Annotated in this window: 54 protein-coding genes (2 of these 54 running past the window's edge); 35 read left to right on the top strand and 19 right to left on the bottom strand. The window is 40.5% G+C overall.

Going from position 1 to position 57,671, the window contains the following annotated elements:
• From hemE to GR929_RS03035, 5 genes are all read left to right on the top strand, one after another.
• On the top strand, positions 1-783 hold the 3' portion of the coding sequence (gene hemE, locus GR929_RS03015; protein ID WP_159517429.1) for a uroporphyrinogen decarboxylase. Its footprint begins 240 nt before the window's first position; the window shows 783 of its 1,023 coding nt (coding positions 241-1,023); its start codon lies off the left edge, out of view; the stop codon is at positions 781-783.
• Between the two features lie 522 nt (positions 784-1,305).
• Positions 1,306-1,560, top strand: a complete 255-nt coding sequence (locus GR929_RS03020; protein ID WP_159517430.1) for a hypothetical protein — start codon at positions 1,306-1,308, stop codon at positions 1,558-1,560.
• A gap of 215 nt (positions 1,561-1,775) precedes the next feature.
• Positions 1,776-2,411, top strand: a complete 636-nt coding sequence (locus GR929_RS03025; protein WP_159517431.1) for a hypothetical protein — start codon at positions 1,776-1,778, stop codon at positions 2,409-2,411.
• Positions 2,412-2,553: 142 nt separating this feature from the next.
• The gene (locus tag GR929_RS03030; RefSeq protein WP_159517432.1) at positions 2,554-3,642 is read left to right on the top strand and encodes a sensor histidine kinase; all 1,089 of its coding nucleotides are present in this window, start codon (positions 2,554-2,556) and stop codon (positions 3,640-3,642) included.
• Positions 3,623-4,378: a LytR/AlgR family response regulator transcription factor gene (locus GR929_RS03035; protein ID WP_159517433.1), complete on the top strand. Its 756-nt coding sequence runs from the start codon at positions 3,623-3,625 to the stop codon at positions 4,376-4,378. Before GR929_RS03030 ends, GR929_RS03035 begins: the two co-directional genes overlap by 20 nt.
• A gap of 3 nt (positions 4,379-4,381) precedes the next feature.
• On the opposite strand, the gene GR929_RS03040 is transcribed toward GR929_RS03035, so the two are convergent.
• On the bottom strand, positions 4,382-5,614 hold the full coding sequence (locus GR929_RS03040; protein ID WP_159517434.1) for an aminotransferase class I/II-fold pyridoxal phosphate-dependent enzyme: 1,233 nt from the start codon (positions 5,612-5,614) through the stop codon (positions 4,382-4,384).
• A 361-nt stretch (positions 5,615-5,975) separates the two neighbouring features.
• Between GR929_RS03040 and GR929_RS03045 the strand changes: the two genes are divergently transcribed.
• The 6 genes from GR929_RS03045 (at position 5,976) to msrA (ending at position 9,228) form a co-directional block, all read left to right on the top strand.
• The gene (locus tag GR929_RS03045) at positions 5,976-6,632 is read left to right on the top strand and encodes a DUF4159 domain-containing protein (protein ID WP_159517435.1); all 657 of its coding nucleotides are present in this window, start codon (positions 5,976-5,978) and stop codon (positions 6,630-6,632) included.
• A gap of 28 nt (positions 6,633-6,660) precedes the next feature.
• The gene (locus GR929_RS03050) at positions 6,661-7,239 is read left to right on the top strand and encodes a flavodoxin family protein (protein WP_159517436.1); all 579 of its coding nucleotides are present in this window, start codon (positions 6,661-6,663) and stop codon (positions 7,237-7,239) included.
• Positions 7,240-7,313: 74 nt separating this feature from the next.
• Positions 7,314-7,544, top strand: coding sequence for a 4a-hydroxytetrahydrobiopterin dehydratase (locus tag GR929_RS03055; RefSeq protein WP_159517437.1), 231 nt, complete (start codon positions 7,314-7,316; stop codon positions 7,542-7,544).
• Positions 7,545-7,657: 113 nt separating this feature from the next.
• Positions 7,658-8,236 (top strand): SNARE-associated domain-containing protein, encoded by a 579-nt coding sequence (locus GR929_RS03060; RefSeq protein WP_159517438.1) that lies wholly within the window; start codon positions 7,658-7,660, stop codon positions 8,234-8,236.
• 93 nt (positions 8,237-8,329) lie between these two features.
• Positions 8,330-8,626, top strand: a complete 297-nt coding sequence (locus GR929_RS03065) for a DUF6787 family protein (protein ID WP_159517439.1) — start codon at positions 8,330-8,332, stop codon at positions 8,624-8,626.
• Positions 8,627-8,700: 74 nt separating this feature from the next.
• Positions 8,701-9,228, top strand: coding sequence for a peptide-methionine (S)-S-oxide reductase MsrA (gene msrA / locus GR929_RS03070; protein ID WP_159517440.1), 528 nt, complete (start codon positions 8,701-8,703; stop codon positions 9,226-9,228).
• Between the two features lie 37 nt (positions 9,229-9,265).
• Here the strand turns inward: msrA and GR929_RS03075 are convergent, their stop codons facing one another.
• The 4 genes from GR929_RS03075 to GR929_RS03090 all read right to left on the bottom strand — a co-directional run bounded on the left by GR929_RS03075 (position 9,266) and on the right by GR929_RS03090 (position 15,030).
• Entirely contained in the window at positions 9,266-10,258 is a 993-nt protein-coding gene (locus GR929_RS03075) for a GntR family transcriptional regulator (RefSeq protein WP_159517441.1), read from the bottom strand.
• Between the two features lie 73 nt (positions 10,259-10,331).
• On the bottom strand, positions 10,332-11,621 hold the full coding sequence (gene fucP, locus GR929_RS03080) for an L-fucose:H+ symporter permease (protein WP_159517442.1): 1,290 nt from the start codon (positions 11,619-11,621) through the stop codon (positions 10,332-10,334).
• 46 nt (positions 11,622-11,667) lie between these two features.
• Positions 11,668-12,900, bottom strand: coding sequence for a DUF6786 family protein (locus GR929_RS03085; RefSeq protein WP_159517443.1), 1,233 nt, complete (start codon positions 12,898-12,900; stop codon positions 11,668-11,670).
• Positions 12,901-13,248: 348 nt separating this feature from the next.
• Complete coding sequence (locus tag GR929_RS03090; protein ID WP_201300879.1) at positions 13,249-15,030, bottom strand: L-fucose isomerase; 1,782 nt, start codon at positions 15,028-15,030, stop codon at positions 13,249-13,251.
• 136 nt (positions 15,031-15,166) lie between these two features.
• On the opposite strand from GR929_RS03090, the gene GR929_RS03095 reads away from it, so the two are divergent.
• Positions 15,167-16,585, top strand: a complete 1,419-nt coding sequence (locus GR929_RS03095) for a dicarboxylate/amino acid:cation symporter (protein WP_159517444.1) — start codon at positions 15,167-15,169, stop codon at positions 16,583-16,585.
• Here the strand turns inward: GR929_RS03095 and GR929_RS03100 are convergent.
• The 4 genes from GR929_RS03100 to GR929_RS03115 all read right to left on the bottom strand — a co-directional run bounded on the left by GR929_RS03100 (position 16,582) and on the right by GR929_RS03115 (position 21,655).
• Positions 16,582-16,995: a DUF134 domain-containing protein gene (locus tag GR929_RS03100; protein ID WP_159517445.1), complete on the bottom strand. Its 414-nt coding sequence runs from the start codon at positions 16,993-16,995 to the stop codon at positions 16,582-16,584. The genes GR929_RS03095 and GR929_RS03100 overlap by 4 nt on opposite strands.
• Positions 16,996-18,069: a chorismate synthase gene (gene aroC / locus GR929_RS03105; protein WP_159517446.1), complete on the bottom strand. Its 1,074-nt coding sequence runs from the start codon at positions 18,067-18,069 to the stop codon at positions 16,996-16,998.
• 65 nt (positions 18,070-18,134) lie between these two features.
• Positions 18,135-18,737, bottom strand: coding sequence for an FKBP-type peptidyl-prolyl cis-trans isomerase (locus GR929_RS03110; RefSeq protein ID WP_159517447.1), 603 nt, complete (start codon positions 18,735-18,737; stop codon positions 18,135-18,137).
• 311 nt (positions 18,738-19,048) lie between these two features.
• Positions 19,049-21,655, bottom strand: coding sequence for a putative LPS assembly protein LptD (locus GR929_RS03115; RefSeq protein ID WP_159517448.1), 2,607 nt, complete (start codon positions 21,653-21,655; stop codon positions 19,049-19,051).
• A gap of 127 nt (positions 21,656-21,782) precedes the next feature.
• On the opposite strand from GR929_RS03115, the gene GR929_RS03120 reads away from it, so the two are divergent.
• The 7 genes from GR929_RS03120 (at position 21,783) to GR929_RS03150 (ending at position 28,776) form a co-directional block, all read left to right on the top strand.
• Positions 21,783-22,925 carry an N-acetylmuramoyl-L-alanine amidase family protein gene (locus tag GR929_RS03120; protein WP_235934028.1) on the top strand — a complete coding sequence of 381 codons (1,143 nt, stop codon included), beginning with the start codon at positions 21,783-21,785 and terminating at the stop codon, positions 22,923-22,925.
• A 69-nt stretch (positions 22,926-22,994) separates the two neighbouring features.
• Positions 22,995-24,260 (top strand): MlaD family protein, encoded by a 1,266-nt coding sequence (locus GR929_RS03125; RefSeq protein ID WP_159517450.1) that lies wholly within the window; start codon positions 22,995-22,997, stop codon positions 24,258-24,260.
• A 275-nt stretch (positions 24,261-24,535) separates the two neighbouring features.
• Positions 24,536-25,966 (top strand): chromosomal replication initiator protein DnaA, encoded by a 1,431-nt coding sequence (gene dnaA / locus GR929_RS03130; protein WP_159517451.1) that lies wholly within the window; start codon positions 24,536-24,538, stop codon positions 25,964-25,966.
• A gap of 44 nt (positions 25,967-26,010) precedes the next feature.
• Positions 26,011-26,613, top strand: coding sequence for an IMPACT family protein (locus GR929_RS03135; protein WP_159517452.1), 603 nt, complete (start codon positions 26,011-26,013; stop codon positions 26,611-26,613).
• A gap of 299 nt (positions 26,614-26,912) precedes the next feature.
• Positions 26,913-27,824, top strand: a complete 912-nt coding sequence (gene pyrB, locus GR929_RS03140; protein WP_159517453.1) for an aspartate carbamoyltransferase — start codon at positions 26,913-26,915, stop codon at positions 27,822-27,824.
• A gap of 6 nt (positions 27,825-27,830) precedes the next feature.
• The gene (gene pyrI / locus GR929_RS03145; protein WP_159517454.1) at positions 27,831-28,298 is read left to right on the top strand and encodes an aspartate carbamoyltransferase regulatory subunit; all 468 of its coding nucleotides are present in this window, start codon (positions 27,831-27,833) and stop codon (positions 28,296-28,298) included.
• Positions 28,299-28,326: 28 nt separating this feature from the next.
• A complete protein-coding gene (locus GR929_RS03150) occupies positions 28,327-28,776 on the top strand; it encodes a GAF domain-containing protein (RefSeq protein ID WP_159517455.1) in 450 nt (149 codons plus the stop codon).
• 67 nt (positions 28,777-28,843) lie between these two features.
• Here the strand turns inward: GR929_RS03150 and GR929_RS03155 are convergent, their stop codons facing one another.
• The 5 genes from GR929_RS03155 to GR929_RS03175 all read right to left on the bottom strand — a co-directional run bounded on the left by GR929_RS03155 (position 28,844) and on the right by GR929_RS03175 (position 33,787).
• A complete protein-coding gene (locus GR929_RS03155) occupies positions 28,844-29,119 on the bottom strand; it encodes an RNA recognition motif domain-containing protein (protein ID WP_159517456.1) in 276 nt (91 codons plus the stop codon).
• Between the two features lie 304 nt (positions 29,120-29,423).
• Positions 29,424-30,608: a class I SAM-dependent rRNA methyltransferase gene (locus tag GR929_RS03160; protein WP_159517457.1), complete on the bottom strand. Its 1,185-nt coding sequence runs from the start codon at positions 30,606-30,608 to the stop codon at positions 29,424-29,426.
• Positions 30,605-31,183: a 3'-5' exonuclease gene (locus GR929_RS03165; RefSeq protein WP_159517458.1), complete on the bottom strand. Its 579-nt coding sequence runs from the start codon at positions 31,181-31,183 to the stop codon at positions 30,605-30,607. The genes GR929_RS03160 and GR929_RS03165 overlap by 4 nt, the downstream gene beginning before the upstream one ends.
• 2 nt (positions 31,184-31,185) lie before the next feature.
• Positions 31,186-31,815 (bottom strand): DUF5063 domain-containing protein, encoded by a 630-nt coding sequence (locus GR929_RS03170; RefSeq protein ID WP_159517459.1) that lies wholly within the window; start codon positions 31,813-31,815, stop codon positions 31,186-31,188.
• 73 nt (positions 31,816-31,888) lie between these two features.
• On the bottom strand, positions 31,889-33,787 hold the full coding sequence (locus GR929_RS03175) for a RecQ family ATP-dependent DNA helicase (protein ID WP_159517460.1): 1,899 nt from the start codon (positions 33,785-33,787) through the stop codon (positions 31,889-31,891).
• 154 nt (positions 33,788-33,941) lie between these two features.
• On the opposite strand from GR929_RS03175, the gene guaB reads away from it, so the two are divergent.
• Genes guaB through GR929_RS03205 form a run of 6 tightly spaced genes read left to right on the top strand, consistent with a single transcriptional unit; the run spans position 33,942 to position 42,138 of the window.
• Complete coding sequence (guaB, locus tag GR929_RS03180; protein ID WP_159517461.1) at positions 33,942-35,414, top strand: IMP dehydrogenase; 1,473 nt, start codon at positions 33,942-33,944, stop codon at positions 35,412-35,414.
• A 49-nt stretch (positions 35,415-35,463) separates the two neighbouring features.
• The gene (locus GR929_RS03185; RefSeq protein ID WP_159517462.1) at positions 35,464-37,419 is read left to right on the top strand and encodes a peptidylprolyl isomerase; all 1,956 of its coding nucleotides are present in this window, start codon (positions 35,464-35,466) and stop codon (positions 37,417-37,419) included.
• On the top strand, positions 37,416-38,267 hold the full coding sequence (locus GR929_RS03190) for a hypothetical protein (RefSeq protein WP_159517463.1): 852 nt from the start codon (positions 37,416-37,418) through the stop codon (positions 38,265-38,267). Before GR929_RS03185 ends, GR929_RS03190 begins: the two co-directional genes overlap by 4 nt.
• 6 nt (positions 38,268-38,273) lie before the next feature.
• Positions 38,274-39,617 (top strand): peptidylprolyl isomerase, encoded by a 1,344-nt coding sequence (locus GR929_RS03195; protein ID WP_159517464.1) that lies wholly within the window; start codon positions 38,274-38,276, stop codon positions 39,615-39,617.
• Between the two features lie 16 nt (positions 39,618-39,633).
• The gene (locus GR929_RS03200; protein WP_159517465.1) at positions 39,634-40,596 is read left to right on the top strand and encodes an AAA family ATPase; all 963 of its coding nucleotides are present in this window, start codon (positions 39,634-39,636) and stop codon (positions 40,594-40,596) included.
• Between the two features lie 12 nt (positions 40,597-40,608).
• Complete coding sequence (locus tag GR929_RS03205; protein ID WP_159517466.1) at positions 40,609-42,138, top strand: OstA-like protein; 1,530 nt, start codon at positions 40,609-40,611, stop codon at positions 42,136-42,138.
• A gap of 48 nt (positions 42,139-42,186) precedes the next feature.
• Here GR929_RS03205 and GR929_RS03210 read toward each other — a convergent pair whose 3' ends face one another.
• The 3 genes from GR929_RS03210 to GR929_RS03220 all read right to left on the bottom strand — a co-directional run bounded on the left by GR929_RS03210 (position 42,187) and on the right by GR929_RS03220 (position 43,769).
• Positions 42,187-42,408 carry a DUF2795 domain-containing protein gene (locus GR929_RS03210; protein WP_027585323.1) on the bottom strand — a complete coding sequence of 74 codons (222 nt, stop codon included), beginning with the start codon at positions 42,406-42,408 and terminating at the stop codon, positions 42,187-42,189.
• Positions 42,409-42,495: 87 nt separating this feature from the next.
• On the bottom strand, positions 42,496-43,059 hold the full coding sequence (locus tag GR929_RS03215) for a cob(I)yrinic acid a,c-diamide adenosyltransferase (RefSeq protein WP_159517467.1): 564 nt from the start codon (positions 43,057-43,059) through the stop codon (positions 42,496-42,498).
• Positions 43,059-43,769, bottom strand: a complete 711-nt coding sequence (locus GR929_RS03220) for an ABC transporter ATP-binding protein (protein ID WP_159517468.1) — start codon at positions 43,767-43,769, stop codon at positions 43,059-43,061. The genes GR929_RS03215 and GR929_RS03220 overlap by 1 nt, the downstream gene beginning before the upstream one ends.
• 229 nt (positions 43,770-43,998) lie before the next feature.
• Here GR929_RS03220 and recG point away from each other — a divergent pair, with 229 nt between their 5' ends.
• From recG to rsxA, 9 genes are all read left to right on the top strand, one after another.
• The gene (recG, locus tag GR929_RS03225) at positions 43,999-46,098 is read left to right on the top strand and encodes an ATP-dependent DNA helicase RecG (RefSeq protein ID WP_159517469.1); all 2,100 of its coding nucleotides are present in this window, start codon (positions 43,999-44,001) and stop codon (positions 46,096-46,098) included.
• 19 nt (positions 46,099-46,117) lie between these two features.
• The gene (locus GR929_RS03230) at positions 46,118-47,023 is read left to right on the top strand and encodes a sialate O-acetylesterase (protein WP_159517470.1); all 906 of its coding nucleotides are present in this window, start codon (positions 46,118-46,120) and stop codon (positions 47,021-47,023) included.
• Between the two features lie 465 nt (positions 47,024-47,488).
• Entirely contained in the window at positions 47,489-47,905 is a 417-nt protein-coding gene (locus GR929_RS03235) for a SoxR reducing system RseC family protein (protein ID WP_159517471.1), read from the top strand.
• 2 nt (positions 47,906-47,907) lie between these two features.
• Positions 47,908-48,840 (top strand): Fe-S cluster domain-containing protein, encoded by a 933-nt coding sequence (locus GR929_RS03240; protein WP_159517472.1) that lies wholly within the window; start codon positions 47,908-47,910, stop codon positions 48,838-48,840.
• A gap of 9 nt (positions 48,841-48,849) precedes the next feature.
• Positions 48,850-50,181: an electron transport complex subunit RsxC gene (gene rsxC, locus GR929_RS03245; protein WP_159517473.1), complete on the top strand. Its 1,332-nt coding sequence runs from the start codon at positions 48,850-48,852 to the stop codon at positions 50,179-50,181.
• A gap of 38 nt (positions 50,182-50,219) precedes the next feature.
• On the top strand, positions 50,220-51,203 hold the full coding sequence (locus GR929_RS03250) for an RnfABCDGE type electron transport complex subunit D (protein WP_159517474.1): 984 nt from the start codon (positions 50,220-50,222) through the stop codon (positions 51,201-51,203).
• Positions 51,203-51,835: an RnfABCDGE type electron transport complex subunit G gene (locus tag GR929_RS03255; RefSeq protein ID WP_159517475.1), complete on the top strand. Its 633-nt coding sequence runs from the start codon at positions 51,203-51,205 to the stop codon at positions 51,833-51,835. The genes GR929_RS03250 and GR929_RS03255 overlap by 1 nt, the downstream gene beginning before the upstream one ends.
• Positions 51,832-52,416, top strand: a complete 585-nt coding sequence (gene rsxE, locus GR929_RS03260) for an electron transport complex subunit RsxE (RefSeq protein ID WP_159517476.1) — start codon at positions 51,832-51,834, stop codon at positions 52,414-52,416. The genes GR929_RS03255 and rsxE overlap by 4 nt, the downstream gene beginning before the upstream one ends.
• Before the next feature lie 13 nt (positions 52,417-52,429).
• Positions 52,430-53,002 (top strand): electron transport complex subunit RsxA, encoded by a 573-nt coding sequence (gene rsxA / locus GR929_RS03265; RefSeq protein ID WP_159517477.1) that lies wholly within the window; start codon positions 52,430-52,432, stop codon positions 53,000-53,002.
• Positions 53,003-53,239: 237 nt separating this feature from the next.
• Here the strand turns inward: rsxA and GR929_RS03270 are convergent, their stop codons facing one another.
• The gene (locus tag GR929_RS03270) at positions 53,240-54,574 is read right to left on the bottom strand and encodes an MATE family efflux transporter (RefSeq protein ID WP_159517478.1); all 1,335 of its coding nucleotides are present in this window, start codon (positions 54,572-54,574) and stop codon (positions 53,240-53,242) included.
• Between the two features lie 105 nt (positions 54,575-54,679).
• Positions 54,680-57,310, bottom strand: a complete 2,631-nt coding sequence (locus tag GR929_RS03275; RefSeq protein ID WP_159517479.1) for a DUF5916 domain-containing protein — start codon at positions 57,308-57,310, stop codon at positions 54,680-54,682.
• A gap of 208 nt (positions 57,311-57,518) precedes the next feature.
• On the opposite strand from GR929_RS03275, the gene accC reads away from it, so the two are divergent.
• Positions 57,519-57,671 carry the 5' end (the start) of an acetyl-CoA carboxylase biotin carboxylase subunit gene (gene accC, locus GR929_RS03280; RefSeq protein ID WP_159517480.1) on the top strand. It continues 1,362 nt past the right edge of the window, so only the first 153 of its 1,515 coding nucleotides appear in the window; the start codon lies at positions 57,519-57,521; the stop codon falls past the right edge of the window.

A 57,671-nucleotide genomic window follows, 5' to 3' on the forward strand; every position in this document is an offset into this window, starting at 1 on the left:
GGTATGGAACTGGAATTCACCGACCATGGACCGGTATTCAACAAGCCATTAAAAGGGCTGAGCAAACCGGCCGATCACCTGAATCCTGATCCTGCCAAATTGGAATATATCTACGGAGCGATTGATGAGATTATTCGTCAACGACCTGCGAATATCCCGTTAATTGGCTTTTGTGGGGCACCGCTAACCACCATGTGTTACATGTTGCAGGGCTTCAGCTCCAATCCCAACTTCCCCGATGCCATCAAATTTCTGTTTCAACATAAAAAGGAAGCCAAGCGGCTAATTGACGCAATTGCTGATTTTTCGGTCATCTATGCGAAAAAGCAAGTGGAGCATGGCATCAGTGCATTCCAGTTGTTCGAAACGCATGCCAACCTCATTCCGGTGGAGCTGTACAACGAACTGTTTATGCCGGCGGTCGTAAAAATTAGTCGTGCTGTACGCGAAACCGGCACGCCATTTATCTTTTTCCCAAAAGGCTTTGGTACCGGTTTGAAATACATGACCCCGGATATTGCTGATTTTGTAAGCATCGACTGGCAAATGCCGATTGAAGATGCCCGCGAGATTGTACACGCCGAAGTTGGTTTGCAGGGAAATCTTGATCCACGACACCTGTACGCCAGCCAGGAAGAGATTGCGCTGGAATTGGAGAAATACAAACCATTTTTCCAGAAGAACAGCAAATGGATTTTCAACCTGGGACACGGATTTTTACCGGACATTCCGTACGAAAATGCCAAGTTTGTGGTCGATTGGATAAAAAGTACCAAGTGGTAAAACCCGACTAGTTGTAACAAACTGTTCTTATTGCGGGCATTCCATTAAGGTGAACGGATAGGAACCGGATGATGTCTGAAACCTTGGTATTTGCGTCTTCTGCTATCCATTTTTATCCCGTATTCAAGCGAAGGCCGGAATCTGTCGGCGTATTAGTCCAAACTTTGTTTTGATTTCAGCTTAGCCCGGCTACTAATCCTGCCCGGTAAAAAGCAACCACCTCCCGGACTAAAGCCCGGACTCCTCCATCAAACAGGAGGAGAATTGGGGAGCGGGATTTATCAGTTTGCGATATGAGCTTGTCATTTTTACGCGAAACGGCTCAAAACGGCAATGCGCAAGGGAGAACAGCCACAAAATACTTAACTAACTGAAAAACAAGCCTCCCCCATGGCGTGGGTGAAGGTTTCAAACGCGTTTTATTGCGCCACCATTCGCATGGAGATGGTTTCAAACGCGTTTTCTTGCGCCACCATTCGCATGGAGAAGGGATCAAACGTGTTTTCTTGCGTCACCGTTCGCATGGAGAAGGGATCAAACATGTTTGGAGGCACCACCATTCGCATGGAGAAGGTTTCGAACGTGTTTGGAGGCACCACCACGGCCATGGGCATCGAAAAAAACGTGTTTTCTTGCAATCTCATGCGCATGGAGAAGCTATCAAACGCATTTCAACGTAAAGCCACGCAAGCCCGCAACCTCGAAAATCCGGTTGATCCAACAAGTCGTTCAATGGACACCAGTACAAACGCTGTATGTAATGGTTCCACCCAGTAGTTGGAAGTAGCTTGGCGAATCTCCTTCCTGACTTTCAGAAGGGCGACAAGCAACAATTAAGCTGGCATTATACCGTTTAACTCATCCGATTCATCCGACTAAAAACAGGTTCGCCCCTCCATTCTGCAGGCTCGTCATCTTATAGTTTTCGGTTTCGTGTTGCCACGCTAGTTTTGAAGTGAAATTTAAAACAAACACGTTAAACAATTGAAACGATGAAAACAAAAGCGATTTTTTTAAGCCTGTTATTTTTAGTGCTGTGCATAATCTCAACGGCACAGGAAACAAACAACAATTACCTTTTCAGCTATAAAGGGAAGAAAAAAGAACACACCGTGGGCATGTACGGAAGCCTTGGGGGAACCTACTCAACGGTGATGGACGAATCGGCCAGCTGGCTCACTGCCCGTGTTGGCGTAGTGATTGACGAACACTGGGGAATTGGGCTGGCTCATAGTGCGCTGAATTACGACCACGAGTTAAGCCAGCTGGTAACGGATGGAACTTACCGTTTGCAAGGAGCCTATTCGGGCATGTTTTTAGAATACCTCGTTCCTTTAAAAAACTGGGGGAAACTAAGCTTTTCATGGACCACTGGCATGGGTTTACTGTTCTATCAGTACGATAAAGAATACCGCAAAGAGTTGACCTGGACAGATGAATACATTGATGCCGAACGTTTTGCAGCCAATGAGTTTGGAGCCGAATTTATGGTTCATGTGGCCGGCAACTGGTGGGTTGGCCTCGAAGGATCGTATCGGAATACGTCGCCCATAAAAATGCTGGGTGTTGAAGAAGATGTATTGCAGAAATTCAATACCGGTATCACTGTTCGATATGGTATATTTTAAACGAAATAACAAATCCGGTTTGTGACCGACTAGGCATGAACCGGATTTTTAATCAATCTATTTTGATAATCGGGAGCGGGTTTTTCATTTTTGTGTAATTTTAAAGCAAAACCAATTCTCCCATAAGGTGAACCAATACGCTATGCCTCTTCAGCCAATCAACCAGCTTTTTCCATTCAAAAGGCTATTCCGCTTACTGCTCGGACTGGCCGTTGGTGTGCAACTGATTATTATCACTTACAACCACTTCACGGGCTATTACCCGGTGAATGATCTTGGCCATTTTGGTATTCGATTGATTTACAATTCATTTTTAAGTCTCCTTTCGGCGTTCATGGTGGCTTACCCCAACTTATTTGTTATCCGCCACCTCAATTACCGACTTCCCTGGAGTACGGCAAACACAATCAAACGGCTGATCATTCAATTGTCGTTAACCGTAATTATAGCAGTCGTTATTTCAACCATTATAACCCTTACAGCATACTGGATTAGTGCCTACACCAACGAGCTCAATGCGGTGCTCATCAAAAATGCCCTGATTTATGCGGTCGTCAACCTGCTGTTGATGATTGTTCTGGAGGCTCGTATCTATTTTTTCGAGTACAACCAAACACGAGTGAAAGCAAGCATGCTCGAACAGGAACTTTCGCAAATAAAATATGAAATGCTTAAGCAGCAAATCAATCCACATTTCATGTTTAATAGTTTGAATGTGTTATCGGGATTAATTGAAAGCGATTCGAAGAAGGCCCAGCAATTTGTTGATGAGTTTGCCCTGATTTATCGGTATGTGCTGGAAACCATTGAGCAACCCATTGTAAGTTTGAAAGAAGAACTGGCTTTTATACAATCATACTTTAACTTACAGCAGATGCGTTATGGCGAGTCTCTTTCGCTGGAAATAGATGTTTCATCTGAATTTTTGAGCTGGTTGCTTCCGCCACTTTCGTTGCAGGTGGTGCTGGAGAATGCCATCAAACACAACATCATCAACGAGAATAAGCCCTTAACCATTTCGGTGGCTACAGCCGAAGGCACACTTGTCATTAAAAACAAGCTTCAGCCCAGGTTTTCGCAAAGCAAATCAACCGGAATTGGACAAAGCAATGTCACAAAACGCTATGCCTTGATCGGCCAGCGAGTACCTCGTTTTATTGTGAAAAATAACTGCTATCAAGTTGAACTGCCACTTTTAAAACCAGACGATTATGCGCGTATTGATCATTGAAGATGAAAAAGTAGCTGCCGACCGGCTCGAAAAACTCTTACAGGAAATAAACCCGCAATACCAAATCGCCGCCAAGCTGGGTTCCATTAAAGAATCGGTTAGCTGGTTAATGAATCAAACGGCCGACCTAATTTTTCTCGACATTCAGCTATCCGACGGATTAAGCTTCAGCATTTTTAAGCAGGTCCCGGTGAATATTCCCATCATCTTTACCACCGCCTACGACCAATACTCCATTAAAGCGTTTCAACTCAATAGCATTTCCTATTTGTTGAAACCTATCAGGAAAGACGATTTAGTAGAAAGTCTGGAGAAGTATAAAAAAATGAAAGCGGCTTTCAGCATCAACTTCGAAAGTTTACACCCCATGCTCACCGGACAACAACAACCCTATAAAAAGCGGTTCCTGGTTTCGTACGGCGAAAAGATACACAAGGTTGAAACGTCGGAAATTGCCTATTTCTATGCCATGGACAAATCGGTCTTTCTTACAACATTTACCAATAAATCTTACCCGGTAGAATACTCGCTCGACAAGCTGGAAGAGCTGTTAAACCCGGAACACTATTTTCGAATTAACCGCAAATACATCATTAACATGGCAGCCATCGATAAAATGTATGCCTGGTCGCGCGGACGTGTGAAGTTGGTATTAACTCCCACGACTGAAGATGATAAAGATAGCCTGGTAAGCATTGAGCGCTCAACCCGGTTTAAGGAGTGGCTGAATTCCTGACTGCTATCCGTTCAGTGCCTGTTCAATATCGGCAATTAAATCGTCAGCCGATTCAATGCCAACCGAAAGGCGCATAGCCGTTGGTTTTATTTTCATGGCCAGGCGATCTGCTTCCGAAAACTCAACATAAATGGTAGACCAGGGGTGAATAATCAACGATTTATTGTCGTTCAGGTTGGTCGCACGGCGGATGAGTTGCAAGCGGTTCATAAACGCAAAGCAGGCTTGTTCCGATTCCAGATCAAAAGTGATGATCGTTCCTGGCTTTCCATCAAACTGCACCTTGGCCAAATCGTAGTTCACGGCATTTTTCATACCGGGATAAGTCACGCCCTTTACTTGGGGATGATTGCCTAAAAACTTGCCAAGCTTCATACAGTTGTCATACGAACGCTCGAAGCGCAGCTCCAACAGATCCAACCCCAGAATTTGGTAGTGAGCGGTATGAGCGGTCATCGCGCCTCCGGTATTGCGGTAGTAGTTTTTGCGCAAACGGCCTACAAACGTGTCTTTCCCGAATTTCTCAACCAAAGGCTTCAGGTTCGGATTGAGTTGCCAATCGTAAGTTCCATGGTCTACAATCACACCTCCAAACGAAGTTGCTCCACCCGAAATGTGCTTGGTCGTCGACATCACTTCAATATCAACCCCAAAGTCTTTGGCATTAAAAACAACCGGTGGCGTAATGGTGCTATCCGAAATCAACAGCAGCTTGTATTTTTTTGCGATGTTCGAGAGTTTTAAAATATCGGCTATTTCCAGTTGCGGGTTGGTTACCGTTTCGAAATAAATGGCCCGGGTATTTTCGTCAACCAGTTTTTCTACCTCATCGGCCTTGGTGGTATCGGTAAAGCGTGTTTCCAGGCCATAGTTCCGAAGGGTTTGATCGAATAAGGAATAAGAATGAGCAAACAAATGGTTGCCCGAAATTATATTGTCGCCACTTTTACAAATGGCTAAAATGGTATTCGTAATGGCCGACATGCCCGATGAAAGCGCTAGTACATGGTGAGCTCCTGTTAAGGTTTTCAGCTTCTGCTCAAAATACTCAACCGTGGGGTTGCTGGTACGCGAATACACGTGTGCCGGCAGTTCGCCTCTAAAATTAGCAGCTATATCTTCGGACGAATCAAACTCAAAAGCAACTGATTCGTATATCGGCATATCTAACGAGCGGTGAGCATCCTTTTTGGGGAATGGAACATGCAGTGACCGCGTTGTAAAACTCTTCTTCATGCTTCTTCTTTTGTAAATCCTTCGCAAAGATAACAGCTCTAATTTAAATCGGTTCTGGAAAACGACCTTCTTTGGTAAAATTGGCAGGTTCATTCAGTCTGAAAAGGGTTTAACGGGCTCATTTCTGCCAGTATGTGGCTTAGCTTTTCAGCTCTCAATGAACTTGTTTTGAGTGGATAACAGCTGAAGACCAGACCAAACCATGGCATTCGACAGTTTTCAAATGGCTTCCATGATTCTCAAACCTCTTCTGTTTCATGAAATATGCAGCACAGACAGGCCAATAAAATTGCGAAATCATTTTGTACAGGTTTCACACAACGGCTTATCTTATTATCTTTGTTGATCCAAGAATTAAGCGATGAACAGAAAGCTTTTAACACTGCTCCTTTTCTTATTTTCCGCTACCCTTTTCGGCCAAAACCCCAATTTGAAGTTGGCGCTGGTCAAGTATAAAGGTGGCGGCGACTGGTATGCCGATCCGACAGCTTTGCCCAACCTGATTCGGTTTTGCAATCAGGAGCTCCAAACCAATATCGATCCGGAGCCGGCAACCGTAGAACCCGGGAGTATTGAGCTGTTCAACTATCCATTTGTCCACATCACCGGGCATGGGAACATCATTTTTTCTGAAGAAGAAAGCAGAAACCTGCGGTTGTATCTGGAGGCTGGTGGTTTTTTATACATCGATGACAATTATGGACTTGACGCCTACATCCGGCGCGAAATGAAAAAGGTTTTCCCGGAGCAAGAGTTTGTGGAGTTGCCTGCAGATCATCCGATCTATCAGCAAAAATACCGGTTCGAGGACGGCTTACCTAAAATTCATGAACACGATAATAAGCGGCCGCAAGGGTTTGGGTTGTTCATCGAACACCGCTTGGTTTGTTTTTACACCTACGAGTCCGATATCTCGGACGGATGGGAAGATCCTTCGGTGCACAACGACCCGCCCAACGTTCGGAAGAAAGCTTTGCAAATGGGTGCGAACCTGATTTCATACGTCTTCAACAACTAACAATTCAAAAAAACAACAAACGATCAACATGACGAAAGTACTAGCCATTAATGGAAGTCCTCGTAAAAACGGAAACACCAAAATAGTAATCGAAAAGGTATTTGAACCACTGCAACAAGCAGGTATCGAAACCGAGTACTTCCAGCTTGGCGGGAGGCAGGTTCACGGTTGCACAGCCTGTGGCAAGTGTCGGGAAATAAAAGATGGAAAGTGTCACATCAAAAATGATGTGCTTAACGAATGTATCGAAAAAATACTCCAAGCTGATGGCCTCATTCTGGGCTCGCCGGTTTACTTTGCAGATGTTACAACCGAAATGAAAGCCTTAATTGATGTGGTTGGTTATGTTACCCGCGGAAACGGCCATCTGTTAAAACGTAAGGTTGGAGCAGGAGTACTTGCTGTTCGCCGTGGAGGCCAATTGCACGCTTTCGAAACACTCAATAACTTTTTCCTGATTAGTCAAATGATTGTGCCGGGATCGAGCTACTGGAACTTTGCAGTAGGTGGACCTGAAGGAGCCGTTTTACAAGACGAAGAAGGCATGCAAATTATGAATACACTGGGTGAAAACATGGCTTGGCTGTTAAATAAAATAAATGACTGACTTTGATTGAACCATGTAAATTTCAACTTGTTTGGAATTGTAGAAGCAATTAAAAACAAGTTAAATTTATTATTATGGATTGGAACAAAGAAACAGAGAAAATAACCAAAGAATTTACGTTTAATAATTTCAAAGAAGCACTCAGCTTTGTAAACCAAGTTGGCGAATTAGCAGAAGGTATGGATCACCACCCCGATATTTTGATCCATTCATACAAAAAAGTATCCATTAGCTTAACATCGCACAGTGATGGCAAAGTAACCAACAAAGACCATGAGCTGGCTTCGAAAATTGACGCGTTATAATCATCTCGACACACACACAGAGGAATTATAACACCCGCAATTGCAACTTAGATTATCGTTGAAGTTGGTGTAGGAGGAAGCCCTTCTGCATACCAACGAATAAAAACAATTGAATGAAACTACATTTCAAGTTTAAATTCCTCTTAAAAAATATACTCAAAGGATTGCTTTGGATGGCAATCCTTGCTGTTTTATACCTGCTTGCCAAAGAATTTATCGTTGATGAAAACAAAGAGTTTTGGCTCAAACGATTTTACAGTCAACCACTCATCATCTACGGGGTATATGTTGGTTCAGAAGTCTTTTTCGGACTTTTCCCACCGGAGTTCTTTATGATTTGGGCCTATTACAAAGGCGACCTTTGGCACTATGTGCTGAACCTGGGCTTTTTTGCAGGTGTATCGTATGGAGCCGGGTACTTCGCATTTTTAGTTGGGCGATACCTTCAGCGGGTTGTGTTATTCCGGTATCTGGGCCGAAGGTTTTTTAGCAAGTACTGGCCCCTTTTCCGAAAGTACGGTGCTTTTCTCATTGTTGCATCGGCACTTACTCCCCTTCCCTGGTCGGCTATCAGTATGCTGGTAGGAACAACAGATTACCCCATGAAAAGATACCTTAATTTTGCCCTGTTCAGGATCTTACGCTTTGTGATATACGGTTATATCATTTACCAAAGCCACCAGTTCGGCTAGTGGAATTAAGAAATATGTGCCTATTTTATCGAACAAGCTTTCAACCATTCAGGAAAAAGCTTGTTTACTAGTTGTACTCAAAGAAAAGGAACTATGTTTAAACGGTTGAAGGAAAAGTGGAATGTTGATTCCGACCTGCAATTAATCGTCATTTTTGTCGTTTTTTCAATCTCCGGCAGTGGAGCTCTTATTATTCGTAAGTTGGTTTTTCACTGGCTCGATTATAGCCCCGACTGGCCTTTCTGGCTTTCCGCAATTGTCTATGTGCTTACCATTGTTCCGGCATATCAGATCATGCTGATGCTGTTTGGAACCCTATTGGGGCAGTTCACCTTTTTCTGGAATTTCGAAAAAAAGCTTTTACGCCGATTCGGGATAAAGATTGATTAATCGGATGATTTACCTGCCTGCTCTCTTCGTTTATTGATTCGTAGTTAAAAATACATTTCTAAAAAGATAAGAATATGGAACTCGCAACATTTGGAGGAGGTTGTTTTTGGTGTACCGAAGCCATTTTTAAAGAATTAAAAGGAGTGCAATCCGTCACTTCCGGCTATTCGGGTGGCAATATCGTTAATCCTGCGTACCGCGAAGTTTGCAGCGGAAGAACCGGGCACGCCGAAGTAGTTGAAATTGAGTTTGACCCCGAAATAATAAGTTTCCAGGAATTGCTGGAAGTATTTTGGGCCACCCATGATCCGACCACGCTAAACCAACAAGGTGCCGATGTTGGAACGCAATATCGTTCAGTTATTTTCTATCACAATAAAAAGCAACAGGAAACTGCGGAAATCATCAAGCAGCACTTGAATAAAGAGGCTATTTTCGAAAAGCCTGTGGTGACTGAAATCAGCCCGTGGGAAAACTTTTTCAGAGCCGAAGCAGAACACCAGGATTACTATGAACGAAATCCGGCACAGGGCTACTGCCAGTTTGTAATTGTTCCGAAGCTGGACAAGTTCAGAAAGATTTTCAAAGAGAAGATCAAATAAGACATCACCTAAATCATACCGGTCGTTGTAGATCTCGCTACAGCGATCCCCTGAGAATTAACCGCGGCGAGAGGACTTCAAAGATCTTTTGTTTGCTTTTAATGAAGTTCGCCACCTTCTCACCCATTTCCTCAAAATCGACTGAGATTACCGTAATTCCGTCTCCAACAATTTCTTTCATGGGTGAATCGTTGTAAGATATCAATCCCACATCGCGACCTACTTTTAGCCCCTTTTGCTTACATTCTTTAATAATGTAGACCAAATCATCTTCTTTAATAACCAAATAGGCTTGTCCCTTTTCGATGGTCTTATTTTTTATTTTTTGAATGACTGAATGCTTGATCGTATTTTCATCGCAAAACCTTTGAAACACGTCAATGGCCACCTTGGGATGTGGTGTGGATGATGGAAAAACCAAGTTAAACTCATCATACTTCTGAATTTGCTTTTTCCCTTGTTCCAGGCAATTACGAAAAGCATTTGCAAAATCCTGAAGGATATGTGCCATCTCATCATTCTCCGGAGATCCCATATCCAAAATCAGTAACTTACTCGAATCTATTTTTTTCACCACTTTCTCGATCCGATCATTATTGATATTCATAACCACATACATGCTGTAACGACCCAGGTTATTTAAAACGAGCTGTTCAAACACATTGGGGTTGTAATGATGAAAGAGTAAATCAACGGAATAATTCTCGGGCAATGCATTTCGAAAGCTGCCATACAGCTGTTCTTTAAAAGCACTGAAATCATCAAGCAGCATCATCACCTTAAAGGACTCGTTACTTACAAAGTAGCCCTTGGTTGGAGTTGATGCGATCACACTGCGTAGCTTTAAGGTGGTGTAGGCTTTAAAAATGGTATCTCTCGACAATCCACTTTCGCGACTCAACTTATTAACTGACGGCAAAAAGTCGCCCTCTTTTAGAACTCCATCACTAATCGCCTCAGTAACGGCATGGATCAGCTGCTGTATTTTAGTTTGGGAAGAGGAATGGTCGAGTTGAAATTGAAAAGCCATATTTTTTATTTAAGAAGAAAGAGGAGGATACCGCAGCATCCATCCCCCTTTTATTATTTGATAATTTTATAAGCTAGGCATGTATTTTCATTGTCCGGTATCCATAAATAGCAATTGCTACAAAGCAAATGAATGGTAAGACAAATGAGAAATTAACGGCTGGCAACCAAGCTATAGTTCCCTGGTCGATTAGCAATCCTTGCAAGGGAGGCATCAAGGCGCCACCAACAATTGCCATCACCAAGCCTGCCGCTCCCAAAGTTGAATCTTCGCCAAGTCCTTCCAGAGCAATACCGTAAATTGTTGGAAACATCAATGACATAAAAGCAGAAGTGGCAATCAGCAGATATAAACCAGTCATACCCTCAATTAAAATAACTCCTGTAGTTGTCAACATTCCGCCAACTGCGAAAATGGTCAGCATAAAACGGGCATTTAAGTATTTCATCAAAAAGGTACTCACAAAACGGCTCCCAATAAAAATGGCCATCGCAATAATATTATAGCGTTGAGCCTCAGCTTTCGGTATTCCCAAATTGTCGGCATATTGAATAATAAAAGTCCAGCACATGATTTGTGCTCCAACATAAAAAACCTGAGCAAGGACTCCCTCGCGATATTTTACGTTTTTTGCCAATCGCTTAAAGGTATCCTTGGTTCGAATAGAATGATCTGCCTTAGCTCGCTTAGGCATCTTCGATAAGGCAATGATCGCAAGCATAAGGATAACAAAAAATCCGAGCATGACATAGGGATCGCGAATAACAGCCAAATCGTGTGCCCGAATACCAGCCTTTTCAGATGCACTTAAAGTTTCAAAAATCAAATTTCCTGCTGAATCTCTTTTATCAGACTCCAGTGCGGCAAGAATTACATTGGAGGCAATAAACATCCCGAAAATTGATCCCATCGGATTGAATGACTGCGCCAGGTTTAGCCGTCTGGTTGCTGTTTCTTCGGGGCCCATCGACAAAATATACGGATTGGCAGTTGTTTCAAGAAACGCCAACCCGAAAGTTAAAATGTATAGAGAAACCAGAAAGAACCCAAAGACTTCAAACTGAGCAGCCGGGTAAAACAATAAAGCTCCTGTTGCATATAAAGTTAAGCCAACAATAATGCCTACTTTATAACTATAGCGTTTAATAACCAGCGCTGCGGGAATAGCCATTGTTGCATATCCACCGTAAAAGGCAAATTGCACCATCGCGGCTTTGGCGTTAGAAATTTCCATTACCGTTTTAAATGCAGCTACCATCGGGTTTGTAATATCATTGGCAAAGCCCCACAAAGCAAAAAGACTTGTGATCAAGATAAATGGAAATAGGTATTCCTTTGGAACGACTTTAATTTTAGATTTCACTGTTTTTCTTTTTTAGTTATTCGTTTAGTTCGTATCGGTTCGTATTTTAAAGAGCGTTTTTTATTTCAGCAATTGAAACACCCAGTAGTTTTTCTGCAATGGGACTCAATGCTTGCTCATCTCCTTCGAAATGAAATGTTCGTTGAAAATGAATTTTAACTTCACCTGCATTTAAAGCAGCAGCTGACGACGAAGACTCCAGCTCGTAAAACGGGCCAAGCTGACCGCCATCTGCTAATGGACCGTCGTTGTAGGCATTAATGGCATCACCACGAAACGGATCTTTCTGATGTTCCTCCCACGAAGAGTTGACATAGTCAGTTGAAGTAGAATCCAACGAACAAATTAAAATGGTTAGGCATTTGTTTTGCGCATCGTAACTTCCTAAAGTTGGCAGTGCCCGCTCGGGAGAAACACCAATCTTACTCCGGTACTTCCCGTCGGCTTTGAAATAGATGATTCCATCATCAGATTTCAACCTGTCCGTTGGCACTTCGCCAAAGTAATCATCAGTAACCACGGGGCCTTCGCCGTCTTTTTTATAGGGTACTACAATGGTTACTTCGGGTGATGGCTGATACATGGAAAGCATCCAGATTGATGGCATGCCGGTTTCTTTATTCCAGCTAAAATTGTTTGTGTTTTTCAGTTGATTTAATGATTCGTAAGCAACAACTTTAACAGACTCATCCAATTTAATGGGCAAAAATTCGTCCAATTCAATTGGATCGATAATGCTCACCCGGCGGGTGATCTCCATTGAAAATTTATTGCCAGAATAATTCGCTAGTTGAAATGATTGTCGGAACGTGGCCGTCTCCTGATTGGCTTCAATTACATCCCAGGGCATGGTATCAATAGCAGAAGGAACACGCCAGTTTTCCATTGCCATGGCTTTTCCCTGATCAAAATAGAAAGAGAACTGTCCTCCCTCCGGCCCAATCCAAAACCGCTCTTCGCCACCAAAAGGATTAAACTGAGAAGACAGTTGATCGGCTCCAAGTAATTTGTAGTTGACCCAGCCAAACGAGAATCCTGTTGATCCTGAGGTTGTGCTAGTCATCACCCGTCCCTGCAGTTCAGGAACGATAACCACCCGAGATTCTCCGGCAACTAGCTCAATAGTAGAATAGTACTTTTGTAGTTTCTCCAGATCGTAGCCATACTGACCTTTTTTTAAGCTCATCGTTTCTTCTTTTTCAAAGCCGGTGGTAATCAAGTGAACCACCAACAATCCTATAATTATTGAGATTAAATGTTTAACATGAATGATCTTCATCTGTATAATTTTGATAAAAAAAATGGTAACAGATGAAACTCACACCAATAAATTAATCCGTATTTGAATGGAATGACTAATTTACTGATGCTCATTTCATGATATTAATTTCTAAATCATTAGTGTCCGGTTAAAATTTCAAATGATGGGCTAAAGCCCGCGTCATATCTGGCATTCACTCCCCCCGGGATTAATCCCGGGGGGAGTCATCGCACTAGAGCGTCCGGGCTTTAGCCCATAACTCCATCTTGAGGAATATCAACTGTTCTATTTTCATTCGTTTCTCGCATCACCCAAGTTTTTATTTTTCCCGGACAACAGTAATTCAAAATAAATTAAAATAAACGACTAGCCATAAAGAGGCCCGTAGTTTTTACACGCCCGGTAATCGGAACCTTCCTTATTTGCTCCGAATGAAGCCCAGGCACTTGGACGGAAAATATCTTTATCTTCTACATTGTGCATTGAAACCGGAATACGGAGGATCGATGCTAATGTAATTAGGTCGGCACCAATGTGTCCATACGAAATGGCGCCATGGTTAGCTCCCCAATTGGCCATAACGCTGTAAACATCTTTAAAAGCGTCTTCATCGTTCAAACGTGGCACAAACCAGGTTGTTGGCCAGGTTGGATTGGTGCGCTCATCTAATAAATGATGAATATCTTCGGGTAATTCAACAGTCCATCCTTCAGCTATTTGGATGACTGGCCCCTGCCCTTTTACCAGGTTTACACGCGACATAGTTACCGGCATTTTGCCTTCAGTTTTAAATTGAGATGAATAACCACCACCTCTAAAATAACCTAAATCAGCAGGACACCAGTTTGTTTTATCTAAACATGCTTTGGCTTCTTCATCCGAAATATCCCAATAAGGTTTCATCACCGGATTTCCTTCAGCATCTCTTTGCTGTGCTGTGGCATCTAAGGTTGTCGATCCGGAATTAATTAAGTGGATAATTCCGTTTCGGGCTAATCCTGTCAGTTCTTTTCCGGTTACTCGTATTACAGCTTCAGGGCTCCAGAATGTGCGAACGTCTGAAAATATTTGAGCGGTATTGGTTAACAAGTGACCAAACAACATGGGCACTGCATTTAAACTATCATTCTCGGTGGCAAAAACATAGGCCTCGCGTATACCATTCCAGTCGAATGAAGAATTCAACATCGCTTCAGTAAAGTCAGCATTTGGGTAGTAGTCTGTCCATTGACGCTGCCCCTGGAAACCGCCTGCAATTGCATTATGGCCTTTCGCTTCCTCTCCGAAACCAAGCTCCGCCAATTTCGGATTGCCAATCATTAGATCGCGACAGATCAGGGTCATTTTAACTACAATTTCCCATTCCCAATCTTTTCTTTTCCGGTCGCTCTGTTTATCTTTTGCGTTGTGGTCATCACCCTCCTGGCAATTTTCCTTTACCCAAGCCAAGGCTGTTTTATATTCTGAAGGATCGAAAATCTCCTGATCAATTCGACGTTTAATCTCGGTCATGTCAACAAACTCTGTACGCATCCCCAGATATTCCTGAAAAAAATCGGCATCAACCATAGAGCCGGCAATTCCCATTGAAGTATAGCCAAGCGACAGATATGACTTTCCTTTTATTTGCGCCGAAGCTAAAGCGGCTTTTGTAAACCGCAATATTTTCTCGCGAACGTCATTTGGGATAGCTGTATCTCCGGCATCTTGAACATCGCGGCCATAAATTCCGAAAGCCGGCAAGCCTTTCTGAGTATATCCGGCAAGTGCTGCGGCCAAATAGACGGCTCCGGGACGCTCAGTTCCATTAAATCCCCAAACGGCTTTAGGAAGAAGCGGGTCACTGTCCATCACCTCTGTTCCGTAGCACCAGCATGGTGTTACAGTCAGCGAAACGCCAACTCCTTCACGACTGAATTTATCAGCGCAATTAGCAGCATCTGCTACACCTCCAATGGTTGTGTCTGCAATAACACATTCCACCTTTTCGCCAGAAGGAAAGCGCAAGTTTTCTTCAATTAGTTGAGCGGCAGCTTTCGCCAAATTCATGGTTTGAACCTCGAGTGATTCACGAACTCCACGTTCGCGACCATCTATTACTGGACGGATTCCTACTTTGGGCAAACGTCCGATTAAACGATTTTTCATATTGAATTGATATTTAAATTATATTTTTCGTATTGTGCTGTACTGTGCTGCTAAAGTAGGAAAAATTCAATCGTTTTATCATGTTGGAAAACATGGTTTAAAAAGTTAGATTTGTACCAGTCTCAATTCAAACTACATGCAAATATTTAAGCTACAGCTCCACTGGCAAATCCTGATTGCGTTGCTACTATCAATTGGTTACGGAATAATTTTCCCAACGCAATACACCGTTGATCAAGAAGCCATTAGTCAATTGCAGAAAACGCATTTAAGTGCGGCTGTTATTGAAAAAGTTGGGGGATTGCAAGGTGAAGAATACAGTACAATGCAAGACTTTCAGGTAAAAATGAAACAATTGCTGACGTCTGATGAATACGATAAATATCAATCTACAATTAGAAAAGCGAGTTACAACAACCCTCACATTAATGCCGTTAGTTGGATGGGGGATCTGTTTCTTCGTGCTTTAAAAATGTTGATCATTCCGCTGATTTTAAGCTCACTAATATCGGGAATTACAAATATTGGCACCGGTAAAAATTTGGGAAGACTGGGCTTAAAAACAATAGGATATTATGTAATGACATCTGTTTTGGCCATTGTAACAGGCTTATTTTTTGTCAATCTCTTTAAGCCTGGGGTTGGGGCTGATTTAAACTTTCAGGAAACGGTTGAAGGCTTGGTTGAAAAGCAGAGATCATTTCGGGATATTTTGGTCGAAATTATTCCTCAAAATATTTTTCAAGCTTTCAATGAAAGTGATATGCTTTCCATTATTTTCTTTGCCGTGTTATTTGGCTTTTTCATTACCAAAGTGGATACCGTTAATCGTGAAGTTCTAAAAAAGGCATTCAATGCCATTTTCGAAGTCATGATGAAAATCACCATGTTTATTATCAAATTCACGCCACTTGGGATATTTGGTATTGTTGCCAAAGTAATTGCAGACCAAGATGATTTAGCCGGTTTGATGTCGCGCATGGGAATTTACATGGGCACTGTTGTTTTAGCACTAACCGTACATTTTTTGGTCACTCTTCCACTATTGATGAAGTTTCTTGGAAAGGCTAGTCCGCGGAGACACTTTCAAAATATGACCACTCCCCTTCTAACTGCTTTTTCAACTTCATCGTCAGGAGCAACTTTACCATTAACGATGGATGCAGTTGAGTCAAAATCAGGAGTATCAAACAAAATAAGCAGCTTTACACTACCCCTGGGAGCAACCATCAATATGGATGGAACTGCGCTTTATGAATGTGTTGCGGCTATTTTTATTGCCCAGGCTTATGGTCATGATTTAAGCATCATTCAACAAGCAATTATTGTTGCAACAGCATTATTAGCGTCTATTGGAGCAGCTGCTATTCCCATGGCCGGTTTGGTTATGATAACCGTTATTTTATCAGCCGTTGGACTTCCGTTGGAAGGCATTGGATTAATCCTTGCGGTTGACCGAATTTTAGACATGTTCAGAACAGCTACCAATGTGTGGAGTGATAGCTGTGGAGCGGTCATTATTGCAAAAAGTGAAGGTGAAGATCTGCAGGTTTAGTTACTTTTCTTATAAAAATCATTCAAAGATTCAATTTCATTTGAATTGCAAACCGGGCAATTTTCGCCGGCTTTAGCCATGTTGAACTTAGCTTTACAAGATTTGCAACAGTACCAATTCTCATCGAATTGAAAATTACCTCCACGAATGATCAAGTCTTTCCCTTCAACCATTGCCTGTGCTACTTTATTTCGAGCCGACTCATAAATCCGGGTCAATGTAGGACGAGAAACATCCATACAAACTGCTGCTTCTTCCTGGGTAAGATTATCGTAATCAAGCAATTTTATTGCCTCATACTCTTCGAAAAACAGCACAACCTGCTGAGCTCTGTTTTTTGGTCCAAATACAGAAAATCCTTTAACTGAGGGCGGGGCTAATAAGCGCCGTTGTCTTTTTTTACGAGGCATCTAACTTTGATTTACTTTGTTCAACAAATAATGATCAGCAATAACCAGGGCTGCCATTGCTTCAACAATAGGGACAGCACGTGGTAGTACACAAGGATCGTGACGACCTTTTGGATTGATCGTTACTTCTTTTTCGTCTTTATCAACCGTATGTTGCTCTTTCAACAAGGTTGCAATTGGCTTAAAAGCCACATTAAAATAAATGTCTTCTCCATTCGAAATTCCACCTTGAATTCCTCCGGAATTATTGGTTTTGGTGCGAATACCGCTCTCCGACTTTATAAAGACATCGTTATGCTCTGAGCCACTTAGTTTTGTTCCATCGAAACCTGATCCGTATTCAAATCCTTTGACCGCATTGATTCCCAACATGGCATGACCTAAATCGGCATGCAGCTTATTAAAAACCGGTTCGCCTAAACCAACTGAAACTCCCTGAATAACTCCCTGAATAACTCCGCCAACGGTATCATGATTTTTACCGGCTTTTTCAATACGGGCAATCATCTTATCAGCAGTTTCGGCATCCGGACAGCGAACAATATTACTGTCAATCAATTTTAAATCAAGCTCTTTGTAGCTTTTTGTCAGTTCAACTTCGCCCACTCGCTTTACGAATGCATTAATATCGACACCAAATTGCTTCAGCATCAATTTAGCGATAGCTCCGGCTGCAACCCGTGCGATTGTTTCACGCGCAGAGGAACGTCCTCCTCCACGATGATCGCGGCTCCCATATTTCTTCAGATAAGTATAATCGGCATGTGAAGGACGAAAAATATCTTTCAGGTTATTGTAGTCGTTCGAGTGTTGATCTTTATTTCTAATCAGAAAACCGATGGGTGTTCCCTGCGTTTTTCCTTCAAAAATACCCGATAAAAATTCAACCTGATCCGATTCTTTTCGTTGGGTCGTAATTTTCGATTGTCCGGGTTTACGACGATCGAGTTCATTTTGAATAAAATCCAAATCGATTTCGACACCTGCCGGGCAGCCATCAATAATACCACCAATTCCTACACCATGAGATTCTCCAAAAGAGGTTAATCTGAATAATTGTCCGAAGCTATTCATTATTTTTGGTTAAAAAATATTGCTCCCGATTGCTCAGAAGCAATATTCTGGATACGTTTTATCAATTAGCAGCCACAACCGCAGCTTCCACCATTTGCTTTCTCTGTTTCACAGCTTTCGCCCTCTTCACACCCGCAGCCACCGCTGTCACTTTCGCAACCACCACTACCGCAGCCACAGCCGCTACCTTGCACAGTTGCTGCAATTTCCTCATCAGTAGCATCGCGCACTTCCAACACTTTTCCTGAGAAGAATAAGTCCTCGCCAGCCAAAGGATGGTTAAAATCCATTTTTACATGCTCGTCAGTAATTTCCAACACCAGGCCGTTCATACGTTGACCGCTAGCACTCATCATTGGAACTGTATTGCCAACTTTAATAATTTCCTCATCAAATTTCCCTTCAACCAGAAACAGGTTTTTAGGAAGATCAACAACTGCATTCTCATCAGCTTGCCCGTAAGCATCTTCACATGAAAGATTTATATTGAAGTCCTTGCCTTGCTCAAGACCTTGTAAAAGGTCTTCAAACTTTGGCAACATAAGTCCAGCACCATAAACAAAGTTTAGTGGTTTCTCGGCTGTTGCCTGTTCTATCAATTCTCCGTTTGCTCCTTCGATTCTTAAATCGTAAGTCAAAGAAACCATTTTGTTTTTAGTAATTGCCATTTTAAACTATTTAGATTGATTTTGAATAATACTTGCAAAGAAATAAAAAACATTGATATATCAAAGAGCACAAAACTCGATGGAATATACATTTAATGTTAACATCATAGATTTCTGTTGGTTTACAAAATGTCCGTCTTTACACCTCTTTTTACAATTTATTTAGAAAGATTCTCTCAAAACCCATTTTATTATCCAACAAATCTTCCTTTCAGAAAACATGCTGTACTAACAAGATTGGAAAAGTATTTTTATAAAAAAATAGAGATAGTTAGGAATAAGCAACTTAAAAATGTGACCGTCCACCGCCTTTAATTATTGTCAAACCAGCTTCGTTTCTTGTCTATTTTCAAATCTTTAAGCATGGCTGATGAGGCATTAATTGTGAAACTGTAACTTTTGCGGCGACCAAATGGCACAAAATTGAAGGCCATATTCCAACAATGTAACCGACGATTTATATTGAAGGTGGTAAAAGAAAACTCACCAGCTTGAATATCAAAGTTTGTGGATAGCGACATATTCCATTCGCGCGTTAATTTCACCCGGCCACTAAAGTTTAAACTCTGGTTGACTTGTGCATCATGATAATTACTTCTTTTTGAGTAGCTAAAGCTATAATTAAACCGAAAGTCCCATGGAATATCAAAATCATAGTATTCGATGCTCCCATCCGGATACATGATTTGCTCACCAGGTTCTTCTCCTTCTTCCGCATTCGCTTCTTCTTTCTGTTTCGATTTAAATGACATCCCGAAGGAAAGGTTTGCATTGGTCAGTCGGCCTAACTTGGCTAATCCCGAAGCTTCATTCCACATAAACTGATTAATTCGGGTTCCCTTTTCATCAGTATTGTAGGGGTCAACTGTCCCGCCAAAGTTCAAGCTTACACCTTTAATTGTTGTTCGCCCATTTATTCGAATGGTACTTAGATTTAATGAATCAGCGATAAAATTGTACGATCCGCTAAATCCCAGATTATCGATAATCTTTACTTTCTCAAATTTCTCTTCGTTCGATGTAGTATCGTTTTTAGCTGCCATTTTTGCTTCGAGGTTGTTGGTAAGTCCGAAGTTAATCGCTGCACTCTCTCCTCTCCCGGCCGAACCAAAAATAGCACCTTTAAAACGATTGTAATAAATTTGATTTCCCTCGTGATCCATATACGAGTCATAAAAATCGTATTTGGGGTCACCAAAATCAGGAGTATAACTAAAACTAACCGAAGGCGACATTTTATGCCTGATGGCTTTCATTCGGGAATTGGGATTCTTCATCAAATACATCCCGTAAATATTTGTTTGCGAACTCAAGCTAAATGAATAGTTGTAATTTCGGCGAAAATGATAGATGGTATCTTCCCAAACTGTTCCTTCCTGAGCGATATTGTCGTAGGCATAATTTTGGGTAATATAATTTGTATACCAACGCTCAGAATAACTAACACTTGGACTTACATTGACATACTTAAATAGGTTGAAATTCGGCAAGCTGATTGGGATGGAGTGTTTCCATCCATTTTGCCAATCGCGTATAATCGACTGATTCAGCAATTCATCTTCTTTTGCGGTTATGGAGTTTTTTATATTACCGGTGTAGCTAAAACCAATTTTCTCGTACCACTTTGGAGCCCCAACACGATCTTTCTGTCGAAACGGATAGATTTTCGCCATGGAAAAGGTTAGCTCCGGAAAACTTAAGGAAATAGTAGTATCTCGTGAGTTTTGTGAGTGCCTGAAACTGGCTGACATATTAAATGGAGAGTTTTCCCATTTTTTAGAATATGAAATACTCGACGATTTAGTGGTTTGCAAATAGCTTTGCACATCATATGAGTTCTGCTTGTCGTAACTTGTTGTAGACAGGTTTACGCTGGCCGAGAATGATTGATATGGATTGGCCTTACTGTCCTGCGAATGCGACCACCTAACTGAAAACCCCGGCGAACGGCTAAAATCAGGTAAGTCAGGATCACTGTAACGGTTTACATTATACCTGAAATCAAAGTTTCCTGAAAATTTATACCGTTTTTTATAGTTGGTATGCACATTGGCCCCCCACGAACCTTTAGAGTAAATATCCCCTTTCATCGTTAAATCGAAATAAGGACTTGCTGCCCAATAATAACCTCCTTCGCGCAAAAAGAATCCTCTGCTTTGTTCTTCACCATAGGTAGGGACTATGATACCAGAAGAATAACTGGGTGAGTTTGGGAAGAACCCAAATGGGATCATTGGGAAATAAATTGGAAAATCTTCTAACACTAAATATGCCGGGCCGGTAATAATTTTCTTATTCGAAATAACCTTTGCTCGGGTCATTCTTAAATAAAAATGCGGATGGTCTGCATCACAGGTCGTATACTTTCCTTTTTTCAGAATAAAAGAGTTGGCATCAATTTTTTTGGTTCGCTCACTATGAACATATCCGTCGCCCTGCTGCGTTTTCACTTCAGTGATTATTCCCTTTTGAGTTTCAAAGTTATACCGCAGCGTTTTACTCTCAAACTCCTCTTCCCCATCTTTAAATACCGGCGAACCTTGAACAACCTCTGCCGAATCGGGAACACCTTCGGCATACACCTCTTTCGTTTCCAAATCAAGTTCAATGTAATCGGCTTTCAGTTCAATCGTTTGGTAAGTCACCATCGCCTCTTTGTATAAATATACTTTTTGGCCATCCAGCGAAATCACAATAGAGTCCAACGCATTATAATTTATAGGAGCCTCAAGAACCGTTGTTTTTGCAGTATCCCGCTTCGCTATTGAATCCTGGGTAGCCGACATTCTGGATGACAAAATAGAATCAGGCTTTAACTCAGGCTGAGGAATAGAAGAAAGTTCCGTGTCGGGCAATTCCTGTGCATAAGTATTAACACAGAAAAAAAACAAAATATATGTGAAGATTATTTTCGTCAAATCAGAAAATGTTAGCCATTTCGGTTACATTGGACTGCAAAAATATAAATTCAACCCAGACAAATGCGTGAACAAATGCAAAATAATTTTAATATTTCTATTTTTGTTGCGTTCAAACAACATGTATATGAACATTAGCCGAAAGTTGTTTATTGTATTTCTGTGTGTATTTTTTGAATTATTGAATCCTGCACGAGCAAAAAGCGCGCCAGATCATCCGTTTACAGTAATTATTGATCCCGGTCATGGAGGGAAAGATCCGGGTGCAGTATATAAAGGTATCCGGGAAAAAGACATTGTTTTAAACATTGGAATAAAACTCGGGAACTACCTGAAAGAAAAATTACCCGGTATTCGTGTAATTTACACCAGAAACACCGATGTGTTTGTTCCGTTACATCAGCGTGCTGTTATTGCAAATAGTAACAAGGCCGACCTTTTTGTTTCCTTACACGCTAACTATTGCGGAACTCCTTCGATCACCGGAACCGAAACTTTTGTTTTGGGTCTTCACCGATCAGAAGAAAATCTGGAGGTAGCCAAAAAAGAAAACTCTGTAATTTTGATGGAGGAAGATTATTCTTCAACCTACCAGGGGTTTGATCCCAATTCACCCGAATCATACATCATGTTTGAAATGGTACAGGATGAACACCTCGATCAAAGCATCAACCTGGCCGCGGCAATCCAAAATCAGTTTAAGAATAGAGCCGGACGTCATGACCGTGGCGTAAAACAAGCAGGCTTTCTGGTTTTACGGCGAACAAGTATGCCAAGCGTATTGATTGAAGCCGGTTTTTTAAGCAATCGTTATGAAGCAAACTACATGAACAGTGATGAAGGGCAGACCTATCTGGCTTCGGCTATATTTAGAGCAATACGCGATTATAAAAACACGGTTGATCATAAAAGTGAATACCAATTAGGTTCATCAATACCTGAAAGTTTGAAGCCATCAGCAGAAACCTCCGAAAAAGCACTTTCTCAGCAAAAAGAGGAACACAAGAACGACTTTTACTTTAGTGTTCAACTAGCTGCCACCAACAAGGCTATTGAGCCAACGGCAACAAATTTTAAAGGCCTTGAAAAAGTTGAGCGAAAGAAAATTAAATCCACATTCAAGTTTTTCTACGGAAAAAGCACCTCATTGGAAGAGATACAATCGCTTAAACAAAAAATAATAACAAAATATCCTGACGCGTTTATTGTTGCTTTTGAAAACGATGAGCCCATCTCGATCAAAAAAGCTTTGAGAAAAATAAAACCATAGTTCTGATCTCATTGTTTGTTTAGTATCAGAATGCTTATTAATATTGTATAAAACAAGCTGAAAACAATTATGAAACTGTCTAAATACGCAAAACTGGGAATTCTTATCGTCTTTAGTTTTGCCATCTTTATTTGGGGAATGAACTATTTGAAAGGAATCGATTTCTTCAAACAAAATACAAGCTACTATGTCGTTTATGAGAGGATTGAAGGACTGCTCGAATCAAGTGCTGTTATGATTAATGGCTACCAAGTCGGTCAGGTTAAAACAATTGACTTCTCAGACAGTAATGATGGTAGTTTGGTCGTTAATTTCTCGCTGGAAGGAGATTTTGAAATCCCGGAAGGCTCCATCGCTAGAATTGTTTCTTCGGATCTTATGGGCACCAAATCGATCGTATTGCAAATCAATCCGTCCAATGTATACTATCAGGAAGGTGACACGATACCGGGAAGTATTGAAGAAGGTTTGAAAGAGCAAGTAAGTATGCAGGTACTCCCTTTAAAAAATAAAGCGGAGCAGCTTTTAGCATCGCTTGATTCGGCTATTACCGTTGTTACATACGTTTTTAACGAAGAAGCACGGAAAAACCTTTCTGAAAGCTTTGCACGTATTAATCAAACTATCCTAAACCTTGAGTCAGTATCAGCCGATATTAGCGAACTACTCGTTACCGAGAAGACTAATTTAAAAGGGATTATTCAAAACATGAACGAAATTACTTCAACCCTTAACGAGAATTCTGATGACTTTACAAACATCGTAGGTAATTTTTCATCTATAAGCGACAGTTTAGCGGCTGTAAATATCGCCGGTATGGTTTCTGACCTACAAATGTCAGTACAAGGAATTAACGCATTGTTGGCTAAAATTGAAAGCGGAGAAGGCACTGCAGGTAAACTTTTAGGAGACGAACAGTTATACGATAATCTGGCTAATATGAGCCAAAGCCTGGATTTCTTATTGAAAGATATTCGGAACAATCCCAAACGCTACGTTCATTTTTCTGCATTCGACCTTGGAAAAGATGTTTATATCTCTCCTCAAAAGGAAAAGAATAATACCAGTCAAAATGAATATACTTTCAAGGTACATCTTATTTCAAGCCCATCAAGATTATCGAAAGACAATACCATGTTTAGCGATTTCGACCAAGTCGAAGAAGTTGAAATTTCAGGAGGATATAGCTATTTAACTGGCGAAACACCTGACATCGCAAACATTATGGAAATTCACACTACTGCTAAAGCTGTTTTTCCTGATGCAAGTATAATCGCTTTTAAAAATGGGCGAAAAGTACGATTAGAAAAGGCTTTAAGGAAATTAGGAAATTAGCATCCGAATTGTTCTAAAAAAATATTGAAATACTCAAGTCCCTCTAAATACAACACTTCCAAAAGAATCACATTTTAAACGCCTGATAATCTGATTGTTGTAAAGCATAAAAAATTAATATTTTTTAACTGCTTGACTAGTAAACAGATTGTGTTCTTTTCTTAAAAGTCAAGCAATTTTGCATTTTTTTAATACTTTTTTTTTCACAAAATTTGTTTTCGGGAATTCAAATAGGGAAAAAATTTGTCGAACATATATTAATCCTGCTGTTCAAAATGAGTAACAATCATCTTGCTGTATGGAATCGTTGTCTGTCTGTTATTAAAGATAATGTTCCAGCAATTAGTTTTAAAACGTGGTTTGAGCCAATCGTTCCAGTAAAGATCAACAATCAAGTGTTGACGATTCAAGTTCCAAGTCCATTCTTTTATGAATACTTGGAAGAGCAATACATTGACCTGCTTCGGAAGACATTGCGTAAAGAAGTTGGAAACGAAGCGAAATTGGAATATGTTGTTGTTATGGGAAATAACCAGAACAATACTCAACCATACACCGTCAAGTATCCAACAAACAACAATAGTAAAATTCAGAATAAACCACTCAATGTACCATTAAGAACAGAGGGGAAATCATCAATTAAAAATCCGTTTATCATTCCTGGAATCCAAAAGCTTCAGGTTGATCCTCAATTAAAAGCGGATAACACGTTTGAGAATTTTGTCGAAGGAGAATGTAATCGATTAGCACGTAGTGCAGGCTATGCTGTATCGCAAAATCCGGGAGGAACGGCTTTTAATCCGCTAATGATTTACGGTAATTCAGGATTAGGAAAAACACACCTTGCCCACGCAATTGGTATTGAGGTAAAAGAACAGTTTCCTGAAAAAATTGTCTTGTACGTAAATGCCAACAAGTTTCAAACACAATTCACCGAAGCCATTCGGAATAACAACCGAAACGACTTCCTTCATTTTTACCAAATGATTGATGTATTGATTTTAGATGACGTACATGAATTTGCGGGTAAAGAAAAAACACAGGAAACATTTTTCCACATTTTCAATCATCTTCATCAAAGCGGAAAACAGCTTATACTGACGTCAGACAAGCCACCAATTGAGCTTAAAGGCATGGAGCAAAGACTGTTATCCCGATTCAAATGGGGATTAACTGCAGATTTGCAGATTCCTGATTTTGAAACCAGAATGGAGATTTTGAAAAGGAAAACCTACAAAGATGGTATTGAAATCAGTGACGAGGTTTTAGAATATATTGCTTCGCACATTGGCAATAACGTTCGCGAGTTGGAGGGGGCGCTGGTTTCATTGTTAGCTCAGTCTACATTGAATCGTAAAGAAGTAACGATTGAACTAGCCAGCGACATGGTCAACAAACTGGTAAAAAGCTCAAAACGCGAATTATCAATCGACTATATCTCAAAGGTGGTTTGTGACTACTTCAGTATGCCGACAGATTCACTTCAGGCACGCACCCGTAAACGGGAGATTGTTCAAGCCAGGCAGCTGGCCATGTATTTCTCAAAAAGCCTGACAAAATCATCACTGGCCTCCATAGGATCTCAAATAGGAAATAAAGATCACGCCACTGTATTACATGCTTGTAAAACGGTGAACAACCTCAAGGATACTGACAAAAACTTTAAGGTCTTTGTTGATGAAATAGAAAAGAAATTAAAGATGTAAATAACGGCAGGTCATTATGATCTGCCTTTTTTTATCCTTGAAAGATGACTGATTCATTTCTGACCATTTCAAAAGCTGAAGAAGGATTGTATAAAAAAAAAGGAAGCAAATTTATTGCTTACGCCTATCCGGTTGAAACAGAGGACGAAATTAAGAACCTGATCCAAGAACTAAAGAAAACTCATCATTCTGCACGTCATCATTGTTATGCCTGGCGATTGGGAGCTAACAAAAAACGCTTCCGCGCAAATGACGACGGGGAACCTTCATCCACGGCAGGGAAGCCGATCTTTGGACAAATTAAGCGTAATCATCTCACCAATGTATTGGTAGTTGTGGTTCGCTATTTTGGTGGCACATTACTTGGTGTTAGCGGGCTGATAACGGCCTACAAAGAAGCTGCTGCTGACGTACTTCAGAAAGCAACAATTATCGAAAAATTAATCGAAACGACTTTTGAGATTGAATTCGACTATTCGATGATGAATCCGGTGATGCGCATTTTTAAAGAAGACAAGCTGGAACAAAAGAAAAACAAGTTCGAACTGCGGTGTAAAATAACAAGTTCGATCCGAAATACAGAAGCCGATCGGGTAATCGAAAAATTTAAAAAGCTGGAAGGTGTTGAAATACGGATTGTTGAATAAAATTCGATCTGTTAATAAGTCAGTAATAAATCCTGTCCATTGTCATATGTTTATATACACAAGATTATCTAATTTTGAGTTTTGATGAAGCGTTTAATCGTTCAATATAATTCCCAACAAGGTGATCAGGATCACCTGACAATTTTTTTCCCATTCGTTGAACGTTGCATCACCCATTTTTTTGATAGAAGCTTTTGCTCAACACATAATTTTATTACCGGCCTTTATTCCGGAAAATGAAAACCAATAGGATTTTTTATCCTGTTGGTTTTTTTTTGAAACCTTAATAAAAAGATCGCATGAATAAAAAAGACTTGATTTCCATCATGGATTATTCGAAGGAAGAACACCTTCGAATAATGGATCTGGCAGCTGATTTTGAAAAGAATCCCAACCAAAAGTTACTGGAGGGGAAAGTGGTTGCTTCGCTCTTTTTTGAGCCATCGACACGCACCCGGCTGAGTTTTGAAACAGCCATAAACCGCATGGGAGGGCGAATAGTTGGCTTCTCGGATGCCGGCTCTTCCAGTGTTACGAAAGGAGAAACACTGCATGATACGATTCGAATGGTTTCACAGTATGCTGATTTGATCGTCATGCGGCACCCACTGGAGGGTAGTGCTCGTTACGCAGCAGAGGTTTCATCAGTGCCGGTAATCAATGCAGGCGACGGAGCAAACCAACATCCTACTCAGACCTTATTGGATATGTATTCCATATTGAAAACACAAAACACATTCGATGACCTAAACATCTTCATGGTTGGCGATTTACGATACGGACGAACCGTTCATTCGCTACTAATGGCAATGTCACAATTTGAGAATCCTATTTTTAACTTTATTGCACCCGAAGAGCTTTTAATGCCAGAGGAATACAAAATTTATCTACGCGAAAAAGGAATCCGCTTTTTTGAGCATCTTGAATTTACCGACATTATTTCAGAAGCCGATATTGTTTACATGACTCGGGTTCAGAAAGAACGTTTCTCCGATCCGATGGAATATGAAGAAGTTAAAAACGTGTACATTCTAAGAAACAGCATGCTTGAAAATACGAAACCAAACATGCGCATTCTGCACCCACTACCTCGTGTAAACGAAATTGCCACTGACGTTGATAAAAACGAGAAAGCCTACTATTTTCAACAAGCCTTAAATGGTGTTTTTACCCGGGAAGCAATTATAGCACATGCCTTAAATTTAAAGTAATCAGCCATGAGTGAACACAAAAAGAAACTAAAACTGAAAGTCAGTGCCATCAGTGAAGGTACTGTTATTGACCATATTCCTTCCGAAAATTTATTCGATGTTATTTCCATTCTCGAATTAGATAAAACTCCAAACATGATCACTTTTGGAGCCAATCTGGATAGCGACAAGCTTGTTAATAAGGCGATTATTAAAGTTTCCAATCAGTTTTTTGAAAATGACGACATCAACAAAATTGCATTAATTGCACCGCATGCCAAACTTAACATCATTAAAGATTACGAAGTTATTGAAAAGAAAGTTGTTGAAGTTCCAAGTCAGGTAATTGGCATTGTAAAGTGTTTTAACCCTAAGTGCATTACCAATGCAGAACCAATCACCACCTCTTTTAAAGTAACTTCAAAAGAGCCAATTGCACTAAAATGCATGTACTGTGAAAAGATCACAAGCGAAAGCCAGATGGTTATCAAATAAATAAAAAAATAGCATTCAATTATTTAAAATGAAACGAACAAACTTTAATGGGTTAATTGAAAAAATTGAAGACTTAGCTCGTAAAAAACCAGAAAATTTACACTATCAAATTTGTAATTTGCTAAAAGAGGAAGTTTTCCATTACGATTGGGTTGGCTTTTATATTTTATACAATAATGCCTTAAAGCTTGGAGACTATGTTGGGAAACCAACCGATCATACGAGTATCGCTATTGGAAAAGGAGTTTGCGGACAGGTTGCTGAAAAGAAGAAAACCATAATCGTACAGGATGTCAGCCAGGAAGATAATTACATTGCATGCAGCATTGACGTACAGTCAGAGATTGTGGTTCCGGTGCTAAAAAATGGTAAGTTTGTTGCCGAATTAGATATTGACAGCCACTCTCCTGCTCCATTTTCACCCGACGATCAGCTATTTCTTGAAAAGGTTTGTGAAATATTGGCCGACACATTCTAACAAACAAAAAGGTTCGCTCAGGTAACCCCTGGCGAACCACTATTATCGTACATTATAAAAGTCTCAATTAATAACGCTGAGGTCTTCTTTGAGGCCGTTCCGTTCTTGGACGGGCTTGGTTCACTTTTATATTTCGTCCGTTTACTTCAGCTCCATCCAACTCTTGAACAGCTTTTTCGCCTTCAGAGTCAATAGCCATCTCAACAAAACCAAAACCTTTAGCTCTGCCAGTTTCACGATCTGTTACAATTTTTACGGATGTAACTTCTCCGTATTCTGCAAAAATTTGCCCTAGTTCGTCTTCTTGAAGATTGTAGTCCAGGTTACCTACATAAATGTTCATAATCAAAAAAAATAAAAATTAGAAATAAAACAAAAACACAATAAATGAGGTAAAAGGAATCGGAAAATGAAATTGTCGCAGAAACCTAATCAGTTTACCCCACCCTTAGTACATAACGTAACGTTTCCAGTTTGGAAATGAAAAAAAATCATTTTAAGTGAAAAGGGAAGTCTCAAAAACATAGAAAACAGCCAATTCTCAACCATACTTACATACAAAAATAAGTATTGTTTTAAATCTGCAAATACTTTACATGTTTTTTTTGTGTAAAGCGAACAATAATTTCAGGCTCACTATCTTGCAGTTAATCAACATATAAAACCAAACCTTTCAAATATTCACCCTCTGGATGGTAGATGTTGATGGGGTGATCGGCCGGCTGATGCAGTTGGTGTAAGATACGAACTTTACGGCCTGACATGGCTGCTCCGGAAAAGACAGCCTCTCTGAATTTATCTTTACTAACCACCTGCGAACAGCTAAATGTAAACAGAATTCCACCGGGGCGGATTTGCTCAAATGCTTTCGCGTTTATTCGTTTGTAGGCTTGAAGCGCCGGACGTAAAGCTCCCCGGTGTTTCGCAAATGCCGGCGGATCCAGCACAATTAAGTTATAGCGATCTTTAATCTCTCGCATAAAATCAAAAGCATCCGCTACAAATGCTTCATGTCGTTTGTCATTTTTAAAATTTAACTCAACATTTTGCTTGGTTAATTCAATTGCTTTTACCGAAGAATCGACCGAATGAACCAGCTTAGCTCCACCTTGCAAGGCAAAAAATGAAAAGCCACCGCTATAACAAAACATATTCAGGACATCGCGTCCGTTGGAATATTGTTCAACCAGCTTTCGGTTTTCACGTTGATCAATGAAAAAACCTGTTTTCTGCCCCGAAATCCAATCAACCTGATAGGAAAGATCGTACTCTTGCACAACACAAGGTTCTGAACTTTCGAGAATATATCCATTCTCAGGACTGATATCAGCTTTAAAAGGCAGCGTTTTTTCACTTTTATCGTATACAGCCTTCAACGAATCGCCCATTATTTTTTTCAGAATTTTAGCCAATTCGTGCCTGATTGGGTACATTCCGACTGAATGAGCCTGATAAACGGCTGTTCCATTATAGTAGTCAATGATAAGGCCGGGCATGCCATCTCCTTCGCCATGAATAAGGCGAAAGACGTTCGTATCCTCACTACCCAGCAATCCTAAATCGCGTCGCAACTGAACCGCATCAGACAATTTTCTTGCCCAAAAATCCTCATCAATTGGGGTATCTTCGAATGAAATAATACGAACAGCAATTGAGCCAACCTGAAAATGGCCAATCGCCAAAAAATCTTTATTACTGGAAACAATTTGGACTAGTTCTCCTTCTTCGAGTTCGCGACTGATAAATTTTACAGCACCGGAAAACACCCAGGGATGAAAACGGTTAAGCGATTGTTCTTTCCCTGATTTTAATGTAACAACGGGTAATGTCATGATTGTGCAGCTATTAACGAATTAAAAATTTCATGCGAAACCCAGGCATCAGTCGCCGCATAACTCAATTGTGCTTCCGTGAGATTATCAGACTCCCAGTTCGATAAACGCTGCGATTTTGAAATACGAAAACCGAGCACAATACCTGTGATTTTTTTCAGGCTGAAATCCTGAATACCGTATTCTTTAACCTCTTCCTGAAGTTCCACAAAACCACGTGGATTAAAATGATTTACCTTTTGTAAGGTTTTTATATCATCGCGGATGGCAACACCAACTTTGGTGATTTTCTTATCGGCTAAAATTGCTTTCAGTCCGTCAGGCAAACTAATTTTATTGATCCGAAAGATAAAAGCTTTTTCGTCAGTAGATAACTGCAACAGCGCAACCTGATTAATTTGCCCCCGCTTAAACGAAGGCTTCGTCTCGGTATCAAAGCCGAGAACCGATTGTTTCTTCAAATAACTCACCGCTTCTTTGTATTGACTTTCGTTTTCAACCAACACAATATCGCCTTCAAAGGATTGCAACGGCAAGTCAGCCAGTGCTTCTTTTGTTATACTTTCAATAAACATAGTTAATCTTCCTGATTGTTAAATAATTGGTTCAGCCAGTCCGGTTTACTGCTTTCGCCATCACCTTCCTCTTCATCAGTCTTTCTTCCGGTCACCTGATCGTCCAGGTCTAAATCGCTATAAACAAGCGAATGAATTGCGCGTAAGCAATTGACCAGACGCTGCCCCCAGAAGTTCCTGAAATTATCCTGACAAATCCACAAGGCTTCCTCCATAACAAGCTCGTCGCCTGTCCGGTACGACATTAAGAAGTCTTTCAGATCTTGAAAAACATCTGCCAGACACTCAGAAATACTTGCCGTTAAAGGAGCATCACTAAACTGCATATCCGGATCAAAAACCTCTTGAAAATCATCATATTGACCAAGAAGATTCATGATTTTTTGTTGAAGAAAACTATAATCAACCTCAGTTACAAACTTCTCGAGCCCCATTTCCTCGTAGCTCTCAATTTTGGGTAAAACCGAGGTTTTCAGGTATAACAAAGGTAAAATCTTTTGCACCTTATCTAAAAAGCTACGAGTTGTATGACTTCCTGCTGTTTCAACAAAACCACAGTATTCATTGGCAACCGTAACAAATTCGATTACATTTTTTGAATAAACAATTGGATTTAAATTTTCCTCTGTCATAGATTGAAATTAATCATGCAAAAATAGAAAAGATTTTTCGTTTCGTCCGTATTTAGCTTCTTTTGTCACTGTATCACTTCCACTCCAACTTATTATCAATACGATGTACAATTTTTCCGTTATCCATCAGCCAGCGAATAACATTAATTTTTTCGTCTTCATTCCCGGCAAGTTTCATAATCAGTTCCTCAAAAGTACATGCATCTTTTAGGATTTTTTTAATTTCCTGTGCAAGCTGATCGAACTCCAGCTTGCTAAGCCCCAATTCATTTCGTTCCAAACAAACATCACACTTTCCGCAACGAACCGAATCTGTTTCTCCAAAATATTCGAGCAAAACCTGGCTCCGGCATTTCAGTTTTTGGGTAGCATAATAGATCATCGCCTCAATGCGCTTCTGGTAGTCTTTTTTTCGATCAGCATAATGCTCTTTAGAAATCTTCAACCGACTAATGTCAATCCGTTCTTTCGGGAAATAAATGTAAGGCGTATTTTTCCGGGGAATATAATGAATGATTTTGTACGAACTTAAATGAGATAAAAAACGCGACACCACCTCCATGCTTAAACCGGCTCGTTTTGCCAACAACTCCTCATTAATCGGCACATAATCCGAAAACAAACCGGAATACGAACGAAGCAGTAATTTAATGAATCCATCGAAACTGGAATTAGCCACCTGAAATTTGTATAAATCATCGCGTGTTACAATAAAATTTACCCGAGACGGATTATCAGCCTCACTGGTCAACTCCAAATACCCTTCGCGTTGTAATATTTTAATGCTGTTGTAAACTTGCTGAATCTGCATGTTGTATTTCGATGCAAATTCGCCCAAATTAAAATCTTTCGTTTGATTAATTCCATAACCAACAGCCAACTGGAACGTATTACAAATGGCCTGATACACTTTTTTTATAATTTCAACTTCAGGAAATGACTTCTCAACATTCTTTTTCAAGGTCAAAATATCAGACTTCCCATAAATCATGACGCCAAAGGCTTTGTTTCCATCACGTCCTGCCCTGCCCGCTTCCTGGAAGTATGCTTCCGGAGAATCAGCCGGGCCAAAGTGTATGACAAAACGCACATTGGCTTTATCAATTCCCATCCCAAATGCATTGGTTGCCACAATTATGCGGGTCTTCCCCGATTTCCAATCGTTTTGTTTCTTCTCCCGATTTAAACTGCTTAAACCGGCATGATAATAGTCTGCTGAAATTCGATTCCTTTTTAGATACTCGCTAATCTCCTTGGTCAATTTCCTGCTTCGAACATACACAATACCAGTCCCTTTTGCCCTTTGGGTTGATTGCAATAAATACTGCATTTTGTCTTCACGCTCGCGAACCACATAAACCACGTTTTCACGAAAAAAACTTTTCCGAAGAACATGTTCTTTCTTAAAGTCCAGCTGTTTTTGAATGTCCTTTTCAACCTCGTGTGTAGCTGTGGCAGTAAGCGCTAAAACCGGCACCCCGGGTAACAGTTTTCGTAACTCCTTTATTTTTCGGTACGAAGGTCTGAAGTCAAATCCCCACTGCGAGATACAATGAGCTTCATCAACTGTGATCAAGTTGACCTCCATATTTGATAAATTATCCTTAAAGCGCTCGGTGTTAATACGCTCCGGCGACAAATACAAGAACTTGTAATCGCCCCAACTGGCTTTATCAAAAGCTATTTTTATCTCTTGCTGGCTTAATCCTGAGTGTATCGCCAAGGCTTTTATTCCCTTCTTATTCAGGTTCTCCACCTGGTCTTTCATTAAGGAAATCAATGGCGTTATAACCAGGCATATTCCCGGCTTCGCTAACGAATAAACCTGAAAGGTTATTGACTTTCCTCCACCGGTCGGCATTAATCCCAGCGTATCATGACCATCATCAACGGATTGTATAATCTCTTCCTGCAAAGGACGAAATGCTGAATAGCCCCAAAAGCGGGTCAATATGGATCTGAAATCACTCAATAAAACTATTTTTTTGCAATGATTATAAAAACGATTTCAACTTAACAAATTTTAATGAAATTTAATTTTTTTAATGCTGACATGCAAGGCTAATTCCACGGCTATATCCGGTTATTTTTTGTAGTTTTGGCCTATTAAAATAAAAAGTCTGCGCATGTCGTTTTACACAGAAAAAGTAGTTTCAGAGGGATTGACATTTGATGATGTTCTTTTAGTCCCATCATATTCTGATGTATTACCCCGAAATGTTGATTTAAGCTCTTCGTTTACTCGATCTATAAAACTAAATACGCCTATTGTTTCGGCGGCAATGGATACCGTTAGCGATGCGACATTGGCCATTGCAATCGCACGCGAAGGTGGCATCGGTGTTATCCATAAAAACATGAGCATTGAAGACCAAGCCAAACAGGTAATTTCGGTTAAACGGGCCGAAAATGGAATGATTTACGACCCCATTACCATTGAACGCGAAAAGCGGGTTAAAGACGCGCAGGAAATAATGAGAAACTACAAAATTGGTGGCATTCCGGTTGTTAATTCAAATAATATATTGGTTGGAATTGTAACTAACCGTGATTTACGTTTTGAGCAAGACCTTGAACGACCAATTTCTGAAGTGATGACATCGGAGAACCTGGTCTATGCGACAGAATCCACTACGCTGGAGAAAGCTGCTGCCATTCTTCAACAACATAAAATTGAAAAACTTCCGGTTGTCGATCAGTCTAGAAAGCTGATTGGACTGGTAACATACAAAGATATTACAAAAGCCAAGGATAAACCGCTGGCTTGTAAAGATGAAAAAGGTCGCTTGCGTGTGGCCGCAGCAGTTGGCGTTACTCACGATTCAATCGATCGGATTGATGAGTTGGTAAAGGCTCAGGTTGATGCGATTGTGATTGATACCGCACACGGACACTCAAAAGGTGTTTTGGAAACCCTCAGAAAAGCCAAAGCCAACTATCCAGAGATCGATTTTGTTGCCGGAAACATTGCGACGGCTGAAGCAGCTGCGGATCTGGTTTTGGCAGGAGCTGATGCTGTGAAAGTTGGTATTGGCCCCGGGTCAATTTGTACTACACGGGTGATTGCCGGAGTTGGAATTCCACAGCTTTCAGCAATATACGAAGTAGCAAAAAGCCTTCGTAAAAGCGACGTACCATTAATTGCAGATGGCGGAATCCGCTATTCGGGTGATATTGTGAAAGCCATTGCAGCGGGGGCAAATTCAGTAATGGCCGGTTCGCTATTTGCCGGTGTTGAAGAGTCTCCGGGGGAAACCATCATTTTTCAAGGACGAAAATTTAAAGCCTACCGGGGAATGGGTTCTGTTGAAGCCATGCAAGCCGGATCAAAAGATCGGTATTTCCAGGATGTCGAAGACGATATTAAAAAACTAGTTCCCGAAGGTATTACAGCAAGAGTCCCTTACAAAGGATCTCTACATGAAGTACTCTATCAAATGATTGGAGGATTGCGAGCAGGAATGGGCTATTGCGGAGCCAAAAATATTGAAGAATTAATGCATGCTAAGTTTACACGAGTTACTTCTTCAGGAGTTCAGGAAAGTCACCCACATGATGTTTCGGTAACACGCGAAGCCCCCAATTACAGCAGCCGTTGATAAGAGTTGAATTAATTTTTTGTCTGATATTTTAAACTGACAATTATTTATGAATCGTTTTACGCTATTATTTTTTGTTGTTTTTTTCGCGATAAGCGGATTTGCACAAAACAACAGTGACCTTATTATTAAAATTGGTGATCATGTCATCTTAAAAGACGAATTTGTTCACTTATATGAAAAGAACAACGATCACCTGATAGATGAGTCAGAAAAAAAGACCCCCAAAGAATACCTCGACCTGTTCGTCAATTTTAAGTTGAAAGTATATGAAGCAGAACGATTGGGATATGATACGCTCCCTGGATTTATTAGTGAATTGAAAAGTTATCGCGCCGAATTGGCAAAACCATACCTCACTGATGTTCAGCACACCAAGGAAATGGTAAAAACAGCTTACCAACATATGAAAACGGAGCTTAATGCCAGTCATATCTTAATTCGACTGCCTGAAAAGCCAATGCCCAATGATACGCTAAAAGCCTGGAATAAAACAAATGAAATAATTCAAAAATACGAGAATGGTGAGAGCTTCGAATCTCTAGCCGAAAAATATTCTGATGACCCTTCCGTTAGACAAAACAAGGGTAATTTAGGGTACTTCAGCGCTTTTCAAATGGTTTACCCGTTTGAGAACGCAGCGTATAATTTAGAAGTAGGTGAGGTATCAAAACCTGTTCGTACAAAGTTTGGATATCACCTAATCAAGTTGAATAAAAGACGAGCTGCCAAAGGGCAAATCAAGGTAGCTCATATCATGAAAAGGTTAGCAGAAAACTCCAGCGAAGAGACCATAAAACATCAAAAGCAAGAGATTGACAGCATAGCGGCAGAGCTAAAAAAAGGAGCTGATTTCGGGGAGTTGGCTAAAGCGAATTCTGACGATCGACGCTCTGCTTCAAATGAAGGCCAGTTATCTTGGTTTGGTTCATCGGGCATGATGCCTGAATTTGCCGACCCAGCATTTGCACTTGAGCATGATGGCGATATTTCCCCTGTCATCCGCACACCATACGGATGGCATATTATCAAACGAATTGAATATCGTCCTGTTCCCGAATTTGAAGAAATCGAAGCTTTTCTAACTGACAAAATCCGCAAAGATCCGTCAATTAGCCGGCACAGTGACGAAATTTTCATCAATAAGCTGAAACAAGAATACGGCTTCAAAGAAGACAACCAAATTTTCGGGCAATTGAAAAAAGAAATCGAGCCCGCTTTTGGAAATGATCATTTCAAATTACTGAAGCTTGAAAAGCCTGGAGAAGTCATTTTTAGTTTTTCCGATCAACAGATTACAAGTGGTGATTTCTGGGATTACTATTTAAACAATCCCGACACAGAAGAACTCACCGACTTTCAATTATCAATAGAAAACAAATACCAAAAATTCGTTGAAGATCGACTCCTTCAGTATGAAGATGCTCACTTGGAAGACAATTATCCGGAGTTCAGATATTTGATCAAAGAATACCATGACGGTATTTTGTTGTTCAATATTTCGGAAGATAAAATTTGGAATGCCGCGGCACAAGATTCTGTTGGCTTGCAAGCTTTTTACGAGAAAAACAAAAAGAAGTATTTCTGGGGAGATCGATTTCAGGGATGGGTTATTAAGTGCGACAATCTGGAGGTTCGGGACTTTATAGATGCTGTTTTTGAACAAGATCCCGACATTCAGGCAACAGGACTGCGTGATCAGGTTACAGACCATTTCGGAGAAGGGAAAGCCGAAATTATTTATGGCTATTTTGAAAAAGGCGACGATGAACTCGTCGACAACCAAGTTTGGAATGCCCCCGAACCAGAAGATTATAACGAAAGTTTGCATTTTATCCGCGGAAATGGAATACCACCACAGCCAAAAACATTGGAAGAAGCTAAGGGATTGTACATTTCAGACTATCAACAATTTTTAGAAGACAACTGGTTAAAAGAACTGAGAAAAAGATATAAAATAAGAGTGAAAAGACGTGTTTTGAAAAGCATTGAATCAATAAAATGAGCTTAAAATATTTATACATTTTCTGTTTCATACTTTTCATATCGGCATGCTCCGAGGTGAAAAATCAGGTGCCGCTTGCTCAGGTTGGCGACAAGCTACTTTTTCTTGAAGATGTGAGAAAGGTAATTCCGGAGAGGCTTTCAGAAACTGATAGCAGTCTTTGGGTCGACGATTTTATCAAAAAATGGGTGCAGCAGGAATTAATGATTTTGAATGCTGAAGCCAACCTCACTCCAGCCGAAAAGGACGTAAGCCAGGAGATGGAAGATTATCGAAACTCGTTGCTCATTTATCGTTATAAAAAAGCGTTGATGGAGCAAAAAATGGATACGGGAATTACCAATGAGCAAATCAATGCATACTATGATGGTCACATCAATGAATTTGTATTGAAGAATGATATTGTGAAAGCAATTTATTTAAAGACACCATTGGAAGTTGCAAACCCCGAGACAATCAAAAGTTTGTCGATGGACGAGGATCCTCAGAAGCTTGAGGAACTGGATGAGTATTGCATCCGGTACGCCAAGGCTTACGATCGTTTTGACAATAAATGGGTCGAGGCCGACCAACTGTTAGAGCAGATTCCGGAAGAAATTGATAACCTGGAGCGATTTTTAAGGAGAAACAAGTTTATTGAAAGTGAAGATACAGATTATTATTATTTTATTTGTATCCGCGATTTCAGGTTTAGAGGCGAAAATGCACCTGTTGAGTTTGTGTCATCGTCAATAAAAAATATTCTACTCAACCAGCGAAAGATTAATTTTCTAAAAAAAATCGAAGCTGATGTGTACCAGGAAGGAATGGAATCGAATAAGTTTAGACTTTATAATATTCAAAATTAAAATAATATGTTCAGAAAAATTTTTGTCGTTACACTGTTCTTAAGCTGCTTATCCACAGCAATCATGGCCCAGGATAAAATTGTTGACCAGATTGTAGCCGTGGTTGGTAGCAATATTATCCTCAAATCGGATGTCGAGAACATGTACATCCAACAACAGGCACAAGGGATTGTGTCGGATGGAGACATGAAATGCGAAATATTAGAAGATTTTCTGGTTGAAAAGCTGCTTTTAGCCGAAGCTGAACTTGATACATTAATTGAAGTAACAGATAATCAGATCAACCAACAGTTAGATCAGCGTATTCAGTATTTTGTACAGCATTTAGGTTCAGAGCAAGCGGTTGAAGCCTACTTTAAAAAACCGATTACCGAAATTAAGGCTGACTTGGAAGACGTGATCCGAAACCAGTCTTTGACGCAGCAGATGCAGTCGAAAATCATTGATAAAGTTCAGGTAACGCCATCAGAAGTTCGCTATCATTATAGAAGCTTAAAACAGGACGAAATTCCGATGGTCGAATCGCAGGTTGAATATTCCCAGATTACCCTTTTTCCTGCCATATCGCTGGAAGAAGAAAACCGGATTAAAGCACGCCTTCGTGAGTTTAAAAAGCGGGTTGAAGATGGTGAAAACTTTGCTACACTTGCGGTTCTTTATTCTGAAGGACCTTCGGCTGCAAATGGTGGAGAGCTCGGCTACATGGGACGTGCACAGCTCGATAAGAACTACGCGTCAACAGCGTTCAACCTCAAAGGCGACCGTGTGTCGAATGTGGTTAAAAGTGAGTTCGGCTACCATATTATCCAGGTGATTGATCGCAAAGGCGAACAGGTCAATACCCGCCACATTATTTTAAAGCCTAAAGCAACAGCCGAAACAATGCAAAATGCATACAACCGTTTAGATAGCCTGGCCAACTTTATTCGCAAAGAAGATCTTTCGTTTGAAGACGCTGCAATGCGTTACTCGTTCGATAAAAATTCACGAAATAGTGGCGGTACAGTTATTAACCCACAAACCATGTCAACCAAGTGGAACCAGGAAGAATTGGATCCCGATGTCAGTAAAGTTTTGAACGAATTGAAGGTAAATGAAATTTCTGATCCCTTTAAAACCATCGATGACAAACAGCGTTCGGTATATAAAATTGTCAAGCTAAAAAACCGGATCAAGCAACACCGCGCCAACCTCCAGGAGGATTACCAAATGCTGAATGACATCTATTTGCAGAAAAAGCAAGAAGAAGCCATGAACGAATGGATCTCCAAACAACAATCGAAAACATACATCAGCATTGACGACACCTACGTGAATTGTAATTTCGAGTTTAAAGGCTGGATAAAATAAACGAGAAAATAGTTTTATGAATTTCAAAAATGATGTTGAAGCAGTTGATGCTTTAAAAGCAAAAATAGATTTACTTCAGGCAGAAATACAGAAACGTATTTATGGGCAGGATGAAATCATCAAACAAGTGCTCATTTCGCTTTTTAGTCGCGGACATTGCTTGTTAATTGGTGTTCCCGGGCTAGCGAAAACCTTGCTGGTAAATACAATTGCAGAAGTACTGGGTTTAAAATATAGTCGGATACAATTTACGCCCGACTTAATGCCTTCCGACATCATTGGTACGGATATCCTTGATAAAAACCGTGAGTTCAAATTCATCAAAGGGCCGTTATTTGCCAATATTATTTTGGCCGATGAAATTAACCGAACACCTCCTAAAACGCAAGCGGCACTGCTCGAAGCCATGCAGGAAAGAGCAGTAACCGCAGGTGGGGAACGTTTCGAATTGAATAAACCGTTTTTTGTTTTGGCAACGCAAAATCCGATTGAGCAGGAAGGAACCTATCCCCTGCCCGAAGCCCAACTCGACCGGTTTATGTTCTCCATTTGGTTGGACTACCCGGCCTATGAAGATGAATTAACCATCGTAAGAAATACAACTTCTGACTTTTCAACCGAGTTGAAAGAAATAATTTCAGCCGAAGAAATTAAGTATTTCCAGCAGCTTGTTTTAAAAATCCCCATTAACGACAATGTATTGAAATATGCTGTTTCCTTGTCGGCCAAAACCCGCCCCGGAACAAAATTAGCTGCACCAATTACCGATAAGTACCTGAAATGGGGAGCAGGCCCGAGAGCCTCACAATATTTAGTACTTGGAGCCAAAACCCATGCAGCGCTATCGGGAAAATACTCACCTGATATTGAAGATGTGAAAGCCATTGCAAAGACAATACTTCGTCATCGGGTCATCAAAAACTACAAAGCTGAAGCAGAAAACATCTCCGTTGATCAAATTATTCAGGAATTGCTGTAATCTATAAGTAGAATGAAGCTGAAAGCGACCACCTGCAAACTAATATTTTTACTTGTACTCATTCCGGTATTTGCTTTTTCGCAAACAAAAAAACGGGTAGATATCGAACAGGCAGACTTTTTGGAGTACAATGAAAGTATTATTAAAAATGCCCAACGCCTAATTGGAAATGTGATTATAACTCACGAAGGTATTCGAATGTGGTGCGACAGTGCCTATTCATACACCGACACCAATATGGTTGATGCTTATGGGCATGTTCATATTTTAAAAGATGACACCCTGCATATGTACTCCAATTACCTTAATTACAATGGAGATACCAAATGGGCAGTGGCAACAGGAAATGTAAAACTAGTAAACAAATCAACTACCTTAACCACAGACACACTCGATTTCGATATGGCTCAGAACATCGGATTTTACGATGATTACGGAACTGTGGTAGACAGCACAAGTACCTTAAACAGTAAAATAGGACAGTACTATGCCGACCTTAACAAAGCCTATTTCAAAAAAGAAGTTCATGTATTTTCTGAGGATTACACATTGGATTCAGACACGCTGATTTATGATACCAAAACGAAAGTTGTTTCGATTGTGGGCCCAACCCATATTCATGATGAAGAAACAACACTTTATGCTGAAAGTGGTTTTTACAACAGTATCACAGGGAATGCGGAGTTGTACAAAAATCCGGTGATTACGGGTGAGGAACAAGAAGTGATTGCTGACTCAATTTTCTACGATAAAACCACCGGAGATGGTCGGGCAATTGGCAATGCCAGCATTGAGGATTATAAAAACCGAATGATTGTAAGAGGAAATCGGGTTGTTTATAATGAAACACAGGAAACAGCCATGGCGACTGATTCTGCTCACCTTCTACTCTATTCGGAGAAAGATACCCTTTACCTACACGCCGACACGCTCAAATCAATCCCTGACACCATTCCTGACGAGAAACTGGTGATGGCCTATTATCATGTTAAGTTTTTCAGAGACGACATGCAAGGAAAGTGTGACTCGATGGTTTATTGGTCACTGGATTCAACGATTCAGCTCTTCCACGATCCGGTTGTTTGGTCAGACAATAACCAAATGACAGCTGACTACATTGAAATGATTAATCAAACGAATGATCCTGATTTGGTAAAACTGGATCATAACGCATTTATCGTTGCCATGGAAGATTCCGGGAGATACAACCAGATCAAAGGACGCGATATGCTTGGGTACATCAGAAAAAATGAACTTTATAAAATTGATGTGGATGGAAACGGACAGTCAATTTATTATGCCAAAGATAAAAATGGCATAATTGGGTTAAATAAAGCGATTAGCAGCACCATAGAAATCTATCTGGACAGCAGCAAGATCAAAAAAATTGTGTTTATAAAATCGCCTGACGGGCAACTGATGCCGCTGCCAGAAATTTCTGATGAGGAAAAAGTACTCCCCGGGTTTCACTGGCTGGATGCCATTCGGCCAAAGCGAGTTGAAGACATCTTTGAAAGGCAAAAAAATAGCAAGGCGAACTGATCCACCTTGCTTCTAATATTTCTTTTACTTGACTTGCCCTCGACTTAGTTAATACTCGTCTTCATTGAAGAAAAAGTCGTCTTTACTTGGATAGTCAGGCCAAATATCTTCAATGCTCTCATAAATCTCCCCTTCGTCTTCAATTTCCTGCAAATTTTCAATCACTTCAAGGGGTGCACCTGATCTGATGCCATAATCGATCAACTCGTCCTTGCTTGCAGGCCAAGGGGCATCTTCTAATTTTGAAGCTAATTCTAGTGTCCAATACATATTCGACAGTATTTAGTTTTGATTCATTTTTTCGATTTTGCGAATATATAAAAAATAAAATCAAAACCTAAAAAAAAGATTTGTTATCTAGACCCCCGATTTCCATTGCGTTTCTGGCACATTTTCATCAAATGAAATCTTTCTTCCCAGCACAAAAAGGTAGTCAGACAGTCGATTTATGAATTTTACCAGGTTTTTATTGACTTCATTCTGTTCTGAAAGCTCAATTATTCGGCGCTCAGCCCTCCGACAAACTGTACGTGCAATTTGTGTATGTGCAGCAGCAATACTCCCTCCCGGCAAAATAAAACTGTTTAGCTTAGGGAGCACTTCAAACATTTGGTCCATTTCCTTTTCAAGCATTTCAATGTCTTCTGTTTTACATGGGATCTGCTTTTTAAACTCCGACACCGAATCATCGGTTGCCAGCTGAGCTCCAATCGTGAATAATACACACTGAATATGCTTCAAAACTTCCTTAGCTTTTTCATCAATATCCATCGCCACAATTAAACCAACATGACTATTTAGCTCATCTACTGTTCCATACGATTCTAAACGGATATTATACTTTTTTACCCGCGCACCACCAATTAAACCAGTGGTACCATCATCTCCTGTTTTTGTATATACGCGAACTTCTTTCTCCATTAAATTACCGGATTTGGGTTGATTTCATCTGATTCTACTTCCCCATCTTTTAACCGAATAACGCGGTGTGCATGTAGGGCAATATCCTCCTCATGAGTTACAACAATCAGAGTATTGCCTTGTTGATGAATTTCGGAAAACAATTGCATGATTTCTTCTGAAATTTTTGAATCCAGGTTTCCTGTGGGCTCATCAGCTAAAAGAATTGCAGGTTTATTAATTAAAGCGCGAGCGACTGCAACCCGCTGTCGCTGTCCTCCGGAAAGTTCATTAGGTTTATGGTCAATCCGGTCAGCCAAGCCAACATCTGTCAACATCTCGGTAGCTCGTTGCATTCGCTCTTGCTTCTTCACTCCCGAATATACCATGGGTAACATCACATTGTCTAAAGCTGTGCTTCGGGGTAGCAAGTTAAAGGTTTGAAAAATGAAACCAATTTCGCGATTTCTAATCACTGCTAATTCATCATCGGTTAAATCACTAACGTTATGCTTGTTCAAAATGTAAGTACCACTTGTAGGCGTATCTAAACATCCAATTACGTTCATTAAAGTAGACTTACCTGATCCTGAAGCCCCCATAATAGCAACATACTCGCCTTCATTAATATGAATACTAACCGAGCGAAGAGCCCGAACAACCTGTGTTCCAACCTTGTAATTCTTTACAATATTGGTTAAACTAATTACCTCATTTGTTGTGTTTGACATGTACTTTGATTAATTTCAAAAAAGAGAAAATGGACAATACTCTTTTTTATTTGGTTAGTAAATATAAGGATATGATATTGATTTCTCACTTGCGGTAAGCACTTTTAAGTATTCGTATTTCGTGCAATTAACAAAAACCATGCAATACATAATAAATATGAACAAAAAATCTTAATAACTCTAAAAATATTTCAAACATGAGCTGAATTTTGTTTTTTATCTTTGCTTTATGCCGGAATATTTAGATCAGGACATTAAATTTTTACCGGGTGTGGGCCCAAAGCGAGCTGAGCTACTTAAAAAAGAGCTTAACATCAACACATTTCGCGATCTGCTTTACTATTTTCCTTACAAATATATCGACCGCACAAAATTTCACTCCATTGCCGAAGTAAGATCCAATCAAGCTTACATTCAGGTAAAAGGAAAAATCAGATCTATTGAATTACAAGGCGAGCGACACAAGCAGCGACTAACTGCTGTTTTTGCAGATGAAACCGGTGTAATGGATTTGGTTTGGTTCCAGGGAATTAAATACATCAGAGAAAATCTTTTGCCGGGAAAAACCTATGTGGTTTTTGGCAAACCTTCAGTTTTTAATGGTCGGGTAAATATTATTCATCCTGAAGTTGAAGATAAGACCAGCGAACAAATTAAAACCGGTGTTCTTCAGGCTTTTTATAATACGACCGAAAAGCTAAAAAAGCGTTTTTTAAATACACAGGCTCTCAATAAAATTCAGTATTCGCTCGCGCAGCAAATACGTGGGAAAATTTATGAAACCCTGCCTCCAAAAGTAACTGAACCGTTCAAGCTGATGGGGCTCAAGGACGCCCTCCGGCAAATTCATTTTCCGGAAAGTACTCAACAGCTTCAAAAAGCAACCTTCCGACTTAAATTTGAAGAGCTATTTTTCATTCAACTAAAAATATTGAGCCTCAAACATAGCCGATATGAAGCATTCAAGGGTTTTGTATTTTCTAACGTAGGCTACAACTTCAACCAATTCTACAATAATAATTTGCCATTCGAACTAACGGGAGCACAAAAAAAGGTCATTAAAGAAATACGTAAAGATTTAGGTTCCGGCAAGCAAATGAACCGCCTTTTACAAGGCGATGTGGGCAGTGGAAAAACACTGGTTGCTTTAATGGTTTCACTCATTTCGTTTGACAATGGCTTCCAGGCCAGCCTAATGGCGCCAACTGAGATTTTGGCCATTCAACATTTCAACACCATCCGAAAAATGCTTACCGGACTTGGTGTAAAAACTGCGCTACTAACAGGATCAACCAAAAAGAGCGAACGTAAAATTATTCATGAGCAATTGGAAAGTGGCGATTTACAGCTGCTAATTGGAACACATGCACTAATTGAGGATGTGGTAAGCTTCGATAAATTAGGGCTGGTAATCATCGATGAGCAGCACCGATTTGGCGTTGCCCAGCGGGCTAAACTTTGGAAAAAGAACGCGGGAACTCCTCCTCATATTTTAGTAATGACCGCTACTCCTATTCCTCGAACTTTAGCCATGACGCTTTATGGAGATCTGGAAGTTTCGGTCATTGATGAGCTTCCGCCCGGACGAAAACCAATTGACACCCGCCATTATTTCGAAAACCGCCGAAAGCAGGTTTATCAGTTTATTCGTTCGCAGATTGACGCCGGCCGACAGGCTTATATTGTCTATCCACTGATTAGTGAATCTGAAAAAATGGATTACAAAAACCTGGAAGATGGCTATGAATTGATGCAGGAAGTTTTTCCGCGTTATAAAATAAGCATGGTTCACGGCCGCATGAAACCAGCTGAAAAAGATGCAGAAATGCAATTATTCAAAGAAGGGAAAACACAGATCATGGTCGCCACAACTGTTATTGAGGTTGGCGTTGATGTCCCCAATGCCTCAATCATGGTCATCGAGAGTGCCGAACGTTTCGGCTTGTCGCAACTACATCAACTTCGAGGGCGAGTTGGCCGCGGAGCTGAACAATCCTACTGTCTACTAATGTCTTCGTATAAAATAAGTAACGAAAGCCGTAAACGACTGGAAACCATGGTTCGTACCAATGATGGATTTGAAATTGCAGAAGTGGATTTGAAACTACGGGGCCCCGGAGACATAGAAGGAACACAGCAAAGCGGATTGGGCGTAGACCTCAATATTGCCAACTTGGGAAAAGATGGCGAGATTTTACGTATTGCCCGAAATGTTGCCAGCGATATTCTTGATGATGATCCGAAACTGGAAAAAGAAGAAAACAAAATACTCCGTTATCAATTTCAAAAAATGAAAAACACCGAATTTAACTGGAGCGTAATAAGCTAAATAATAAATCGAAACTAAAATGAAACAATCAAAAGTTTACTTCTCAATTGCCTTTCTTCTGGTTGCAAGTCTTACTTGCCAGGCCAAAGTTTATCGGGTCTTTTACCTGGGAGGACAGTCGAACATGGATGGCTATGGCTATGTAGAAGAGTTACCATCGGATCTTTCTAAAACATTTGACGACGTTATGATTTACCAAGCGCAAATGGCCGAAGATGGAGAGGAGCCGAATGGCGACGGCATATGGGCAAAACTTAAACCGGGTCATGGCAAAGATTTTAAAACTGACGGAAATACAAATCAATACGGTGAACGCTTTGGTATTGAACTATCCTTTGCACAAAGAATGCAGGAGCTATTTCCCGGAGAATCAATTGCACTGATTAAATACTCTCGTGGTGGAACGTCAATTGCTATTGGAGCAAGTTCCTCCGGATGCTGGGATCCAGATTACTCCGAAAAGAACGGCGTTAATCAGTGGGATCATTATTTAGCAACCCTTCGCAGAGCTTTACAGGTTGATGATATTGACGGTGATGGAGAAAAAGATCAATTAATTCCGACAGGGATTGTTTGGATGCAGGGTGAAAGCGATGGACACTCGGCCGAGGTGGCCGTAAAATACGAGGAGAACCTGACGCAACTAATGAATATGATCAGAGCATCGCTGCGACGCGATAAACTCCCGCTGGTTATTGGACGTATTTCTGATAGCGGAAAAGATGAAGATGGCTTGGTGTGGGATTTTGGAAATGTAATTCGCGCAGCGCAAGAGCATTTTGTTGAAAATGATCCGGCCGCCGCTCTGGTTAAAACAACCGATAATTACGAGTATTCAGACAAATGGCACTACGATTCAAATGGATTTATTGACCTTGGAACTCAATTTGCCGACGAGATGTCAAAATTACTACAGGAGAAATAAAAATAATTGGAGATCCTATTAGACTTCAAAAGAGGGATGTCGATTTTAAAATCGACATCCCTCTTTTGTTTTATTACAGAAATCAATTGTCCTTTTTTTTGACGCTTCAAAAGTGATCTTTTCAATTATCAATTTATGTCGATTTAGTTAGCGGAACTTAGCAGAAATTTGTCGTTTTTGTTCAACTCAGAATATAAAGATGACCATTTTCTGCAACTCAGAGATTGTTTTACTGAATATTTAATGCAATCTCTACATTGCAATAAAACAAGATAAGCACAACCACCGCAAGCAAACAAAATACACAACTCATTAATATTGTGATACTTACTAACAATAAAAGGAAAATTAACTATTTAAAAAGAATATAAATAACCGAAGATGTTTTAAAAATGATGAAAATATGGATTCTAGTTATCCAAACATCTTTAGTTTTGCAGTCATAAAAGCTGGAAGAAGAAACAAATGTCGGGAGAGATTTCACATAAAGGGATTATAAAAAAGCTTACTGAAAAAAGTATAGTCGTTGGCATTGTCAACGAATCGGCCTGCTCCGGATGCCATGCAAAAGGAGCATGTTCTATGTCAGACATGAAAGACAAAGAAATTGAAATTAATCATTTCAACGGTGATTACAGCCTCGGACAATCTGTTGAAGTCGTTGGAAAAACATCGCAGGGTTTCAAGGCCTTGTTTTATGGCTATGTCTTTCCGTTTATACTTGTTTTGTTTGCATTGATATTATTAACAAGCCTTCAGTATAACGAAGGCATCAGCGGACTCGTTTCGTTGTCCACTTTAATTCCATATTACACCATACTTTATCTTACTCGAAATAAAATTCGCAAGAGCTTTGAATTTGAAATCAAGCCTTTACTATAATTATGAGTGATACGATTATTTATACTATGATTGCCTTGAGCGCTATAGGTATTTTGGCTGCTGTCATTTTATACTTGGTAGCTCAAAAGTTTAAGGTATATGAAGATCCACGGATCGACGAAGTAGAAAATGCCTTACCTGGGGCCAATTGCGGAGGATGTGGCTATGCCGGGTGTCGCGCGTTTGCTGAAGCATGTGTTAAAGAAAGTGAGTTATCGTCTCTTTTTTGCCCTGTTGGTGGAAACGATTGCATGGGAGGAGTTGCTGATATTTTAGGACTCGAAGCCATTGCACAAGATCCGAAAATAGCGGTTGTTCGGTGCAACGGAACCTGTGACCATCGGCCAAAAACCAATCAGTATGATGGGGCAACATCATGCGCTGTAGCTTCTTCGCTTTATGCAGGAGATACCGGATGCCAGTTTGGATGCCTCGGACACGGCGACTGCGTTGCAGCCTGTGACTTTGATGCAATTCACATGAACCAGGAAACCGGATTACCGGAAGTTGTAGACGACAAGTGTGTTGCCTGTGGTGCCTGTGTTGAAGCCTGCCCAAAAACACTGATTGAGCTTCGTAAACGAGGACCAAAGGACCGTAAAATTTACGTTTCATGCCGCAACGAAGACAAAGGAGGAGTAGCAAAAAAGTCGTGCGAAGTAGCATGTATTGGATGTTCTAAATGTTTCAAGGTATGCCCGTTCGATGCAATTACGATGAACAATAATCTGGCATTTATCGATTCAGACAAATGTAAGTTGTGCCGTAAATGTGTTGTCGAATGTCCTACAAATGCGATTATCGAAGTTGGTTTTCCACCTCGAAAGGTCAAAACAGACTTACCTCCCAAACCAGCAATAAAAAAGGAAGTTCCGAAAAAAGCAGAAGGCAAGTCATCCGAAGATATTAAACCAGATAACTTAGAAAAAAAATAGGAGGCCATCGTGTTAAAAACATTCAAACTCGGCGGGGTTCACCCGGCTGAAAACAAACTTTCGGCCAACAAAGCCATAGAAAAGCTGGCTTTACCAAAAAGTGTCTTTATCCCCGTAGCCCAACATATTGGAGCACCAGCGCAAGCCTTGGTAAAAAAAGGCGATCAAGTAAAAGTAGGACAGCTCATTGCCAAATCTGGCGGTTTTGTTTCTGCAAATATTCATTCATCCGTTTCCGGAAAAATAAAAAAGGTGGATCTGTCAATGGACAGTTCCGGTTATCCAAAACAAGGATTTTATATTGATGTTGAAGATGATGAATGGGAAGACGGGATTGACACTTCTTCAGAGTTAGTTGAAAATTTTGAAGCTGATAGCAAAACGATTATTGACAAAATAAATGCAGCCGGTGTTGTTGGACTGGGTGGAGCTACTTTCCCTACCCACGTAAAGCTGATGCCACCGCAAGGCATGAAAGCCGAAGTCTTGTTAATCAATGGCGTAGAATGCGAGCCATACCTAACATCCGATCATCGGGTGATGCTGGAAAAAGCAGAAGAATTATTGGTTGGCATTCGTCTTTTAATGTGTGCATTGCAAGTTAACAAAGCTCACATTGGCATCGAAAACAATAAGCCGGATGCGATTAACCATCTGAATAAACTAACCGCTTCAGACTCGGCAATTGATGTTGTACCGCTAAAAGTGAAATACCCACAAGGTGGCGAAAAACAATTGATAAAAGCCGTGACAGGTCGCGAGGTTCCTTCGGGAGCTCTTCCAATTTCGGTTGGCGCGGTTGTTAGCAATGTTGGTACAGCTTTGGCTGTTTACGATGCGGTGCAAAAAAATAAACCACTGGTTGAGCGGGTTGTCACAGTTACTGGCAAGTCAGTTGCCAAGCCATCAAACTTACTCGTTCGAATAGGAACTCCCGTGCAGGATTTAATTGATGCTGCCGGAGGATTACCAGAAGATACGGGCAAAGTAATCAGCGGTGGCCCTATGATGGGAAAAGCAATTTCCACAACTGATATTCCGGTAACCAAGGGAACATCGGGTATTTTAATTCTACCCAAAAAGGAAGCCAATCGTGAGCAGATGAAAAACTGCATTCGTTGTACTCGCTGTGTTACGGTTTGCCCAATGGGACTGGAGCCCTACTTTTTAATGACCGTATCCGACAAGCAAATTTGGGAGAAGGCCGAAGGAAACAACATCATGGACTGTATTGAATGTGGTTCCTGCAGTTACACCTGTCCTGCCGATCGTCCATTATTAGATTATATTCGTCTCGGAAAAGGAAAAGTTGGAAATATTATCCGAAACCGCAAAAACTAAAAACACAAAAGTCTAATTCATAATTCTGATCAAAAGAAATGAGTAAACTTCTAACGATATCGCCTTCACCGCACGTTCATACCAGCGATTCGGTGAATAAAATCATGTACCGGGTACTGCTGGCTCTCGTTCCTGCACTTGCCTGGTCGTTCTTTATGTTTGGCTTCGAAGCTATTCGAGTAACGCTCATTGCGGTTGCTGCCTGTGTGGCTTTTGAATACCTGATTCAAAAATTCATCATGAAAGAAATACCTCAAATCACCGATGGTTCGGCTGCATTGACAGGTATTTTATTGGCATTTAACGTTCCGGCAAGCCTTCCAACCTGGATGATCATTGTCGGTGCACTTGTTGCAATTGGAGTGGGAAAACTATCATTCGGCGGGCTGGGAAACAACCCCTTTAACCCAGCGCTGGTTGGCCGTGTATTTTTACTGATTTCCTTTCCGGTTCACATGACCAGCTGGCCGGTAACGCAGCATGCTGCTGTTGACGCTTTAACAACAGCCACTCCGCTAGCTTTGTTAAAAGAAGGCGTTAAAGCCGGACAACCAGTTAGCGAAATAATGACCGCTCTCCCATCAAACCTGAACCTTTTATATGGAAATATGTCAGGGTCACTAGGTGAGATATCAGCCATGTTCCTCTTGCTGGGATTTGGCTATATGTTATGGAAAAAAGTAATTACCTGGCACATTCCGGTTTTTGTACTCGGCACTATCTTTGTTTTTCAGGGTGCGCTTTGGATGCTGAATCCTGAAAATTTTATCGAACCCCTATTTCATTTATTAACAGGTGGCGCTATGCTTGGAGCTATTTTTATGGCTACCGATATGGTTACTTCACCGATGACGGTAAAAGGACAGTTGATTTTTGGAGTTGGCATTGGAGTCATTACAGTACTCATTAGAAATTTTGGTGCATACCCTGAAGGAATTTCCTTTGCCATTTTAATTATGAACGGGTTTACACCGCTGATAAATGCGTACATCAAACCAAAAAGATTTGGAGGGACGAAGTAATGGCACAAAAAGAATCGACATTTACGAACATGACGGTTACCTTATTTTTGGTAACGCTGATTGCAGCAACTATACTTGGATTTATACACGACCTAACCAAGGAAGATATCGCTTTAGCAAAAATGAAAGCTCAAAAAGAAGCCATTGAAAGTGTGCTTCCGGCTTTTGAAAACCTTGGCGATTCGTATAAAGTACTTCCTGCTGACGGAGCTGACAGCCTGGAGTTTTTCCCGGCTTACGGCGCGGATGAGCAATTGGTAGGAGTAGCTGTAAAGACGTACACTAAAAACGGATTTAGCGGCTTAATTACCCTGATGGCTGGCTTTTCACCCGACGGAGCAGTTACCGGTTACGAAATACTCGAACACAAAGAGACTCCGGGGCTTGGAGCTAAAATGGATAAGTGGTTTAAAGATGAATCAAAACCCAAGCAAAACATTATTGGCAAAAGCCCGGCAACAACAAAATTTGAAGTAAGTAAAGACGGTGGTGAAGTGGACGCCATTACTGCGTCAACGATTACCAGCCGCGCATTTTTAGATGCCGTCAAGAGAGCTTACAATACCTATAATCAAAATCAAGAATTGGAAAAGACAGCAGATAATCAGACTAAAGAAGGAGGACAATCATGAATCAGATGCAAAACTTCACCAAAGGATTTATCAAAGAAAATCCGGTTTTTGTTTTACTACTGGGTATGTGTCCCACCCTTGGTGTTACGTCATCGGCCATCAACGGGCTGGGCATGGGTTTGGCAACAACCTTTGTACTATTAATGTCAAACATCGTTATTTCAGTCATCAAAAATGTCATCCCCAGCAAAGTGAAAATACCTAGTTTCATCGTGGTAATCGCTTCATTGGTTACTGTTGTTGAATTGGTTATGCAGGCGTACTTACCTGCTCTTTACAAGAGCCTGGGACTTTTCATTCCTCTGATTGTAGTGAACTGTATTGTTTTAGGACGAGCAGAAGCATTCGCCTCAAAAAACACGATTGCCACCTCTGCGATTGACGGTTTGGGAATGGGACTTGGTTTCTCTTTTGCACTCACATTACTTGGTGCAGCGCGTGAATTTTTAGGAAGCGGAAAAATTTTCAATCTGACAATTTTCCCCGAAGATTATGGAATGCTACTATTCGTGTTAGCTCCCGGAGCTTTTCTTGTGTTGGGCTATTTAATTGCCATTATTAATCGTTTGAACAAAGCTTAAAAAAAAATATACCATGGAATATATTTTTATCATCATAGCCGCCATATTTGTAAACAACATTGTACTGAATCAGTTTTTAGGAATTTGTCCTTTCCTTGGGGTTTCCAAAAAACTGTCTACGGCTGTAGGAATGACTGGTGCAGTAACTTTCGTGATGGTTATTGCGACAATTGTTACTTACCTCATTCAAAATTATATTTTGAATCCATTGAATTTAGTATTTCTGCAAACCATCTTTTTCATTTTGGTTATTGCCTCTTTAGTACAGTTGGTTGAAATTATTTTAAAGAAAGTAAGTCCTTCGCTTTATCAGGCACTTGGTGTGTTCTTACCCTTAATCACAACAAACTGTGCAATTCTCGGTGTTGCAATTTTAACTTACCAAAAGGAATTCAACCTGATGGAAGGCGTTGTTTTTGCTATTGCAAACGCAATCGGATTCGGATTGGCATTGGTGCTATTTGCAGGACTTAGAGAACATTTAGATTTAATGAATATTCCGAAAGGCTTAAAAGGAACGCCAATTGCATTAATTGTAGCCGGAATTCTGGCAATGGCTTTTATGGGATTCAGTGGTTTAGTTTAAAACAACAACAATTAATATTTCCAATTTAGTTAGGCTTATCGACAGTTAGATTTCCAACAAGACAATTGAAAAATAAGTCAAAAACAGCATCATTCTTTGGTGCTGTTTTTTTGTTTTATTTCGGCATGCATTTTATCAAAAAGAAAGTAGTTCCTTTGATAAGAATTAGGTAGATTAAAACCCTGCAACAACGGCGAAATATAAGTTGCAACATTGCTTAAAAGCTATCTGGCGCTACTAATCAAACCGAATATGTCTTTTTAACCGCAAGGAAAACAACAAAGCGGCGAAGCCAAGCCCACTTAAAAAACCACCCCAAACACCCACAGCTCCATATTCAAGGATAACACCCAACAGATAGCTTATCGGTAAGCCTAAAATCATATAGCTGATAAATGCCATAAACATGGGATATTTTACATCTGACATTCCACGCAATGAGGCCAAAAGAATAACTTGAACTCCATCAAAAATCTGAAAAAGAGCAGCTACAATCAGCAGATTCGCAGCAATGGTAATAACAGCTGGATCGTTCGTAAACAATAGCGGAAACTGATGTCGGAAAAGCACAAACAAAATGGCCATAATTCCCATAAAAAGAACAACCAGGTGAAAGGAGGAGTAAATACTCCTACGCAACTGTATCCTATCATTTGCTCCCCGCGCATGACTCACCAAAATAGTTGTTCCGGCTCCAACTCCTAAACTAATCATATACGTAAATGAGGCCAAACCAATAGCAACCTGATGGGCTGCCAACGCTTCTTTACTAATCCACCCCATCATAATTGCACCAAAGCTAAATGTGCTGACTTCTACAATAATCTGCAAGCCTATTGGCAAGCCCACCGCAAACAATTCTTTAAGCTTCTTTAACTTAATCCGGGCATGATACGCGATCCTGAACTCCCGTTTAAACTGTTTATTCTTCAGTACAAACGGAATCAATAAAATGGGCATCAGAATTCGTGAGATTAAAGTGGCAATTCCAGCTCCATTTAAACCCAACGCCGGTGCTCCAAATTTTCCATAAATCAAAACATAGTTCAGCGCTATATTTAGCAAATTAGCCGTCAGTGTTATGTACATGGCTATTTGGGTATTCCCCACCCCTTCCAAAAATTGTTTGAATGACATAAACAGCAACATCGGCAACAACGATGCAACCAGCAATAAATAGTAAGGAATAGCTTTGGTTACAACTTGTTCCGGCTGCCCCATTCGATCAAGATAAACACTTAACAGCCCCATTACTAAAGCAATTAGTACAGTTGCACCCATGTGAACCAGCAAACCATTTTTCAGGTATTCGCCCACCTCTTGCTCCTTTTTCTGGCTGTATACGTTCCCCACAAGCGGCGTTATTCCCATCGTAATTCCAATTCCCATTAACATACCAATATGGAAGATATTGATGGAGAAAGCGGCAGCAGCCAATTCGACTGTTCCAACATGTCCAACCATCATATTATCGGCAAGACTAACCGTTACCTGTCCTATCTGGGACAAAATAACCGGAAAGGCCAGATGTAAGTTACTTTTATAAAGAGGTATATAGTTTGAAAATTTCACTGCGCTCGCGTTGATTGTCACCACAAAAAAACACCTTCAATTACGAATAGTTTACTTGTTGCATCAAAATAATAAAAAGTGACAAAAGTAATCGATTGAGATGAATTAAAGCGAAAACCAGTAGTTGAATTTTATCATGAAAACATTGTCGGATTTCACGCCAAACAGGTCACCATAACTCTTGCTAACCGAGTAGTTACTACTTCGCTCGTAAAGTATACTGGAAGTGTTCCAAACCAGATAAAGTGTCGATCCCGGGCGAAATTCCCATCGGGCAACCAAGTTCGATCGCAACTCTTTGTAGTCGAAATTAGGATTTACGAATGCGTATTCTTCTCCTGTCTCGTCTTTTATACTGTAGCTATTATTTTCGAGTTCAACAGACGCTGCATAAAAATAACGGTCATTCAGATCTTTACTGTCACCTTCATTTACCCTCCTGAAATCGGAGTATTTAGCAACCGAGGCATACGGATTGGCATAATATTGTAAGGATATTTCCGGCGTTATGAAATACTCCAACCTCAGGGTTGTTGAAATCGTCTTACGATCCATTTTTCCAACCAGATACCCCGTTGAGCTATCTGAAAGCGAAAGTCTGCGAACATATTGGTGGTAATCTGTCAGATCTTCATAGTCCATTTGTCCATAAATAGAAAACCGATCGCCAATTTGCCAGCGGACAGTAAAATTGTAACGATCTCTTTTCGAAATTCCATCAACCGACCAGATGTAGTGCGGTCCTCCTGCAAAAAGTAAATTTTTTGCGTTGTTTGATTGAAAAAACAAGCGGGTTTCCCAGGTATCATCTTTAAACAATTTGGGGCCTCCTCTCAACTCACGAGTGTCAAACACATTATAATCGTGTTCAAGAAATGCATGCATACGCCACAAATTTGTAAACCGGGTATACGAATGGAGTTGAAATTCTTCTTTGGTTGTTTCACCTCCATAGCTCCATTCGTGCTTTTGAGTATATTTTAAGTAATAGTCACGAAAAATTCCAATCGGCTTATTCACTTGATATTTAAATTCGGCAATTCCTTCAAGGTAATCAGCTTGGTACATGTAGCCCAAGTTATTTAAATCCACGCCGGGAGAGCGCCAGCTAAATGTTCCATTCGCCCGAAACTTGCCGCTTTGTTTTCCTCCTGTAAGTTGTCCTCCATGACCGATTAAACTTGTTTTTGAAGGATCATAAGTTAAGTGATCGGCACCTGGTCGTTGAAAATAATGCTGCGATGCCAATTGCAAGTCAGCAATAGCTTCTTCCGTTCCACCAATTCGGCTATAGAAACTCTTTAAATCAATAAAATACTTTCGCTTTTTCCAATTATGCTGAAAATCAACTCCTCCAACCAAGGATGAATGAGGTAGAAACTCCAAATGCTCCTCATTGATTGAACTCACGCTGGATGTTACAATTCCTCCAAGCACGGTATTCCCTTCATTGAAATCTTGTTTTACACGACCAACAAAGTGATTGGAAAATGGCTCTACCGTAACTTGTTCTTCGTTGCCAGGTGAATATACAGTGGCCTTTTCATTTGCTGTAAAACTCTGAACAACTCCCAAAGATAATCCCTTCTTATTCTTCCCGGTCACCTTTAACGCACTAATAATCGATGTATTATCTGGCATCGACAGACTTTCATCCTGCTGAAGACCCGGCCGATAAGAAGGAGCACGTCCAATCCTTCGGGAGTAAAAAAGCAAATCGCGCCCCATGCTGAAGTCAAGCACATTATTTCCTTCCAGAAAAAATGGTCGCTTTTCATCATAAAAAACTTCATACGACGACAAACTCAACTCTGAAGGGTCGGCTTCAACTTGTCCAAAATCAGGATTTACAGTATAGTCCAATGTAAAATCGGAACTGAGACCAATCTTTCCATCCAGTCCGATGTCGAATCTTGTACTATTTTCCAGGTCAGTATTTGGCGAATACTTAAAGCTTGAGTATGGTAGAAACTCCATTTTTCGTTTTGCGTTAATGCCTTTTATTCCGCGCAGTTCGCCGAACAAATAAACCATGGCTGGAGCATCAACCGGAATTAACTTCCACTGATCTTCTTCCGAATTTCGATCAATCCATCGCCAAATGTGCATTCCCCACACCTGCTCTTCCTTATCAGAAAACCTCAGCTGACTAAAAGGAATACGCATCTCAATGGTCCACATCGAATCTTTTACTGCTGATTTTCCTTCCCAAATGGCATCCCAATTATAATCCCATTGGTATGCTCCAAGATGCATAAGGTCAACCTTCTGGCCGGCAGCCGACACATTAAATTCAAAAGCTGTTCGTTTGTCTGCATACGAGTCAATAGCCACGCCTGCAATATCGCCGCTCATTTCATCTCGTCGACTTAATATGGATCTGATTTTTTCAGGCTCATCATCGTAGCATTTTAACGCGATGTATAGATTATCCCTATCATATAAAATACAGAATTCGGTTTGTTGCGACGGCGCATTTGCCTGTAAAGGCTGTTGCTGTACAAACTCACCCTCCCATTTCACATGGCTCCAGGCTGCATCATCAAGCTCTCCGTCAATTTTTATTTTTTCTGAAATGTAGTCAGCGCGATATACTTTTATATCACTCGCTGTTCGGTTAACCATTGAATCTGTGGATAGAGAATAGGTTGCTCCACCCTGAGCGTAAATTGAACTCACTGAAGATACAAATCCAATAAATAGGATTAATTTAGATAGTGATTTTTGGTACGACATAGTTTTTCGATAAGGCTCGCCAAATATACATAATTTTTTATTTCATATACTTCTTAACATTGTTTTTTTTCAGGCATAAAGATTAATTAATAATAGGCTTGCGAAAACTTTTTAGACCGAATATGGTTTTTATGGTAGAATTTAGGTCAAAAAGGATCTAATTAGACTATTTAATAAGACAAGTATTTGAAGTATTAAAAGTTTATTTATGAGTAAAATCAACAAAATCCTGGTGGCAAACCGGGGTGAAATTGCTGTCCGAATCATGCGCACCTGCCGTGAAATGGGCATAGCAACTGTTGCTGTTTTTTCCGAAGCCGACCGAACATCAATGCATGTTCGCTATGCTGATGAAGCATAC

This window comes from Sunxiuqinia indica, assembly GCF_009847015.1.
Classification (GTDB): Bacteria; Bacteroidota; Bacteroidia; order Bacteroidales; family Prolixibacteraceae; genus Sunxiuqinia; species Sunxiuqinia indica.

What these genes read in the sequence shown, in the direction of transcription:
- GR929_RS03255 (WP_159517475.1), top strand. Translation starts at nt 51,203, where the DNA reads ATGGCACAAAAAGAATCGACATTTACGAACATGACGGTTACCTTATTT.
- GR929_RS03020 (WP_159517430.1), top strand. Translation starts at nt 1,306, where the DNA reads ATGGAGAAGGGATCAAACATGTTTGGAGGCACCACCATTCGCATGGAG.
- GR929_RS03165 (WP_159517458.1), bottom strand. Translation starts at nt 31,183, where the DNA reads ATGTTTATTGAAAGTATAACAAAAGAAGCACTGGCTGACTTGCCGTTG.
- GR929_RS03060 (WP_159517438.1), top strand. Translation starts at nt 7,658, where the DNA reads ATGAAACTACATTTCAAGTTTAAATTCCTCTTAAAAAATATACTCAAA.
- GR929_RS03160 (WP_159517457.1), bottom strand. Translation starts at nt 30,608, where the DNA reads ATGACATTACCCGTTGTTACATTAAAATCAGGGAAAGAACAATCGCTT.
- GR929_RS03035 (WP_159517433.1), top strand. Translation starts at nt 3,623, where the DNA reads ATGCGCGTATTGATCATTGAAGATGAAAAAGTAGCTGCCGACCGGCTC.
- GR929_RS03240 (WP_159517472.1), top strand. Translation starts at nt 47,908, where the DNA reads ATGAGTGATACGATTATTTATACTATGATTGCCTTGAGCGCTATAGGT.
- dnaA (WP_159517451.1), top strand. Translation starts at nt 24,536, where the DNA reads ATGAGTAACAATCATCTTGCTGTATGGAATCGTTGTCTGTCTGTTATT.
- GR929_RS03045 (WP_159517435.1), top strand. Translation starts at nt 5,976, where the DNA reads ATGAACAGAAAGCTTTTAACACTGCTCCTTTTCTTATTTTCCGCTACC.
- GR929_RS03210 (WP_027585323.1), bottom strand. Translation starts at nt 42,408, where the DNA reads ATGTATTGGACACTAGAATTAGCTTCAAAATTAGAAGATGCCCCTTGG.
- GR929_RS03085 (WP_159517443.1), bottom strand. Translation starts at nt 12,900, where the DNA reads ATGAAGATCATTCATGTTAAACATTTAATCTCAATAATTATAGGATTG.
- pyrI (WP_159517454.1), top strand. Translation starts at nt 27,831, where the DNA reads ATGAGTGAACACAAAAAGAAACTAAAACTGAAAGTCAGTGCCATCAGT.
- GR929_RS03150 (WP_159517455.1), top strand. Translation starts at nt 28,327, where the DNA reads ATGAAACGAACAAACTTTAATGGGTTAATTGAAAAAATTGAAGACTTA.
- GR929_RS03215 (WP_159517467.1), bottom strand. Translation starts at nt 43,059, where the DNA reads ATGGAGAAAGAAGTTCGCGTATATACAAAAACAGGAGATGATGGTACC.
- pyrB (WP_159517453.1), top strand. Translation starts at nt 26,913, where the DNA reads ATGAATAAAAAAGACTTGATTTCCATCATGGATTATTCGAAGGAAGAA.
- GR929_RS03200 (WP_159517465.1), top strand. Translation starts at nt 39,634, where the DNA reads ATGAATTTCAAAAATGATGTTGAAGCAGTTGATGCTTTAAAAGCAAAA.
- recG (WP_159517469.1), top strand. Translation starts at nt 43,999, where the DNA reads ATGCCGGAATATTTAGATCAGGACATTAAATTTTTACCGGGTGTGGGC.
- GR929_RS03135 (WP_159517452.1), top strand. Translation starts at nt 26,011, where the DNA reads ATGACTGATTCATTTCTGACCATTTCAAAAGCTGAAGAAGGATTGTAT.
- GR929_RS03235 (WP_159517471.1), top strand. Translation starts at nt 47,489, where the DNA reads ATGTCGGGAGAGATTTCACATAAAGGGATTATAAAAAAGCTTACTGAA.
- msrA (WP_159517440.1), top strand. Translation starts at nt 8,701, where the DNA reads ATGGAACTCGCAACATTTGGAGGAGGTTGTTTTTGGTGTACCGAAGCC.
- GR929_RS03090 (WP_201300879.1), bottom strand. Translation starts at nt 15,030, where the DNA reads ATGAAAAATCGTTTAATCGGACGTTTGCCCAAAGTAGGAATCCGTCCA.
- GR929_RS03040 (WP_159517434.1), bottom strand. Translation starts at nt 5,614, where the DNA reads ATGAAGAAGAGTTTTACAACGCGGTCACTGCATGTTCCATTCCCCAAA.
- GR929_RS03025 (WP_159517431.1), top strand. Translation starts at nt 1,776, where the DNA reads ATGAAAACAAAAGCGATTTTTTTAAGCCTGTTATTTTTAGTGCTGTGC.
- GR929_RS03170 (WP_159517459.1), bottom strand. Translation starts at nt 31,815, where the DNA reads ATGACAGAGGAAAATTTAAATCCAATTGTTTATTCAAAAAATGTAATC.
- aroC (WP_159517446.1), bottom strand. Translation starts at nt 18,069, where the DNA reads ATGAATAGCTTCGGACAATTATTCAGATTAACCTCTTTTGGAGAATCT.
- GR929_RS03195 (WP_159517464.1), top strand. Translation starts at nt 38,274, where the DNA reads ATGTTCAGAAAAATTTTTGTCGTTACACTGTTCTTAAGCTGCTTATCC.
- GR929_RS03030 (WP_159517432.1), top strand. Translation starts at nt 2,554, where the DNA reads ATGCCTCTTCAGCCAATCAACCAGCTTTTTCCATTCAAAAGGCTATTC.
- GR929_RS03055 (WP_159517437.1), top strand. Translation starts at nt 7,314, where the DNA reads ATGGATTGGAACAAAGAAACAGAGAAAATAACCAAAGAATTTACGTTT.
- GR929_RS03190 (WP_159517463.1), top strand. Translation starts at nt 37,416, where the DNA reads ATGAGCTTAAAATATTTATACATTTTCTGTTTCATACTTTTCATATCG.
- rsxA (WP_159517477.1), top strand. Translation starts at nt 52,430, where the DNA reads ATGGAATATATTTTTATCATCATAGCCGCCATATTTGTAAACAACATT.
- GR929_RS03125 (WP_159517450.1), top strand. Translation starts at nt 22,995, where the DNA reads ATGAAACTGTCTAAATACGCAAAACTGGGAATTCTTATCGTCTTTAGT.
- GR929_RS03100 (WP_159517445.1), bottom strand. Translation starts at nt 16,995, where the DNA reads ATGCCTCGTAAAAAAAGACAACGGCGCTTATTAGCCCCGCCCTCAGTT.
- GR929_RS03250 (WP_159517474.1), top strand. Translation starts at nt 50,220, where the DNA reads ATGAGTAAACTTCTAACGATATCGCCTTCACCGCACGTTCATACCAGC.
- rsxE (WP_159517476.1), top strand. Translation starts at nt 51,832, where the DNA reads ATGAATCAGATGCAAAACTTCACCAAAGGATTTATCAAAGAAAATCCG.
- GR929_RS03050 (WP_159517436.1), top strand. Translation starts at nt 6,661, where the DNA reads ATGACGAAAGTACTAGCCATTAATGGAAGTCCTCGTAAAAACGGAAAC.
- GR929_RS03230 (WP_159517470.1), top strand. Translation starts at nt 46,118, where the DNA reads ATGAAACAATCAAAAGTTTACTTCTCAATTGCCTTTCTTCTGGTTGCA.
- GR929_RS03155 (WP_159517456.1), bottom strand. Translation starts at nt 29,119, where the DNA reads ATGAACATTTATGTAGGTAACCTGGACTACAATCTTCAAGAAGACGAA.
- guaB (WP_159517461.1), top strand. Translation starts at nt 33,942, where the DNA reads ATGTCGTTTTACACAGAAAAAGTAGTTTCAGAGGGATTGACATTTGAT.
- GR929_RS03220 (WP_159517468.1), bottom strand. Translation starts at nt 43,769, where the DNA reads ATGTCAAACACAACAAATGAGGTAATTAGTTTAACCAATATTGTAAAG.
- GR929_RS03095 (WP_159517444.1), top strand. Translation starts at nt 15,167, where the DNA reads ATGCAAATATTTAAGCTACAGCTCCACTGGCAAATCCTGATTGCGTTG.
- GR929_RS03065 (WP_159517439.1), top strand. Translation starts at nt 8,330, where the DNA reads ATGTTTAAACGGTTGAAGGAAAAGTGGAATGTTGATTCCGACCTGCAA.
- GR929_RS03205 (WP_159517466.1), top strand. Translation starts at nt 40,609, where the DNA reads ATGAAGCTGAAAGCGACCACCTGCAAACTAATATTTTTACTTGTACTC.
- GR929_RS03185 (WP_159517462.1), top strand. Translation starts at nt 35,464, where the DNA reads ATGAATCGTTTTACGCTATTATTTTTTGTTGTTTTTTTCGCGATAAGC.
- GR929_RS03110 (WP_159517447.1), bottom strand. Translation starts at nt 18,737, where the DNA reads ATGGCAATTACTAAAAACAAAATGGTTTCTTTGACTTACGATTTAAGA.
- GR929_RS03275 (WP_159517479.1), bottom strand. Translation starts at nt 57,310, where the DNA reads ATGTCGTACCAAAAATCACTATCTAAATTAATCCTATTTATTGGATTT.
- GR929_RS03075 (WP_159517441.1), bottom strand. Translation starts at nt 10,258, where the DNA reads ATGGCTTTTCAATTTCAACTCGACCATTCCTCTTCCCAAACTAAAATA.
- GR929_RS03120 (WP_235934028.1), top strand. Translation starts at nt 21,783, where the DNA reads ATGAACATTAGCCGAAAGTTGTTTATTGTATTTCTGTGTGTATTTTTT.